Consider the following 57,136-nt stretch of genomic DNA (forward strand, 5'->3'; position numbering starts at 1 on the left):
GTAAAATACGGTGGGGTGCTGTGCAGGTCTGTAGGCATCCACGAAAAATTTATGTTTTTCTAAGCACCTGGTGCTACCACCGTTGTGCAGCTTCCATCCTGCGAAATTGCATTCCAGTTCCCCCCTCATTGATTCGACCTGATCAGTGATTTGCATCGGACTTGATCAGCAGGTCTTGTAAACATGATCAGTGGAGAGCTGCACATTGCTGCCGTTGGCGACAGGCACTAAACGACCCATGGCGGACATGCATGCATCGGGGCGCTATGCGCTCACTGTTTTGATGCCGAGGTTAAAATGGGACTAGGTTCTTGCTGTAGCCGAATTTAACGCCTGATGCGAAAAAACCTCCGCATTCTCGCTGTTTTGTACAGCTTTGGCATTCAGGCGCGTACTCGTTCTTCCAGTCGCTGATTGATTTGCGGTAGTAGGGTTGAATGTCCGGATTCACCAAGCAAAGCTGATGGTTGTAAACCGAGATATTCATGCCGTACTTGGCAAGAATGCCAACTGACTTGCTGAGAGTGTCTTTGTATTCGATTGGGTCGATCCATAGCTCATCGAGATTGGCCCGGGTGAAGCCCATCATCTCGAGGCCCATCAGCGCCACATGGTCAACAAACAGCAGATTGCGTGCGATGAACTCACACAGTTCAGTTAGGCGCTGCACCGATAGCTTGTGAATGACAACTCGGATCTCAACCTTCTGACCCAAACGCTTCAGATTGAGAATGCCCTGAATGGTTTCATCGAATGCGCCTTGGGCCTGGACGATGTAGTCATGCAGTGTCGGATCGTCTGAATAGAGAGGAATGCCGATCATCGCGTCGGGCAATTCAATCCGCGCATACTTTTCAGCGAACGCCGGATCTTTGAAGCTGCGTCCGTTCGAGAGAATGTGGATTGCGGTTCTTGGCAGATAGCTTTTTGTCAGGCTAATGATCTTAAGGAAGCGTTCCCGATTGGTCGTAGGCTCGCCGCCAGTAAACCCCAATTCGCGGGTATCTTTTGGAATGAGGGGGATCAGGCTCTCGATTTCGTCAAGTATCCAAGAGTCATCAGCAGCCTTAGGCGGTTGCGAACACATAAGGCAGTAATGGTTACACTGCTCGGTAACCAGGATGCTGTTGTGAGGTGACGATGCTCGAAACAGCACGCTAATGCTCTGACGATCTGCTGAAAGCCGGATAACGTCACCATTACCGATATAGCTGTAGTCATTCGGTAGGATCGAGTAGTCAGAGTCGGAAGGCAGTATCTCAACAAGCAGCCGATGTTTATCAAGCAGAAGATAGTGGGCGAATCCTCGGGGGATCTGCTGATCGGAAACCAAATAAGCCATTTCCCGTCGCAAGACTTCAGGCAGATTCCGACTGGTCGACACCTTGAGCAGAGTGAGGTCCCTATGAACATTAACCGCATGGATACGGATAATCTTTCCGCCGAGTTTTAGCATCGGTTGGCCCAACCCATAAAAATCCGTTTTGTTTGCTCATCACTTCCCATCAGCTCAATGAGATGCTTGAAAATCGCCATATTTCGCTTGCAGAAGGAGGACTCTGGCTTTCTTGCTACCACATCTTTGTGAATGGCGTGATGGTAGACGGGCTCAGCTCCACAGTAAGGTTCGAATGCACAGTCAGAGCACATTGGAGCGCTTAAGGTGAAAGAGTTTTCAAGTGCATCCAGAAGCTGATCAGAGAGGATAATCTCCTCATACGAATGCTCAAGAATGTTGCCCAGACGGAACGTATGATCACCCATTTCGGCAAGCATACGACTTTCATCTGAGGCGTAGACCGATCCGTCGTAGTTGAACACGATGGCTGCGATACCAGCACCGGCAGGGTTCATTAAATCAACAAACCCAGGATCCCCTGAAGTCAGCATTTTTGTCAGCACGAGCGAAGAATACTGCTCTACAAATCGGATGTCGGATTTGTTTAGTTCAATGATGTACTGAAGACCTTCCTTATAAAACTCAAGCCAGCGCTCCGTGTCATATGACATGAATTTTTTGGTCTTGATCGCAAAGCCGTAGGGGGAGAGCGTGCGGAGGAAGATGCCATCAAAGCCTAGGCGCAGGTATTCATCAATGATGTCCCGCGCTCGTGGCAGGCTCTTGTCTGTGGTTGTCATCAGGGCTGACACTTGGTCATAGCCGAGGGCTGCACGGGCTTTCTGCAAACCTTCTTCGAAACGCTGATGACTATCTCGGCCTGGTCGTGGGCGATTTGCATTATGCAGATCCAATGGCCCGTCAAGCGAAGATGAAAGCACAATGTTGTGCTGCTTACAGAAGTCGAGCACGTCATCAGTCAGTAGTGAAAGCGTGGTCGCAATCACGAACTGTAAGTCACGTCCTTCCTTGACGTTACGTTTTTTTGCCTCAAGAACAACATACCTCACCATCTCGAAGTTCAGCAGCGGCTCACCACCCTGAAACTCAATTTTGATGGCTGAATTGGGAGACCTAAAGACAAAGTCCAGCGACTTGTCAGCCATCTCTGTGGTCATGTCAAATTCGCCTTTGCTCTCCGACTGCCTTGAAACCTGGCAATAAGGGCAGCTATGGTCGCACCGAAGAGTCACTACAAAGATATGCAGATTGGTGAACTCGGCCAGCCTAGACAATCGCGTGCGGATCTTGAGTGCCAGAAGCTGAAGTGGAGCTTGCTCGTTGGTGAAGCGAATGAACTGTTTAGATCGAAGCGTAGGGATCAGCTCTGATGAGAGCGGAAGCGTCTTGCTAATGATCGGTTCAAGCATCGGCACCGGTATGACAAGAAATTCGCCTGCCATGTTAGTGATGACGTACTCGTCGTCATTCAGGCGGTCGAACTTAAAGGGCAGCAGCTCATAGGGACGTTGCTGCGCGTAGAACTCCAGCTTTTGAAATTTACTCACTGATCAGCCCGGTTTTTGAAAAGGCCAGTCCGAGGATCAGATTCTTGATAGGCTGCGTTTCAACTGCCAATCGGTGGCGCAGCTGATAATCGAGCACATCTTTTTTGAACTCTTGGATGGCAGACAGAAAGGCCGGCTCGTCCAAGCCGATATTCAATGACAAAACACAGATAAACCGTCCCTCTTCGGAGGTGATATCGACCGTGAGGGTGTTGATCGATCGATAAGCAGCTTTCTGCAACACCTGGGCGTCATAAAGCCGTTCATCAAAGACGAGCGTATGAGAGCAAGCCATTATCGACCCGAATAGTGGGAGCTATGGGAGCTGTGCGAAGAGTGGGAGCTATGGGAACTGTGGTAAGCCATCAGTTGCCCCTGATCCCCTCGCTTGAGAATGAAGGCGAACAGATCATTGCCGCCGCGAACAGAAAGGTTCTCGTTTTGAGCTTCCGCTTGAAATGTGTTCTTGGCTTCTGTGGTGGGCTCGACGACTTCATGAGAAGTTAGAGCGGAAGCCTGCTCTGTAGCTATGGCTGCGGCCAAAGTGGCCATTGGTACCAGAAAGGAGCGTTTTTTCATCGCAAAATTACCCTATATTGTTTATGGTTTTAGGGAGTCTCGCTGACGCATATCCATGATGTCAATGTGAAATCGACTGGTGGCCTTTTACTCTCCCATAACCCGACAGACGCCTCGCTTTTCCGTATCGGAGATTTAAGGGCGCGGCAATGATCGATGCTCAAGGCTTGCGCGCCGTGTACCGCAAAGAGTTTCCTGAGTGGGTGCGACTTCCGGCGCTGGTTGATGCTGATTTGCTCTGCTTGCCGGTCAACTGGCGGGAAGAAAAAAGGGGGATTAATTTTCCAAAAGGTGACGGAAAAATAGATCCGTCCCCTATTTGTTCAATAGGCTGCTTTTGGCCGTTCTCTGCCTGTCACGAAGGACAGCAGTCGACCCATAGATGCCTGTCGTATGAACTAGGCAGCGAGTCAACATTCGCCGAATGTCAGTGTTTGGCGTCCAATAATCTTGAGCAAAAGCACGAGACTATGCGCAGCTAGTAGCAGGCTCTAGCGAGTAAGTAAATGGTTTAGTCCTCAGGCTCGTCTTCCTCGTCATTTATCTCTTCGACTCCAGCCATCGTGAAGTTGAAGGATGCAGCTATATGGTCTTGAATCGATTTTTCACGAAGTAGGACGAACTCTTCAAAATCCTCTTTTGATTTTGAAGGCCTTTTGAGGACTTCGAAAGCGGTGCGGTCGATAAATTGAAGTCTGTAATTTTCAGCGATTATTGCATCTCCATGATTATTTGATGCTTCTTGTACATGATCTGCAGGATTTCCATTGATCCATCGCCTATTTGTTTCAGACTCTAAAAACATAAGATTCAGTATGACGTCACCCTGATCCCCCTTATTCCAGCCAGCCATAGTCGGAAGGTATTTTTTGGGGAAAATATGATGCTTTTCCGTGGGGAAAGCGCCTGGGCGGAAACCGATGCCGTTGGATGAAACTGGATCTTTAGGGTTTCGATAGTTGATGAGCCCTCGGATCAGTTTTCCAATAGCTCCGTTAGGTGAGTGCCTTAAGAGTCGCGGTATTGTAACTTCGGTCAGCCAGGAAGGAACAGATGAGTCATTATTAAGCCAAAGTTTGAAGTCTTCGTAGTCGCGAACTTGCTTGTTATGGACACCCTCTTGATATCTTTGAGATAGCGCAGAGCCAACATACCATCGTGCTAGTTTCTTTTCTGCATTTAACTTATCTAAACCCTTGAGGTTTCGGCCGTTGATTTCCTTTAAAGCTAGCGCCATTGGTGCGTAGATGGCGTCATAGGGGACCATGTCGACACCTTTGGAATCTAGTGCTGCACCGAGATTGTCCGTTAGAAACTTGCCTAATGCCTCAAGTGACTGAAAAGCTGACTCTTTATAAGTTGTGTAGATCTCTGCGTTTATCGTTTTTGGTAAGTTTGCCTTTTTAGGCTCCTTTCCACCGAGCATGGCAATTGTTTGCAGAAGGATTTCTCCAGTACCATCCATGCTTTCATAATATTTGCCTTTTTCTCGAAAGTCTTTGATCTCCTGAGTAAGATCAATGTCTTTAGGGAATAGAATCGAAACTACAAGCTCGAAAGGAGTAAGCATTTGTCCCGTGGTGTTTAAGGTTGTAAATATTCGGCTAATAGATTCAATTTGGGTCGTGGCTTCGATCTCAATTACTGGAACTGTGTCCGTCTTAGCCAGACTGAAAAATGGCACGATTAGGCGGTAGGCAAAATCTCTTCGATCAGAATATTCTGCTACATAGTCAAGGATTGCTAAGTTTAACTCTGTGGAGTCCGCTAGCAAGGACGTGCATAGTAAATGTTTTTTTACTAATTGCGAGCGTGGGTCGACTGTGCGAGGTCTAGCAGAGATATAACTATCAGTTTCATCAAGATCGTGAACAAATTGAATTACCTCTTCTTTTATTTCGAAATTAATTTTTTTTGAACAGCAAAGTTCAAATAGGCGATCCAGTCTAAGATAATATTGTCTCGGGCCGGTGGCGTACAAAAGATGAATGCCAGCCGTAAGCCGCTGCTGGCCGTCTAATACAAGGAAATCGGCGGCCTTGTCCGGGGCTTGAACGTGGGCACCTTCAAAGGTCCTCGGCGCGAGCAACTCATTTTCACCTTTCAGAAATAACAGTGCACCAATAGGGTATCCCTGCCGAAGGGAGTCGAAGAGTTTGATTACTTTGTCGGTCCTCCAACGCCAGCCTCTCTGAAATGCAGGAAGCTTTAATTTTCCGTCATGTGCATCTGTGACGAGGTCTCGGAAGGAGCGGGCGCTTGAGGTCATCGAAATCATCCTATTGAAAGGCGGTAAATTCATCCTATGCCCTTGGGCTGCTTTCCACCCAAAGGCACACGCAGACTATCGCACCTAGCCAGTTAGAATGGAAATACGGTGGATGTAGTAAGGCTAGGGCGCGTGAGTAATTCGTGTACATCCCCTCTTCGTTGACGCCTTGCGTGTGTGTCAATCCAGTTGACTTGACGGCAAATGGGCATTCCGGAAGCAGTCAATCGCTTACGACCACTTTTGGCCGTTAGCAGCGTCCATGATCGAATGGCTTACGACGAATCGGATCCTCGCGGGCTGTGGCACTTACCTCGTGAGATACAATGAACGCGACTGGATCGTTTTCACTGGAGTCATGAACATGTCCCATGGGTATCTTTACTTGCTCGTTCACAGTCGCGGGGATGTGTTTAAGGTCGGGATTAGTACAGTGCCCACCAACCGTCTCCACAAGCATACCCGTCAAGATTTCGTGGTCGCTGATGGTACGCTCTACAGGCTCCCGAGTATCGAAGCCGCGCGCCACCTTGAACTGCTGATCCTACGCTCTCTACCAAGCGCACGCGGTAAGGGGGCTAGTCGCATTATTGATGGCCGTACAGAATGCTTTCGTATCGGATACTTTCGTTTGGTGAGCAATCTCCTCCTTGCTGCGCTCGAGTCACCGTTGGGTGAAGGCTATGAGGTGTGCGATATGGAAGGCCACATCAAGGTTCCATCAAGAATGAATGGCTGGGACATTCCGGAGGTGCGGGCAGCACGCCTGGACAGCCCCCAATGCACGGTCAATGGCGTGACGTATAAGAGCTTTCGAAATGCATGGATCTCACTATTCGGCGAGGAAACTCCAGGCCGCCAACCTGCACGGATCCAGTGGAAAAAGCAGGGCAAATTGGAAATTCATGGTCTGTTATTCGAGAAGGTTCAAGGCAACGTCGAAGATTAGTCCTCACTTCTGGTGAAAAGGCCGATCCGGCTTGCGTATAGGCGCTGAAGAAACCAGTGATTCTAGACTCGCCAGTAATCGTCACCAGTGCGGCAGTAGTGATTGACCGCTTCTGGCCAATTCTGTTGAAAAAGTCGGCCACGGTTTGCGCATTAGAAAAATACGCGTCCGAGATTGAAATCTTTACTTTTGGCAGAGGCTTCCGGACTCGGATTTCACGTAGCAGCGTGCAAAAAAGGCGTTTTCACCAGTCAATGATCAGGCAGTTTGGGTAGACCGACTTTTTCAACAGAATCGGCCGATTACAGCCTGTCGCGAAGGTCAGCAGTCGACCCAAAGCTGACGGTCGCCGGTGGTGGAAATTGGCAATCATTGGACCACCTGTCGGGATTTGGCTGATTGAGGAGGGTTATCCTGGCAGCGGGCCGTTTGGGAGCCGCCCGGGCGTATTGAGTTGCTGAAAGAGCCAAGCGAGTACCGGTGGTTCTAGCAACCCTGCTACAAACATCGAATACCAGTTGTTTTTGCTGTCTTGCGCGTCGTCGAGCATTTCAATTTCACTTTGGAGGACGTCTTGAAGCGCAGCAAGGCTTGTCGGATTCACATTTAGGGCGCGGATGACCAAGCTGGGCTTGCGGCACAGGTTGGCCCAATTAGTGTTCAATTGGCCCAGGACGGCCGTGCGTTGGACGATTGAGCGGACATGAAAACTGATTGCAGCAAACTCAGGATGGGTCCCATCCACGCAGAGCTGTAGGGAGATTTTGGGTACCAGACCTAAGTCCTGGAAATCGGCGCGGACTAATCGCTCTCGTAAACAATGGTCGAAATACGGGTGCAGAATGCGTTCACCGGGGTTCGGCCCAATAAGCAGGTCCTGACGCTTACTGTTGCACTTGCATGCGGGTACAAGGTTCAACGAAAACACTACAAAAGCGCTGTGATCACTTTGCGGCAGCAGATGATCAAGGGTGCCTCGGTGGAGGGAGCCACACATCGGGCAAGTACGATGCTCCTCTGCTTGGCGCAGCGTTTTGATATGCTGGAGATCCTGTGGCGGCGATTTGAAATGAGCTTTGAGGTAGGCCGCTGCTTGCAGGTCCAGAGTAACGGGTAAGACTGCGAAAGCATTACCCTGCGCAGCTTCATATTGGGCATAGGCATGGTGAAGCATCGCAACCGACGTCTGCAGGTGGGGATAACTACTAACCCGATGGTTGGCTGCCAAATTTGTTAGGGCAAACGCGTCGTCAATGTTGGGGCGCTGAATCTTATTCATTGCCCCCTCTCCATCGCTTCTCGGAGCGTGCCAAGGATTTCCAAGGAAAGCTCGTCCTTGTACCTGCGGTATAACTCATTCCAGCTGCTAAACCTTTCGAGCAACCTTTCTTCCACTGCAGCGGCAAGCCGAGAAGGCTCATCCTCCCCAAACACAAAATAGGAAATGGCGCCAACGTCTGCGCCAAAGGTCCTAAGCGCAGGTCGCTCAACCCTTACGAAGCCGTCTTCGTCGGTGCGCAAAACCGATACCTGGTCCTGAAAAACCTCCCGAACGAAGTAAGCAGAGTGCGTAGCGATAATCGCGGCCGATCCAGTTAGCTTCAGCAGGTTGTCCAGCAAAGAGACGAACTGACTGATGAAGTTGGGATGCAAGTGGGTTTCAGGTTCATCCAACAGTAGAAGCGAGCCATTTTCCACGCACAGGCTTGCCTGCGCTGCAAACCGTACGAAAGAGATTTCGCCACTGCTCAGTGGATAGCTGGCGCCGGCGATTAACCGAACAGGCTCCCGCCGCAGATCGATCGACGCAAGCTTTTCAATGATGTACTGCTCGCCGCCGTGCCTCAACCGTCCGAGCGAAATAGGCTCAAGCCCGGCTTCCCGCACAGGTAGACAGATTTGTTCCCAGTTATCGATCGCAACCAGAGAGTGTAGGAAGATTTTCCATCGTGAAAGTTCGCCAATATATTCTTGGGATCTTGCAACCTGCACCACTTGATCTGCGACACCTCCATCTTTGCGCTTACTTCCAGACCGGTTGAGGGTGAACCGTCGGTACCACACGCGCGGGCGCTTGCGCCGGTCGGTGGGGAAGACCGACCCCGCCTCATTGGTCGGGGCGAACGCTAAAATTCGATTTACTAAAACGCGCGAGTTTGGGCTACCGTCATTCAGAGCATGGTCGCCATCGAGCGCGGCGCGAACAATTCGGCCCAGCGTCTGACTTTTACCCACCCCATTCTTGCCAATGATCACGGCTATCCGTTTTGGAAGATCTGCGTCATGGTCGAACTGAAAAATTAACTCGTGAGAGTTTTGCCGCCCAGGCAATAGAAAATCGATGGCAAACACTCCGGAAATGCTTCCGAATTGCTCATGTGCGAGTCCTCGCAAGATGGACCCTGCATTCTTGTAGGCAAAATAAGAATCAGCATTCCGGATGAATGACTTCAAAAAAATATCAGTCCGTAGGGCTGTGTCCAGCCAGTTGGCAGTGCTCTTGAACTCAGAAAGCACAACCACGTCGCGCATTGCCTTCAGCACCTGCCTGGATCGAATCAAGCCGAGCGTCCGGACGACCATGCGGTAAGCCTCCATGCTGGGAAGCATGGTGAAAAACCGGTGCTTGTCGGTCACGCGTTCAAGGCCATCAGTGTCCTCGAGCAGTATCTTTAATCGGTCTACTCCATTGGCTTCATCCTTGGCGCTGGGAATAAAACCGATGAAACCTGCGGTCGAAAAATCAAGGCCGTCCGAAAGCTGGATGCTGACATCAATCCGGGTTCGGAAGCCGAAATCGTTCCAGTCATCCTTGCTGGCCGTTATGAGCACCGAATTTAACGGCTGCGACGTCATCGAAGATTTGCGCGTTCCAAAGAATACGGTAATCGGATTTTTTTCCGTACCCGACTGCTTTCCGTTGCTCGAAGCCATATTCCCTCTGTTTCCTAGACACAGATTAGGCGGGCCTGGCCCGCCAACGCCGCCAGCATAAACGTGCGAACGGCGTTCTGCAGCTCCCTATCCGAATATTGAGTGCTATCGGGACGGTGCGTCGCCGGCATCAGTAACCGAGGCAGTTTTGAACTGGGCGTGAGCGGACGATGACATTCACACGGATTCAAGCTCGGCAGTGCGAAATTGGTTTGATGTCATGATTACTCTCCAGAGCCTCAGGTGACTGCCGAAAAGATCTATCGACCTGCGGTAAGTTATAAAACGGGCGCAGCATGCTAGCGAGTGCATAGGCGCGCGGATGTCCACCAGCGCATCTTCTCTGCAGCTGGGTCATGAGCTTGCTGAGACCCCGTTATCATTCGTGTTTAAGATTTTCTCATGACTGAGCGGTAGCTGCGTCCTTTACCTCCAATGCGCTTTGGCACTGACCGCTTCTGGCCGATTACTGCTTGTCGCGACGGGCAGTCATCGACCCATTGCTGACGCTCAGGATTTCTCACTCTCAAACCCAAGCCGCAAACTCGCACATCAGTGACGACAAATCGGTTCGCCTAGGGGCGGGATTACTAAGCAAAACTGACCCAAGCAATGTTATGTGCCATCCCAGACCAACGGTCATGGGCTGTCATCAAATGACAAAGCGTTGTCGCCAAATGGAAGGTTGGCAGTCCCCCCGTCTATAAACTCCTTCTCACGGGAAGTGCAGCGTCACCCGCTATGCTTTTGTGCCGTCCTCAAAGCCTGAGCAGTAGTTATTTCAGTCGGCCAACGTGAGCTGAGCTGAGGCCAAGCTAGCCGTGGCGAGCAAGGCCAGGACTCTCTTCATGATGATCTCCTGCCTAATTGTCCTAGGTCAAAGCAACACCAACTCAATGAATATAGGCTGATCTCAGCCGGTGCTTATCAGCTATGACTACCAATTCAGTTCTGACTAGTCTAAGCGTGATAAGCCATTGGCATTTCGACAGGAGGTAGGGTCGTCATGAAGCTCAAAGTCGTGCTATTAGCACTTGGCGCACTAGTAATAAGTTTTAACGCTTTCTCTCTCGAAGAGAAAAATACAGATATTGTTGGAACGCACACCGTAGTATTTACTCCGCTACAATCCGGAGGGAAATTAACGGCATGCACATTGAATTTTACTGCTCTCTTTGAAGATCGCACTCATATAAGCAGTAAGCAATACATCCTGAATGGGCATATCGGCATTTATAATCTGGACAATAATAATCTTGCCTTCATTCAGAAAACAGGTTTTGCGGATGCAAATATAGCTCCATTAAAAATAGAAAGACCATTCTCTGCATATGTAGAATCGAAAACAAAATCAACTGCCTCTCTAGATAAAAAAACATTTACCGGAGATAATAATTTTCTTTTTTCAATTGCCAGCCTGGATAAAACTACACTTGCTTTAATCGATGAAATATATGAGTCAAAAACGTTAATCGTAGGTTTTAATGTCATTGATGGCGGCATCGACTTTTTGGTTCCTGTTGATTTGAGAGTTGGCGATGCGATAGAGCAGCCAGACGGAAGCTATAAGCGCACAATTTCTAACAAGGCAACTGGTGACTTCACTGCATGCACAGCTAGGCTGATGTCAGAAGCGATTGGAGCTAAAAAATAGAAATATAACTATTCTAATTGCTGAATATGTTATTTCCCTCTCTGTTGTTACTCTGAGCAAGAGCTTCAGATAGGCCGAGCAAATGCGAAGTATCAGTTATAAGCTGGAATATATATCGACGCTGCACAGCTCAAGGACAATCAAGCACGTTTGGATTAGAGTCGTCTAGCTCTGTGCTAGGGTTGTGGGGTGAGTTGCTGGAGGGGCGCACATGAAGAAGGCATTTCTTTGTTTGCTGTTAGCCCTTGCTACAGCAAGTGCTGGCGCATTGGCTGAAACGGTATTTGTAAAGTACCAAGGCCCAGTCGATCTGGAGCCATTCGCCTGCTCGGATACTGTCAGTTCGTTCGTACATCGAATTTGCTATCAGCCCGATCAAAGCTATCTGGTCGTGCTGCTGGGTGACACCTATTACCATTACTGCCGCATACCATCGCAAGTTGTTAGCCAGTGGCTAAATGCAGACTCAATGGGCCGTTTTTATAACGGATCGATCAAAGGCAAATTCGATTGTCGGCTGGGGGGGGCAATGAATAGTAAAATCAAATAGATAATCGTATCGTACGCAAAACGTGTAATAATTGACCTCGTAGTCCGAGGTGGTGGCGATCATCGGCAAGGAATATTTACATGCGCATCTATGCTTTAATTGTGGCTATTTTTTTAATCGGAACCGCACAAGCATCTGAATCGACAATTGTTGGGTTTGCAGGTTATGAATTTGGAATGACGCTTGATCAGGCTAATTCTGTACGAAGTAATGACAAGGTAACTGATTGCACCTACGTAAACGCTTTCAAGTGCATTGAATACGAAACAAATATCTATGGCGAGGCAGCAAGAGTTATTGCTCAGGTTGGAAAAGCAAGCAAAAAGATCGATAAAGTTGTGGTTAACTTTAATTACCTGTCTGCCGCCGCTAAATCGAAAGCCTGCTTATCAACACACAAAAAAATAAGTGCTAGGGTGTTTGAAAAGTACGGAAAAAATTTCCAATCGCCCGTTCAAGGAATCTATGACTGGTATTTGCCTGATGGCGGCAGGGTTACTTATTCCGGAATGTGCGTCACTGATGATCAAGGTATAGTCATTGTGTCCTATACTCAAAGCGAAGGACTGTAAGCTTCTTATAATGGTGTAGTTAACGGAATGAATCGTCTCTCGACAAGCAAATCTGGGTCGTTCTCTGTCGGTCAACAAATCGTGGCGGGCAAATCCGATGCAAATGGCTGGTCAGGATGCAAAACGGATGGGTAAGTCTGTGCAATGACTCATTCAAAAGAGTCGGCCGTTTACAGCCAGCATTAACTAAAAGCCCGTGCGGGGTAGATTACGGGCGCAATGCAAAGCTAATGGCGCCCCTAGGGCATGGTAAAATGTGCATGCCATGCCACCCCAAAGGGGCTGCCACTATGCACCGTGCAGACCTACCTACGCTGGACATCAGAACCTTGTTACATCAAGGGTTACTGAGGGATTCCACCCCCGGTACTTTGAGTTTAGGCGAGCTGATATTTGACTGCCGTGCACCCGACCGCTCAGCACTGTTAGTTAGTTGGGACGGGCACCAGCAAGAGTTGCCCCTCCGCTGGACCGGAGTGCGTGGCCGACCTAGCGCGCACCGAGTTTGTTGGTGCTGCCCTCAGTGCGGAAAGCCTACCTCACTGCTTTACCTACTCGAAACATTCGCCTGCGCCAAGTGCCACGGACTGCGGTCTGGGTTCGGTACTGCTGAACGTTTGCGCAGGGCTAAGGACGCCGTAGCTGTGTTAGAGGCAGCAGCACAAGGGCCGGAGGCGTTGATGGCGCTACTAACGAGCAGGGCTGTCGTGCAACCCAGTGGTACAGCGGTTCTTGTCACTGGCCCGATAGCCCCCATAGTCGAGATGACCGGGCGGCGAGATGCCGAAAGTATGACGGCGCTCCAGCAAGCTCAGCGTGAGCAGCGTCTGGCTGCGATTCGCCGCGCCAAGCGGGAGCAGCAGCCATGAGAAAACCACACACGAGCGAAGTTCCAGCGCTGGAGATGGGCGCGTTCCGGCAGATGGGTGGGTTGAATACTGGAGCAAAGCTGGAGCTAAAGGGTGGGCAAGATGGTGAAGTGCGCATCACAACCGTAATGATGGGCGATCATCTGCTGGTGACGGCTTACGAGGCGACGCAGCGGCTTGACCTCACCATGAGCGTGGACAAGTGCAACAGGCTTAGAGTGCGAGTGCTCTGCCCTCGGTGCTTCACACGGCGGCGTAAGCTTTACCTGTGGACGGGTGGATTCGCTTGCCGGGGCTGCCATGGACTTCACAGACCAAATAGTGTCGCCCCACGCGCCGAGGGGCGGGACTTGGTGGCTGGGTACGAGCGGCTACGCGCCAAGCTCCACGCACGGGATATGCCAATTCAGTGTATTCGCAGACCCATCGGGATGAAGCGTGTGTACTTCCAGCGTTGGGTCGAGCGCCTTAAGGTAGTTGAACCGCAGGCCCTAGAAGAAATGCGCCGTTATCTCCAGCGAGCGGGCTTACTGGGACTATTCAGTGTTGGCCCCAAGAAGATGGGCAGACCCAAGACGCGCCAACCTGCCAGTAAAGCGGGGTAGCAGGACCGCCAGTGTTTAAAAAGGTGTAGCACCACGACTTAATTGCCATGTGCGCCAGTGCGCCAAACCTGCGCCAAACAGGGTATAGCGCAGGGCGCGGCGCCAAAAAGCGCCAACCCCGCGCTGGGGGTATAAGGGGGTGGCGCAGCGCAACCCACCCCCCGTATTTACTGGGCTGTAGCCAGCCCGTGCGCCAACCCCAAAAACGCATTTACTGGGTTGTATTCCCACTTGAGCAGCTCCGAAAATACACAAAACAGTCAACTATTGGCGCAGGTTGGGTACTTCAGGCTCCTCAGTCGCGTATTTCTTGGTCTGAGGAACGTAGTCCTCCACCAAAACCACGTATTTCTGAGCAGGGTGGCGGTTCGGCTTGCTGTACTCCAACACCCCAATGACCTTAGCCCGAAGTAGCGCCGTGATTGCCATCGCTGCGCGCAACTTGCCATCACGACCAGCCACGAAAATTTTGTTGTATTCCGGCAGGTTGGATAACGCTGACATGGCAGAATGCGCCCCTGGAACAACACTGGCAGGTATCGTTACCCCGTCCTTTTGCGCGGCCTTGAATGCTTTGAACATCTCAGATTGGTCAAACTCATCTTGAGTCTGGCCAACGTGTTTCGCAGCATCCAAAGGCATTGGCACACCATGCTCGTTAAATGCGATCTTTAATGGCTCCGCCTTAGCACTGAGATTGTGCTTTTCATGCTCAATGGTAATTACATCTTTGTCCGACAAGAGGGCAAGTCTTGAGCGAGTGGAGTTGTGCCATGCTGTGCTACCGCTGTAGCTGTTGCCCTTTGCTCCTTCTCGGGCCGCTGCCTTATCTATGTGTGCCAACAGCACAACCGCTGCGTCGTAACGCACGGCAATGCCCCTTGCGAGACCTCGAATAAACATCCGAACATCGCGCCGCGAGATTTCATTTGCCCCGAAGGCGTCACTTGCATTGTCGATGAAGACCAGTCCCGCGTGCTGAATTTCAGCGCATAGCTGCCTGAAAGTGGCGGTGAAGCGCGGCTTGTCGCTCCCATTCCCCTCGATCAGTGTCGGTTCCCCACCAGTGCCATCGAGCAGAACAAGGTTGCTCAACACCGCCTGATCAGGCAGTCCGTAAGCGGTAATGATTTTCTTGAGCCGGTAGCGAACGATCGACGGTTCATCCTCCAAGCTGACATATACCACCCGACACTGCTCAACTGACCTCCCCGCGAAAGATTGACCACATGCAACATGGGCCGCCATCACTAACGCTATACAAGATTTCCCACCTCCGCCGTGCCCGCCCAGGAGAGTGACGTGGCGCGCAGGGAACCATCTATCGATAATGAACCGCACCGGCTCCAGCTCAGCAGTCATAACATCTGACAGATCTACCGAGTGCAACACGGTTGGCTGTTCAAAATCCGGCTCTACGTGCTTAGCCGCTGCCACGCAGCGCCTGACGGCGTCCAGCCCCTCCTGCTGGTGCAGGTCGTTAAAGTCGTCACCTTTCTGCCTCGCGCCAAACAGCGGCACGGCCAGAAGTGCACGAACCTCCATAGCGGCCTTAACTGCATCGGGGTGCGGCTCGCTACCGTTCTTGCGCAAGTCCGCACCTATCACAATTTCAGCATTGGGCCACTTCTCCCGCAGAGCCCCGGCCACGTTGCCAATGTTGGTGCAGCTCAGCGCACAGAACACTGGCAACCCTGTGGACTCCAAGACGCTGAGTCCTGTAGCCACACCCTCAACGATCACCAGTTTTTCGGGGGCAGTAGTCTCGACGTCAAGTATTACAAACCCACTGCTGCGCGTCCCTTGCCCCGGCAGCGATGTCTTGCGCCCATTTGGGTCAATCAGCTCCACACTCGTCAGCACCATCGCGCCATCAAAGAGCTTATGGATTGGTGCCAGCAACCACTGCTCGCCGGTTAGATCTCCATCAGTTGACCGTGGCGCATAACCCAGAATGCTAGTAGCCCCATTCGCACTGATTTCCCACAGCCCTACACAGGCATGTACACCTTTCCGATTCAAGTAGGGGTTGTTCTTTGGCTGCGTAGCGTTAGTCATCAGCTGCGCTGCCAATTCCGCAGCCTTGGCCTGAGCGACCGTGTCCGACTCGTGATTGTTGGCTTCTTGCTCAATCTTTTGCTGCAAGTTACGAACTAAATCTTCTGGGTCGGGCGCCGGCCAGCCTCCAGGATCAACCCAGCCCTGTCCTTGGGCAATGTGAAACAATGTTCCGATGCCGATGGCTCCGGGTTTTAGACTGCGCCACATGCTGTTGAAGGCACGAGGGTCATAACTTGTTCCCTTGGCACTCCACTCTTCACACAGATCGCGCCCGTCCTCGCCAAGCTCGGAGTGGATCGCTGCACAGACCTTGAACCATGTGTCATGGTCACAGCCAGGACTGATGCTGGCCAACGCCGATTTGATCTTTCCAATTGGTGCAGGAGCACTATCGGTGCTGCTCATGACAACACCACCAGCGCGAGCAAGTCGGCCTCAAGGTGCAGATGGGCAATTCGATTGAAAGCTTGGTGGTAGATCTGAACACAATTCACCTGTGCGGCGTTTCGACTACCGGTGATTGTGGCGTCGGTCATTTCTAACCACTGAGGCTCAACTGCTTTCAGAATCCCGGTATAGGTCACTGGGCCCAGTTGCATAACCACGCGCTGGCCAAGAAAGCGGTCAAGTGGGCTGGCTTTGGGTTTTGCCTTGTTTAGCGAAAGCTTTTCCATTGGGTTCTCTCCCGAGAAGCCCAACCTTTAAGGGTGCTGTACGCGCCAAGTGGGTGTAAAATTACAACCATATTGCTACACCCCAAGCCGCTGATCCCTTGACTGGTCGGCGGCTTTTTATTGGGGGTGGTCTAGCTGATTGTTTATCCAATCCTGTACAGCAAGACTGTCCCAGCCAACGGCGTGCAGGCCTGCTATCGGCTTACCTTTAGGAAACTTACCCTCGGCCATTAGCTCGTAGATTTTGGTTCGGCTAAGGCCCATGGCTTTCTGTAAGTCACGGATGCGCAAAATTGTGCGAGGGAGTGCGGTGGTGCTCATGTCTGCTTGCCCCAAATATGGCCGCTGCGGGCCGCTGCTGTATGGGGCTATGCTGCGCGGCCGGGCCGGCTTAAAAAATTGCACGCCGTTACGGTATTGGGGTTTACCGTAGCGCCTAGGGGGTTTTACGGGGGCGGCCGGGCTTGCTGGCATATGCAGGCGCAGTAGGCTTAATCCATGCATTAATGCTCGGGAGCTTTGGTAGAGCGGTGAATCCTTCGCGCTTCAAGCTGTCTTTAACCATCGCCGCCACCTCACTTAGTCGATATTCCTGCTCGGTATCGGCTTGCCATACTTCGTAAGCAAGTGTTCTGGCGCGATCCTGCACATTTGCTTTGGCGGCGTTTAATGGTCCCAATGAGCGCTGGAAGACTTGCTCTACCTTCTTTTTGTCTACGATATGTGGCACCACCATCGTAGCGCCAAGCCTAAAGAAGCAAACTATTACCTTAGTCAGCTGATCAAGTTGCTCGTCGGTCAGCGTCTTCGCCAGTGGCGCTATGGAGTCTAATAGCGTCATCAACTCTTCTCTTCTACCTGGCTCAGTAGCGGGGTTCTCTTCCAAATAAGCCAACCCAACAAGCAAGCCATATGGTCCGACTGGACCTTCGGCATTAGGGAAATAAGCCTTCATAGCTTCAAGGGCATTCATGCCTAAACCCTCCCGAATGCGGCATGCACCACGTTCGCTGCTGGCGCGGTGGTGGCGTAGTCAGCCCATGCCTGCATTAGCTCCCGGCGCTTTTCCAGCAGGTTGCTACGACTGTAGGCAGCCTCTGTTTGATCGCGTTCATCGTGTGCCAGCGCCAGCTCACAAACTTCACGCGGGTAGAGGGTGCATTCACTCGCCCAGGTGCGGAAGGTGGCGCGGAAGCCGTGTGTGGTTATGTCCGGTAGCCCCATTTCGCGCAGCAGGTTGAAAGTTGCACCGACGTGCATGACCCCAGACTTGCTGCTGGTGCCAGGAAACAGATAAGGACTGCCAGCAATGCGCGGAATGGTTTGTAATAACGCAACCGCCTGCCGCGATAGCGGAACTGTAAACGGCTGGCGGGTTTTCATGCGCTCGGCCGGTAGGCTCCATGTGGCAGCGTCAAGGTCGAACTCGTCCCAAGTGGCATAGCGAACCATCCCGGCGCGAGCAGCAGTCAAAATCACCAATTGCAGCGCATTAGCATCTCGCCCCTTCATGGAGGCCAGTCTGCCCATGAACGTCGGAAGGTCACGCCAAGCCATCGCTGGATGATTGTTCTTTTGTCTTGCGCGCTTCTTGTCGGCTCGGCTCAGCAGGTTGTCCAAGTGGCCGCGCCAGCGTGCAGGATTCTCCCCAGTCCTTAGTTTGAGCGCTTTGGCTGCATCCAGCACCCGCTCGATATGGCCGCGCAACTCATCGGCTGTTGCTGGTTTCGCGCTCCAGATCGGCTGCAGAACTCGAAGTACATGCTCCGTTTGTATCAGATCAGGTCGCAACGTGCCCATAGTCGGGAGAGCGTACCGCTCCAAAATTGACAACCAACCTTTGCGGCGGCGTTCAGTCAGGTGCTGACAGTGTGCCGAATGATAATCCAGCACCAGCGATTTGAAGGTAGCAACATTTGCCTGCTCTGCTAGGCGCTGCTCTTGCTGGCGCTGCTGCGCTGCTTGGCGCTCATCCAAAGGGTCACAGCCTTTCAGGATAAGTGCTCGTGCTTCGGCGGCGGCTTGCCTAGCTGCTTTGAGTTTTGCCGCTGGATATGGTCCCAAGCCCATGTCTCGGCGCCTGCCGTTGAGTTGGTAGCGCAATAGCCAGGACTTGTTGCCGGTAGCTTTGATTACCAGATAAAGCCCATCACCGTCCGGATATCTACCCGGCTCGGTTAGGTGCTCGACTTGCTTTGGATTTAGCTCGCTCATTTCGATAGCCCCACACTCAGCCCCACATTTTTACACGGGTTTAGGCGTACAGCCACATACCGCCACGCACATTATACCACCGTGTAGGCCTTGTTTTGCTGGGGTTTACGCATAATTACGCATTGCGGCGTACAAATAAAAAACCCGCCTTGTGCGGGTTTTTGTTTTCAGGGAGCTGCTCGCTAATTCTGCGCTGACAGGATGGGCCCCATCGCTGGCAAGCCAGCTCCCACAGTGTCCGTGTCGTACTCAAAAAATATGCAGCACGCAGAACCTGTGGGAGCTGGCTTGCCAGCGATGGGGCCCATCTGGGCAACCCGTCATTCCGTCTGGCGAAGTCGCTTGTACAGGGTGTTGCGACTAACCCCCAACCGCCGCGCCAAATACGAAATATTTCCCCCAGCCGCTTGAAGCTGCCGATTCAAATCCTCGGTATCATTCAAATCCACTGCCAAAGTCTCAGGCGTCTCAACCGGCTCCATCTCCAGATCGACAAAAAAATCATCCGGCAAATGCTCCGGTCGCACCGGTTGTTCCTCGGCCATGGCCAGCGCTACCTGCATCACGCTGCTGACCTGGCGTAAATTCCCCGGCCACGGATGACGGTCGAACAGCGCCAATACCTCACGGCTCAAGCCGGCCCACTGACTCGGTTCGCGGTGCTGTTCCCACAAGCGTTTGAACAACGCTTCTTTATCACTGCGCTCTCGCAACGGCGGCAATTCGAGGGTCAAACCGCCAATCCGGTAATACAAGTCCTCACGGAAACGCCCTAATTGGACTTGCTCGCGCAACGAGCGGTTAGTCGCCGAGATGATGCGAATGTCCACAGGGAACAACTCGCTGCTGCCCACCGGTTGCACGCAACGCTCCTGCAACACCCGCAACAATCGCGCCTGGGTCGGCAGCGGCATATCGCCGATTTCATCGAGGAACAGTGTGCCTTTGTCGGCCTTGCGGATCAGGCCGATGCTGCCTTTCTGGTTCGCTCCGGTGAACGCGCCTTTCTCGTAGCCGAAAAGTTCTGATTCAACCAGTTCGGCGGGGATCGCTGCACAGTTGACTGCAATAAACGCCTGTTTACTGCGAGAGCTGGCCTGATGCAAGGCTTTGACGAAGACTTCCTTGCCGACCCCGGTTTCACCATGAATCAACAGTGGAATGTCTTTTTCCAGCAAGCGCTCGGCCTGGCGCACGGCTTTTTCTACGCGACTGTCGCCGAAGTGCAGGGTATTGAGGCTGATCGCGGCGGGTTCGGTGTTCTTGGTTTCAGCAAACAGTCGCGGCTGAATCGGCACTTGTTTCGGTCGTTTCAGCAGGCATTGGAAGCGATTGCGCCCGGAAGCCTGTAGGGAGAAGGGCAGGCCTTCGGGTTGATTCAGCAACTCCAGCAACGAGACCTTGAACAGACTCTCGACACTGACCCGCGACAGACGCACGCCGAGCAAGTTATCCGCGCGGCGATTGGCGGACAGCACCTGGCCGCTCTCATCGAAAATCAGCAGCCCGGCCCACTGGCTGTCGAGGTTGTTCAGGCCGGTGTTGAAGGTCAGTTGAAAATGCTGACCGTGAAACAGGTTGAGGATCAGCCGGTTCTCCACGGTCTGGCTCATCATCTTGACCATGCCCAAGGTATGGGATGGCGGCAAGTAACTGTCACTGGACACATCCAGCACGGCGATGACCTTGCGCTCGGCATCGAAAATCGGCGCGGCGGAACCGGTCATGAAACGGTTGGCCTTGAGAAAGTGTTCATCGTGCTCGATGTGCACCGCTTGCTCGCAGGCCAGCGCGGTGCCGATCGCGTTGGTGCCGCTGCAACGCTCCATCCAGCTGGCGCCGGCACTGAAGCCACGGGTCAGGCTCGGTTCGATGAAACGCTGGGTGCCCCAGGACGTCAACACCTGGCCCTGATTATCCGCGAGCATGATCAGGCAATTGGAGTTGCTCAGGATGTTTTCGTAATACGGCAACACTTCCTGGTGGGTGGTTTGCACCAGGGAATGCTGGCTCTCCAGCAACTGCGCGACGCCTTCGGCTGGCAGTTGATCGAACGCCGGGGCACTTTGATGATTGAGGCCGAACGCGCGGCAACGGTTCCAGGAGTCCTGGATGATGGCGTCGTGGGAGAGCGGCAGGGCAGGTGTGGCCATGGCAATCAGCCTCTGAATCAGTATTTTTATTGTTGTTATTGTGCAACGCCAATCCCCTGTAGGAGCTGCCGCAGGCTGCGATCCTTTGATCCTGTTTTTACACATCAAGATCAAAAGATCGCAGCCTGCGGCAGCTCCTACAGGGTGCGTGAACGGTGTGTAGAGTGTTGTTCACTATTGTTCACTGTCAATGGGTGAACTGTTCAATTGTTCATTTCCGATTGTTCATTTCTGTTCAGCAACGAACGTCGGTTGTTCGCACTTTTAACAAAATTCAAGCCTTATCAAAGACTTGTGATTTTTGGCACAAATGTCGCTATGTAGCTCCGGTCGCTTGACTCCAAAAATAAAAAAGGCCGAGCCATGTCATTAACCGTGGAGCATGTCAGCCGCACCGTCGAGGGCCAGACCTGGATCGACGATGCGTGTCTCAGTTTCGAACCCGGATCCTTCAACGTCTTGCTTGGGCGCACGCTGTCCGGCAAGACCAGTCTCATGCGTCTGATGGCCGGGCTGGACAAGCCGGACACCGGCCGCATCCTGATGAATGGCGTCGATGTCACCCAGCGCCCGGTACGCCTGCGCAACGTCTCGATGGTGTATCAACAGTTCATCAATTACCCGACCATGACGGTGTTCGAAAACATCGCCTCGCCGCTGCGTCAGGCCGGTATTTCCAATGAGCTGATCCAGAACAAAGTGCTGGAAACCGCCAGGATGCTGCGCATCGAGAAATTCCTCCAGCGCTACCCGCTCGAACTCTCCGGCGGCCAGCAACAGCGCACCGCCATGGCCCGGGCGCTGGTCAAGGACGCCGAGCTGATCCTGTTCGACGAGCCGCTGGTCAACCTCGACTACAAGTTGCGTGAAGAGCTGCGCCAGGAAATGCGCGAGCTGTTCAAGGCACGGCACACCATCGCGATCTACGCCACTACCGAACCCAATGAAGCCCTGGCCCTCGGCGGTACCACAACCATTCTTCACGAAGGTCGGGTGATCCAGAGCGGCAAGTCGTCCGAGGTCTATCACCAGCCGCAGTCCGTGCTGGCGGCCGAGCTGTTTTCCGAGCCGCCGATCAACCTGATGCCGGGCCGCATCGCCGGCAATGAGGTGAGTTTTGCCAATTTCGTGCACTTCCCGCTGAACGTCGATTTGCGCCCGGTGGGCGAGGGCGAGTTTCGTTTCGGCGTGCGCCCGAGCCATATCTCGCTGGTGCCGAGCAACGACGATGACCTCGAACTGGCGGTAACCGTAGAAGTCGCGGAAATCAGCGGCTCGGAAACCTTCCTGCACGTGCGCAACGAACATTTCCTGCTGGTGCTGCACTTGCCGGGCGTTCACGAATACGACGTCGATGCGCCGATCCGCATCTACATTCCGACCCATAAACTGTTTGTGTTCGATGCGCAGGGGCGGCTCGTCCAGGCGCCCGGCCGGCGCATTGCGAGGGTTGCCTGATGGCCGAAATCCGTTTGCAGAACCTCGCCCACAGTTACACCAAAACGCCCAGTGGCCCTGAGGATTACGCGATCCGCGAGATGGACCACATCTGGGAGCAGGGCGGTGCCTATGCGTTGCTCGGGCCCTCTGGGTGCGGCAAGTCGACCTTGCTCAACATCATTTCCGGATTGCTCAGCCCGTCCCAGGGACATGTCCTGTTCGACGGTAAAGCGGTCAACGACCTGACCCCGGAAAAGCGCAATATCGCCCAGGTTTTCCAGTTTCCGGTGGTCTACGACACCATGACGGTGTTCGACAACCTGGCGTTCCCGCTGCGAAACCAGGGCATGGCCGAGGCAAAAGTTCACACCAAGGTGCAGGAGATTGCCGAAGTCCTCGACCTCCAGGCGCTGCTGAACAAGAAAGCACGCAACCTGACCGCTGACGAAAAACAGAAAGTCTCCATGGGCCGTGGACTGGTGCGCGATGACGTGTCGGCGATCCTCTTCGATGAACCGCTGACGGTGATCGACCCGCACCTGAAGTGGAAGCTGCGGCGCAAGCTCAAGCAGATCCACGAGCAATTCAACATCACCATGGTCTACGTCACCCACGATCAACTGGAAGCCTCGACTTTCGCCGACAAGATCGCGGTGATGTACGGCGGACAGATCGTGCAGTTCGGTACGCCTCGGGAATTGTTCGAGCGACCAAGCCACACCTTTGTCGGCTATTTCATCGGCAGTCCGGGGATGAACCTCATCGACGTCCAGCCACAACCGGGTGGCGTCGGTTTCGCATCCACCCATTTGCCGCTGTCCGAGGCCATGCAGAAGCGCATCGCCGAATCCGAGTGGCACACCCTGAAAGTCGGTATTCGCCCGGAGTTCGTGCATGTCTGGGACGAACCGTTTGATGACGCGATGCAGGCACAGGTCGTACACGTCGAAGACCTCGGCACCTACAAGATCATGACCCTGAACCTCGACGGCGCGCCGCTGAAAGTGCGTCTGGCGGAAGACAAACCGGTGCCACAGGGCACGGCGTACATCAGTTTTCCGGCGCAGTGGCTGATGGTCTACGCCGACGATTTTTTGCTGGAAGCACAAGCGATCATCGAGGAGCAGCCATGAACAAGGTGCAGAACAACAAGGCCTGGTGGCTGGTCCTGCCGGTGTTCCTGCTGGTGGCGTTCAGTGCGGTGATCCCGATGATGACCGTGGTCAACTACTCGGTGCAGGACATCTTCGATCAGTCCAGCCGCTATTTCGTCGGCGCCGACTGGTACAAGCAAGTGCTGCTCGACCCGCGTCTGCATGACTCGCTGTTGCGCCAGTTCATCTATTCGGCCTGCGTGTTGCTGATCGAAATTCCGCTGGGGATTGCGATTGCCTTGACCATGCCAACCAAGGGCCGCTGGTCCTCGGTGGTGCTGATCATCCTGGCGATTCCGTTGCTGATTCCGTGGAACGTGGTCGGCACTATCTGGCAGATCTTTGGCCGTGCTGACATCGGTCTACTCGGTTCGGCCCTCAACGGCATGGGCATCAGCTACAACTACGCCGCAAACACCATGGACGCCTGGGTCACCGTGCTGGTGATGGACGTCTGGCACTGGACTTCGCTGGTGGCGCTGTTGTGCTTCTCCGGGCTGCGGGCGATTCCGGACGTGTACTACCAGGCGGCGCGCATTGATCGGGCTTCGGCCTGGGCGTTGTTCCGGCACATTCAATTGCCCAAGCTCAAGAGCGTGCTGCTGATTGCGGTGATGTTGCGCTTCATGGACAGTTTCATGATTTACACCGAGCCGTTCGTGCTCACCGGTGGCGGACCGGGCAATGCCACCACGTTCCTCAGCCAGACCCTGACGCAGATGGCAATCGGGCAGTTCGACCTGGGGCCGGCGGCGGCGTTCTCGCTGGTGTACTTCCTGATCATCCTGTTGGTGTCCTGGCTGTTCTACACCGCCATGACTCACTCCGACGCCAACCGCTGAGGCCCGCCATGAGCAAAAGAAAGCTGATTCCACTGCTGCTCTACATCCTGTTCCTGCTGGTGCCGATCTACTGGCTGCTGAACATGTCGTTCAAGAGCAACACCGAAATCCTCGGGGGGCTGACGCTGTTTCCCCAGGATTTCACCTTCCACAACTACAAGGTGATCTTCACCGATCCTGCCTGGTACACCGGGTACCTCAACTCGCTGTATTACGTGAGCCTGAACACGGTGATTTCCCTGAGCGTGGCGTTACCGGCGGCGTATGCGTTTTCGCGCTACCGTTTCCTCGGTGACAAGCACCTGTTCTTCTGGCTGCTGACCAACCGTATGGCGCCACCGGCGGTGTTCCTGCTGCCGTTCTTTCAGTTGTATTCGTCGATCGGGCTGTTCGACACCCACATCGCCGTGGCCTTGGCCCACTGCCTGTTCAACGTGCCGTTGGCGGTGTGGATTCTTGAAGGCTTCATGTCCGGCGTGCCGAAAGAAATCGACGAGACCGCCTACATCGACGGCTACAGTTTCCCCAAGTTCTTCGTGAAGATTTTCATTCCGCTGATCGGTTCCGGCATCGGTGTCACGGCGTTTTTCTGCTTCATGTTTTCCTGGGTCGAACTGCTGCTGGCGCGAACGCTGACCTCGGTGAACGCCAAACCGATCGCGGCGGTCATGACGCGTACGGTCTCGGCATCCGGTATCGACTGGGGCGTGCTGGCGGCGGCGGGGGTGTTGACCATCCTGCCGGGCATGCTGGTGATCTGGTTTGTTCGCAACCACGTGGCCAAGGGCTTTGCCCTGGGCCGGGTCTGAGGAACTGAATGATGGAATGGATGAGTTGGACCGTCCCGACGACGGTGTTCTTCAGTGTCATTGCCTTGATCCTGGTGGGCATGACGACCTGGGAATTGCGTTCGCCGAGCATTCTTCGGCGTGGCTTCTTGCCGATTGCCACCACCCGTGGCGATCGGCTGTTTATCGGTCTTCTCGGCAGCGCCTACCTGCATTTGCTGGTAATCGGCGTGACCGACTGGAGCATCTGGGTAGCGTCCGCGTTGTCCCTGGTGTGGCTGTTGGCTGTGATGCGTTGGGGCTAGTCGAATCGCTCGGCAATGTTGCTCCGAAACCCTAAAAGGAGGTCTCTATGTTCGACAAAAACAATAAGCTGCGACATAGCATTTCATTGGCAGCCATGCTGGCACTCAGCGGTTTGAGCGCTTCGGCCTGGGCCGATGCCTATGAAGACGCGGCGAAGAAATGGATCGGCGCTGAGTTCAAGCCGTCCACCCTGACGGCCGATCAACAGCTGGAAGAGCTGAAGTGGTTCATCAAGGCAGCGGAGCCGTTTCGCGGGATGAGCATCAAGGTTGTATCGGAAACCATCGCCACCCACGAGTACGAGTCCAAGGTACTGGCCAAGGCCTTCAGCGAGATCACCGGGATCAAGCTGACCCACGACCTGCTGCAAGAAGGTGACGTGGTGGAAAAACTGCAAACCCAGATGCAATCGGACAAGAATATCTATGACGGCTGGGTCAACGACTCGGACCTGATCGGCACGCACTTCCGCTACGGCAAGACCGAGTCGATCACCGACCTGATGGCCAACGAAGGCAAGAATTTCACTTCGCCGACCCTCGACATCAAGGACTTCATCGGCATCTCCTTCACCACCGCACCGGACGGCAAGATCTATCAATTGCCCGACCAGCAGTTCGCCAACCTGTACTGGTTCCGCGCCGACTGGTTCGAGCGTGCGGACCTGAAAGCCAAGTTCAAGGAAAAGTACGGCTACGAATTGGGCGTACCGGTGAACTGGTCAGCCTATGAGGACATCGCCAAGTTCTTCACCGAAGACGTCAAGGAAATCGACGGCAAGCGCGTTTACGGGCACATGGACTACGGCAAGAAAGACCCGTCCCTGGGCTGGCGCTTCACCGATGCCTGGTTCTCCATGGCCGGTGGCGGCGACAAGGGCTTGCCAAACGGTTTGCCGGTGGACGAGTGGGGTATTCGCGTCGAGGACTGCCACCCGGTGGGTTCCAGCGTGACCCGCGGGGGCGACACCAATGGCCCGGCGGCCGTGTTCGCCACTACCAAGTACGTGGACTGGATGAAGAAGTACGCACCACCGGAAGCGGCGGGCATGACTTTCTCCGAATCCGGACCGGTGCCGTCCCAAGGCAACATCGCCCAGCAGATCTTTTGGTACACCGCGTTTACCGCCGACATGACCAAACCAGGCCTGGCGGTGATGAACGCCGATGGCACGCCAAAATGGCGCATGGCGCCGTCGCCGCGCGGTCCGTACTGGGAAGAGGGGATGAAGCTGGGGTATCAGGACGTGGGTTCCTGGACCTTCATGAAGTCCACGCCTGAAAAGCAGAAACTCGCGGCCTGGCTGTACGCGCAGTTCGTGACGTCGAAAACCGTCTCGCTGAAGAAAACCATCGTCGGCCTGACCCCGATCCGCGAGTCGGACATCAACTCGCAAGCCATGACCGACCTGGCACCGAAACTCGGTGGCCTGGTGGAGTTCTACCGCAGCCCGGCCCGCGTGCAATGGACGCCAACCGGGACCAACGTGCCGGATTATCCTCGTCTTGCGCAGTTGTGGTGGAGCCACATTGCTGAAGCCGCCAGCGGCGAGAAAACCCCGCAACAGGCACTCGACGGTCTGGCCAAGGATCAGGACGCGATCATGTCCCGTCTGGAACGCTCGAAAGCCCAAGCCACCTGCGCCCCGAAAATGAACCCGGAGCGCGACGCGCAATACTGGTTCGATCAACCAGGCGCCCCGAAACCGAAACTGGAAAACGAGAAGCCTAAAGGCGAAACCGTGAGCTATGCCGAACTGCTGAAATCGTGGGAGGCGGCGCGTAAGTAACATGCCTGGACTGTGAAAGGCGAACGGCACCGGAAGGTGCCGTTTTTTTTTGTGCCTGATCTATCGCTATCGCGAGCAGGCTCACTCCACAGACTATGTGTCATGCACTTAATTTGTGAAGGCTCGACCACTGTAGGAGTGAGCCTGCTCGCGATGAGGACGTTATGACCAAAGCAGGTCTCACTGCGAACGATCAGACCAAAACAGCCAAATCCGTGTACTGAGCAACCACGGAGTCAGCGGTGAGGAGTTTCATGGGTTCTGTAATGGCCGTTGCAATAATCAAACGATCGAATGGGTCACGATGGTGATGTTTGAGGTCTTTTACCGCAATGGCGTGTTCTGACGTCACCGGCAACTCGATGAAACCGCTTTCGAGGCAGTATTTTCGAATATCCTCCAGATCGACGTTCAGCTTTCCCAGCCCGACCTTGATTGCCATCTCCCAGAAAGTCGCTGCGCTGATGTAGATGTCGGCGGCGTTTTCGATGAGCTTTCTGGCTTTGCCAGATAGCCTGGGATCATCGCTAAGAGTCCAAAGCAGAACATGGGTGTCGAGCAGAACCCTCATTCTTGAGTTCCCTCGAATGCATCCAGCATTTCGTCAGGCAGTGGTGCGTCAAAGTCTTGTGGAAGCACCAGTTTTCCTTTCATTGCGCCGATTCGCTGTCCGCAAATTTTTCCCACGGGAACCAAGCGCGCAAGTGCTCGACCATGCTTGGCAATCGTAATGATCTGCCCGGCGGCTGCGTCATCGACGAGTTTAGACAGATTGTTTTTTGCTTCCGCCAGCGGAACGACAATCATGGTCCCTTCCTCCATATATTCTGGACAAATATAGCCAGAATATTCCCGGGCGGCAAAGATGCGACTTTCCTCGGTCGACAGGAGGGACGATTTAGTAATTTTCACTTTCTGAGTCAGCGGCGTGACATTGCCTCGGCGTATATCAGCCAAGACGTTAATGCCATCAATCAGTTCTGAAAAAATGTCACGTTTCATTATTAGCTCTCACATTGATTTCTGATGTGGCAGTCCTTCAGGGTAGAGCCAACTACCCAAGCGTGGATGTAGGACGAGGCGGGTTATTCAGCGAGAGCTTTCTGGGCTTATAAGAGAAGGGGTGGACTGCGGTAACAAATCCCACAAACAGAAACGGCACCCGAAGGTGCCGTTTCTGTTTGTTGCCGCGAATCGCCTAAGCGATCAACCCGCCAGACCCGATTGCTGAACCAGGTTCAGCAGCGGTTGTGGGTAGACGCCGAGGAAGAACGCGACCACTGCAATGGCCAGCAGCATCACGCCGCCTGCTTTCTGTTCCCAATGCAGTTGCGCATCGTGGCGACGCAGGTTCGGTTCGATCAGGTACAGGGTGACCATCACACGCAGGTAGTAGAACACGCCGATGGCGCTGCCCAGTACCAGCGAGCCAACCAGCCACCATTGATGCGACTCGACGCCAGTAGCGATGATGTAGAACTTGCCGATGAAGCCCGCGGTCAGCGGGATACCGGCCAGGGACAGCATCATCACGGTCAGGACGGCGGTCAGGTACGGACGGCGCCAGAACAGGCCGCGGTATTCGTACAGGGCATCTGCGTCACGGCCGTTGTACGGCGAGGACATCAGGGTGATCACACCGAAAGCGCCGAGGCTGGTGATCACGTAGGTGACCAGGTACACGCCGATGGCTTCGACGGCCAGACCCTTGCTCGCCACCAGGGCGATCAGCAGGTAGCCGAAGTGGGCGATGGACGAGTAACCCAGCAGACGCTTGAGGTTGCTTTGGGTCAGTGCCAGCAGGTTACCGAACAGGATCGACGCGATGGCGATGATGGTCAGCACGTCGCTCAGTACACCGCTGCTCGCCGCTGGCGAGATCTGGAACAGACGCACCATTACCGCGAACACAGCCACTTTGGAAGCGGTAGCGAGGAACGCTGCAACCGGCGCCGGAGCACCTTCGTAAACGTCCGGGGTCCAGAGGTGAAACGGTACCAGCGACAGCTTGAATGCCAGACCGATCAGCATCATGCCCAGGCCCAGTTGCGCCAGGGAGCTTGGCAGGCCGGTGGCCGCCAGGGCCTGACCGATACCGTTGAAGCTCAGGGAACCGGCGTCAGCGTAGAGCAGGGCCATACCGAACAACAGGAACGCGGAACCGGCAGCCGACAGCACCATGTACTTGATGCCGGCTTCCAGCGAACGCTTGTTGAAGAAGGCGTAAGCCACCAGACCGTAGACCGGTACCGACAACAGTTCCAGACCGATGAACAACCCGGCCAGGTGCTGCGCGCTGACCAGAACCAGGCCACCGGCAGCGGCCATCAGGATCAGCAGGTACAGTTCTTCACGGTTGCCCGGGTAACCCGAACCGCCATCGCCGAGGTAGGCGTGGGCGAGGGTGACACAGGCGAGGGTGGCGACCAGGATCAACGCCATGTACAAGCAGGCGAAGGTGTCGATCTGCAGCAATGGAGTCACGGCCAGGGGCGCGACTTTCAGGGCCGGCAGGATCGACAGCAGTGCCAGGTTCAGGCCCGCCACGGAAATCAGGAAGGTCTGCGAGTGGTTGCGGCGCCAGGCAATCGCCAGCATCACCACGATGATCGTGGCGCTGGTGATCAACAACGGCGCAAGCGCGATAAAGTGTTGAGTCGTGAATTCCATAGCGCTCTTACCGGGCCGAAGCGAGTTGAGTGAAGGCGGTGCCGAGCCACTGCTGCACGCCATGCATCGTCGCGGCAGAGGTATCGAGGAACGGTTGTGGGTACACGCCGATGTAGATCAGCAGCGCAGCCAGACCGACCACCATGATCATTTCGCGACCGTCCATGCCGTGCAGTACCGCGTCCGACTTGGCCGGGCCGAAGTACGCACGGTGGATCATGATCAGCGAGTAGACCGAACCGAACACCAGGCCGGACGTGGCGATGATGGTGACCCATGGGGCGATCGGGAAGGTGCCGATCAGGATCAGGAACTCACCGACGAAGTTACCGGTACCCGGCAAGCCCAGGGAAGCGGCTGCGAAGAACAGGCTGAGGGCCGGCAAGTAGGCGATCTTCGACCACAGGCCACCCATTTCACGCATGTCGCGAGTGTGGGTGCGTTCGTACAGCTGGCCACTCAGGATAAAGAGTGCCGCGGCCGACAGACCGTGCGCCAGCATTTGCATCACCGCGCCCTGCAGCGCCAGTTGGCTGCCGGAGTAGATGCCGATCAGTACGAAGCCCATGTGGGAAACGGACGAGAAGGCGATCAGACGCTTGATGTCGGTTTGTGCGAAAGCCAGGAACGCACCGTAGAAGATCCCGATCAGACCCAGGGTCATGGCGATCGGCGCGAACTCGGCCGAGGCATTCGGGAACAACGGCAGGGCAAAACGCAGCAGGCCGTAAGCAGCGGTTTTCAGCAAGATACCGGCGAGGTCGACGGAACCTGCGGTCGGCGCCTGGGCGTGAGCATCAGGCAACCAGGAGTGGAACGGTACGACCGGCAGCTTGACCGCGAAGGCAATGAAGAAGCCGAGCATCAGGATGTACTCGGTGGTCATCGACATCTTGGTTTTCAACAGGTCGGCGTAGTTGAAGGTAATCACGCCGGTTTCGTTGAAGTTGACCAGTACCAGACCGAGGATCGCCACCAACATGATCAGGCCGGAAGCCTGAGTGAAGATGAAGAACTTGGTCGCCGCGTAGATCCGGGTTTTCTTGCCGTCCGAAGAACTGTGACCCCAGAGCGCGATGAGGAAGTACATCGGCACCAGCATCATTTCCCAGAAGAAGAAGAACATGAACAGGTCGAGGGCAAGGAACACGCCGACGACACCGCCCAGGATCCACATCAGGTTCAGGTGGAAGAAGCCAACGTGACGCTGGATCTCTTTCCACGAGCAAAGTACCGAGAGGACACCCAGCAGACCGGTCAGCATGATCATCAACAGCGACAGGCCGTCTAGGGCCAGGTGAACGCTGATGCCGAAGCGCTGGATCCAGATGTGCTTGAACTCAAGCGCCCAGGTCGGGTCGGCGCCAGGCTTTGGTGCCAATGAATAATCACCGTTGGCCCACAGCCAGAGGCCGAGGGAGAGCAACAGGGACATGGTGATCAGCGCAATCCAGCGGGGGAGGGTGGCGCCGAAGCGCTCACCCATCCAGCACAGCAGGCCGCCGATGAAGGGGATCAGGATTAGCCAAGGCAGAATCATGACGGGTTCGTTTCCTTTCGCAAATTCGCAAGGTTCATATCAGACCGCTACCAGCACGACGGCGCCAATTACCAGCACGGCACCCGCAGCCATCGAGGCGGCATACCAACGCAGTTGACCGGTCTCGGTACGGCTCAGGGCGGTGTGACCGCCTTTGGCCATGCGCGGGATCAGACCGATGGTCTGGTCGAGCGGGTCTTTGCGCAGGATGTGGCTGATCGCCAGGTATGGCTTGACGAACAGTTTGTCGTAGATCCAGTCGAAGCCCCAGGCAGCGAACCACCAGGCCGAGAGGAAACGGCCGATGCCGCTGTTGGCGATGGCGGTGACGAAGCGACGCTTGCCGAGGAACAGCAGCGCGGCCAACAGGATACCGGCCAGGGCGATGGCGCCCGAGGCGATTTCCAGGCTGTGCTTGGCTTCGCCGCCGGCATGGCCGACGCTTTGCGGCAGCACGCCGTGCAGCGGTGGAACGATCATCGCGCCGACGAAGGTCGACAACACGATCAGCACCGACAGTGGCAGCCAGTGGGCAATGCCGTGACCGGCGTGGGCTTCGGTCTTCGCTTCACCGTGGAACGCGATGAAAATCAGGCGGAAGGTGTACAACGAGGTCATGAACGCGCCGACCAGACCTGCGTAGAGCAGACCATTGTTGCCGCTGGCGAATGCCTCCCAAAGGATTTCGTCCTTGGAGTAGAAGCCTGCGGTTACCAGAGGCAGGGCCGCGAGGGCCGCGCCGCCGACGATGAAGCTGGCGTAGGCCAGTGGCAGCTTTTTCCACAGACCGCCCATCTTGAAGATGTTCTGCTCGTGGTGGCAGGCAACGATCACCGCACCGGAAGCAAGGAACAGCAGGGCCTTGAAGAAGGCGTGGGTCATCAGGTGGAAGATCGCGCCATCCCAGGCACCGACGCCCAGGGCCAGGAACATGTAGCCGATCTGGCTCATAGTCGAGTAGGCGAGGATACGCTTGATGTCGGTCTGTACCAGGGCTGCGAAACCGGCGAGTACCAGGGTCACGCCGCCAACGATGCCCACCAGGTGCAGGATTTCCGGCGCCAGGGTGAACAGGCCGTGGGTACGGGCGATCAGGTAGACACCGGCGGTCACCATGGTTGCGGCGTGGATCAGTGCCGAAACCGGGGTAGGACCGGCCATCGCGTCCGCCAGCCAGGTTTGCAGCGGCAGTTGCGCGGATTTACCGACAGCGCCACCCAGCAGCATCAGGGTGGCCATGACCATCCAGAAGTCGCCGGCCTGGAATTTCTGCGGTGCCAGCACCAGCAGTTCCTGAACGTTCAGCGTGCCCAGTTGGGCGAACAGGATGAACAGGCCGATGGCCATGAACACGTCACCGATACGGGTCACGATGAAGGCTTTGAGTGCGGCGTTACCGTTGTTGCGGTTGCTGTAGTAGAAACCGATCAACAGGTACGAGCACAGGCCTACGCCTTCCCAACCGAAGTACAGGAACAACAGGTTATCGCCCAGCACCAGGAACAGCATGCTGGCAATAAACAGGTTGGTGTAGGCGAAGAAGCGTGAGTAACCGGCTTCACCGCGCATGTACCAGGAGGCGAACAGGTGAATCAGGAAGCCGACGCCGACGACCACACCGAGCATGGTCACGGACAGGCCGTCCAGATACAGCGCGAAGTTCGGCGTGAAGCCTTCCACCGCCATCCACTGCCACAACACCTGGGTGTAGTGACCGCCTTCTGGCGGGGCAACGTTGAATTGCCAGATCACGTAGGCGGTAACAATCGCCGACAGACCGATGGAGCCGACGCCAATCAGCGCGGCAAGGTTTTCCGAGATGCGTCCACGGGAGAACGACAGCAGCAGGAAACCTATGAGAGGGAATACGAAAGTCAGATAGAGAAGGTTCATCCGCGCATCTCACTGGCAGCGTCGATATCGAGCGTGTGGAAGCGGCGATACAGTTGCAGCAGGATCGCCAGGCCAATACTGGCCTCGGCGGCTGCCAGGCTGATCACCAGGATGAACATGATCTGTCCATCCGGCTGCGCCCAGCGGCTACCGGCAACGATGAACGCCAAAGCGGAGGCATTCATCATGACCTCCAGGCTCATCAGCACGAAAAGGATGTTGCGGCGGACCATCAGGCCGACCAGACCGAGGCAGAACAGGATGCCGGCGACCGCCAGACCATGCTCCATGGGGATAGCAGGCATCGTCATTGCTCCTTGGCTTCGTTGCGGCCCAAGTGGAACGCCGTGACGGCTGCGGCGAGCAGCAGCATCGAGGCGAGTTCGACCACCAGCAGGTACGGACCGAACAGGCTGATGCCCACGGCCTTGGCGTCTACGGTGGTGTGGCCGATGGCCTGACCGCTCTGGTGGGCGAACAGCACGTACAGCAGTTCAGCCAGCAGCAGGGCGCCGAGAATGACCGGGCCGAGCCAGATGCCGGGCTTGAGCCAGACGCGCTCTTGCTGAACCGAGGCCGGGCCCAGGTTCAGCATCATCACCACAAACACGAACAGCACCATGATGGCGCCAGCGTAGGCGATCACTTCCAGAACACCGGCAAACGGTGCGCCGAGGGCGAAGAACGTCATGGCCACGGCGATCAGCGAAATGATCAGGTAGAGCAGGGCGTGCACAGGGTTGGTGTTGGTGATCACGCGAAGCGTGGACACCACAGCGATACCCGATGCGAAATAGAAAGCGAATTCCATCTTTCTTCCTTAAGGCAGCAAGCTCTTCACGTTGATCGGTTCGGCTTCATTCTGCGCGGAGCCTTTCGGCTTCCCGGCAATCGCCATACCTGCAACACGATAGAAGTTGTAATCAGGGTTTTTGCCGGGGCCGGAGATCAGCAGATCTTCTTTCTCGTAAACCAGGTCCTGACGTTTGAACTCGGCCATTTCGAAATCCGGTGTCAGCTGGATCGCGGTGGTCGGGCAGGCTTCCTCGCAGAGGCCGCAGAAAATGCAGCGCGAGAAGTTGATGCGGAAGAAGTCCGGGTACCAGCGACCGTCTTCGGTTTCAGCTTTCTGCAGCGAGATGCAACCGACCGGGCACGCCACGGCGCACAGGTTGCAGGCTACACAACGCTCTTCGCCGTCGGGGTCGCGGGTCAGGACGATACGGCCGCGGTAGCGCGGCGGCAGGTACACGGCTTCTTCCGGGTACTGCAGCGTGTCGCGCTTGCGGAAGGCGTGGCCGAAAATCATCACCAGGCTGCGAAGCTGGGTGAAGAAGCCATGCACGATGTCAATTATGTACTTCATGATTCTCTATCCTCACTGAGCCGCGACGGCGGGCGTGTTGAGCAACACGATCGCAGCGGTCACCAGCATGTTGACGAGGGTCAGCGGCAAGCAGAACTTCCAGCTGAAATCCATCACTTGGTCATACCGTGGGCGCGGAATCGAAGCGCGCAACAGGATGAAGATCATGATGAAGAACGCGGTTTTCAGTGCGAACCAGATGAACGGGATCTGCGGCAGGATGCCGAACGGACCGTGCCAGCCACCGAAGAACAAGGTCACCAGCAGCGCCGAGATCAGCACGATGCCGATGTACTCGCCGACGAAGAACATGCCCCATTTCATGCCGGCGTATTCAATGTGGTAACCGTCGGCCAGTTCCTGTTCCGCTTCCGGCTGGTCGAACGGGTGACGGTGAGTCACGGCCACGCCAGCGATGAAGAAGGTCAGGAAACCGAAGATCTGCGGAATGATGAACCACAGGTTCTGCGCCTGGTATTCAACGATGTCGCGCATGTTGAACGAGCCGACCTGAATCACGATGCCCATCAGCGACAGGCCCATGAACACTTCGTACGACACGGTTTGTGCCGAGGCCCGCAAGCTGCCCAACAGGGCGAACTTGTTGTTACTCGACCAACCGGCGAACAACACCGCGTAGACCGACAGGCCAGCCATGGCGAAGAAGAACAGGATGCCGATATTGATGTCCGCCACGCCCCAGGTCGGGGTGATCGGGATGATCGCGAAGGCAATCAGCAGGGCGCTCATGGCCACTACCGGTGCCAGGGTGAAGATCATCTTGTCGGCGAATGGAGGCGTCCAGTCTTCCTTGAAGAACATCTTGATCATGTCGGCGGCGATCTGGAACGCGCCGAACGGACCCACGCGGTTCGGACCGTAACGGTCCTGCCAGAGGGCGAGCAAACGACGCTCGACCCAGCTGAGCAGGGCGCCGCAAACCACCACGGCAAGCAGAATCACCACGGCCTTGAGGACCGCGATGATGATGTCGATCACTTCAGGAGTGAACCAGGTCATTGAGCTGCCTCCTGCAGACCGTCAACGGATTTGCCAAAGATTGCAGGCGGAATGCCGGCGATGCCCGCAGGCAATGCCACCAGGCCAGCGCCCAGCTCTTCGTTGATGCGCAGCGGCAGACGCAGGGTCTGGCCAGCGACGTTCAAGCTGAGCATGGCGCCATCGTTGACACCCAGGCGGTCGGCTTCGGACTTGGCCAGTGCGACATAGGCAGCCGGAATGCGTTCTTGAACCGGAGCGGCTTTCGAAGAGTTCTCTTCGCTGCCGAACAGGTGGAAGAACGGCACGACTTGCCAGGTGCCTTGAGCCGGGTTGAACGCGCGCGGAACACTGGCGAACCAGTTCAGCGAGTCACCGTTGGTTTCGATCAGGCGGGTGCCCGGGTCGCCAGCGCGGATGTGACCACCGACTTCGTCCTGGAACTTGTTCCAGGCTTGCGGCGAGTTCCAGCCCGGAGACCAGGCGAATGGCACTTGCTGACGCGGTTCAACCGAACCCGAATAACCTTCCATGGAGAAGGCGAACGCGGTGTCTTTGTCCTGCGGGGTACGCGGTTCGTGCACGCTGATGTCGGCGCGCATGGCGGTACGACCGGAGTAACGCAGCGGTTCACGGGCGAGTTTCATGCCCTTGATGCGGAACGCGGCGGACGGTGCGGCGTCGACGATGCGGTTCAGGATCGACGTGCTGGAAGCGACGGCAGCGGTGACGTGGTCCAGTTGGGTCCAGTCGATCGGCTGGTTCAGCAAGGTCGCGCGCAGGGCATGCAGCCAGCGCCAGCCTTCGTGAACCAGGATGCTCGCGTCCATGTACTTCGGATCAAACACCTGGAAGAAGCGCTGGGCGCGACCTTCCTGGCTGACCAGAGTACCGTCGCCTTCAGCGAAGCTGGCGGCTGGCAGAACCAGGTGCGCGCGATCGCTGGTGGCGGTCTTCTGATGGTCGGCCACGATCAGTACTTTGGCGGCGGTCAGGGCAGCATCGACCTTGGCCTTGTCGGTACGGGTGTACAGATCGTTTTCCAGTACGACGATGGCGTCGGCCTTACCGTCGATCACGGCTTGCAGCGCGGCGTCGACCGATTCGCCACCGAGCATGGCCAGGCCAAGGCTGTTGGCCTCAGGCACGATCAGGCTGATGGAACCATTCTTCTCGCGCAGCTTCAGTGCCTTGGCGATGTTCGCGGCGGCTTCGATCAGCGCCTTGGAACCCAACGAGGTGCCGGCGATGATCAGTGGACGCTTGGCCGCGAGCAGGGCGTCGGCGATGCGCTTGGCCAGTTCGAGGGCTTCAGCGTCCAGGCCTTCAACGGCTGGAGCGCTGGCGTCGAGGGCGTGAGCCACGGCGAAACCGATGCGGGCCAGGTCGTCGGGAGCGGCGTGTACGCACTCTTCGGCGATGTCGTCGAGCTTGGTTTCAGCCAGGCTGGCGATGAACAGCGGGTTCAGCGCGTGCTGGCCGATGTTCTTCACCGCGGCGTCGAGCCAAGGCTGAACGCGCATGGCGTCGGCCATGTCTTCGGCTTTGCCCTTGACCGATTGACGCAGGGACAGCGCCACACGGGCAGCAGTCTGGGTCAGGTCTTCACCGAGGACGAAAATCGCATCGTGGTCTTCGATGTCGCGCATGTTCGGCACTGGCAGCGGGCTGTCTTTCAGCACTTGCAGGACCAGACGGATGCGTTCCAGTTCGGCAGCTTCGATACCCGAGTAGAAGTGCTCGGCACCAACCAGTTCGCGCAACGCGTAGTTGCTTTCGAGGCTGGCGCGCGGCGAACCGATACCGACGATGTTGCGACCGCGCAGCAGGTCGGCGGCTTTATCCAGCGCTTCGTCGAGGCTCAGCTTGGTGCCGTTGGACAGCAGCGGCTGACGCGGACGGTCTTCGCGGTTGACGTAGCCATAGCCGAAACGGCCACGGTCGCACAGGAAGTACTGGTTTACCGAACCGTTGAAACGGTTTTCGATACGACGCAGCTCACCGTAGCGCTCGCCCGGGGAGATGTTGCAACCGCTGGAGCAGCCATGGCAGATGCTCGGCGAGAACTGCATGTCCCACTTGCGGTTGTAACGCTCGGAGTGAGTCTTGTCGGTGAACACACCGGTCGGGCAGACCTCGGTGAGGTTGCCGGAGAACTCGCTTTCCAGCACGCCGTCTTCAACGCGACCGAAGTACACGTTGTCGTGGGCGCCAAACACACCGAGATCGGTGCCGCCGGCGTAGTCCTTATAGAAGCGCACGCAGCGGTAGCAAGCGATGCAGCGGTTCATTTCGTGGGAAATGAACGGGCCCAGTTGCTGGTTCTGGTGGGTACGCTTGGTGAAGCGGTAACGGCGCTCGTTGTGGCCGGTCATTACCGTCATGTCTTGCAGGTGGCAGTGACCGCCTTCTTCACAGACCGGGCAGTCGTGAGGGTGGTTGGTCATCAGCCATTCGACAACACTGGCGCGGAAGGCCTTGGATTCTTCATCTTCGATGGAGATCCAGGTGTTGTCGGTGGCAGGGGTCATGCAGGACATGACGATACGACCACGGGTGTCGTTCTCGTCGGTGTACTGCTTGACCGCGCACTGGCGACAAGCGCCAACGCTGCCAAGGGCAGGGTGCCAGCAGAAATACGGAATATCGAGGCCCAGAGACAGACATGCCTGTAACAGGTTGTCTGCCCCATCGACTTCGAGCGCTTTGCCGTCTACGTGGATAGTGGCCATGGTTCAAAGTTCTTCGTTGGCCCGGTGTCAGCGGGCGTGGCTAATGGAATCTTGTTATCCGCGTGAATCAACACAGCCGGTAAAGGCGTCATCACACGAAAAGCGAAGGGCACGGACCCTTCGCTTTTTTAAGCGTTTACGCGCCGACTACGATCGGCCTTGCCAGAGGCGGGACGGCGGCGCTGACAGGCGCGATACCGGCTTCGAACTCATGGCGGAAGTATTTGATTGCGCTGCCCAACGGCTCCACGGCGCCCGGTGCGTGAGCACAGAAGGTCTTGCCTGGGCCGAGGAAACCGACCAGACCCAGCAGAGTCTCGATGTCGCCTGGCTGGCCTTCACCGTTCTCGATGGCCATCAGAAGCTTGACGCTCCATGGCAAACCATCGCGGCATGGGGTGCAGAAACCGCAGGATTCGCGAGCGAAGAACTGCTCCATGTTGCGCAGCAGGGACACCATGTTGACGCTGTCGTCCACCGCCATGGCCAGGCCGGTACCCATACGGGTGCCCACTTTGGCGATGCCGCCGGCGTACATTTGTGCGTCGAGGTGTTCCGGCAACAGGAAACCGGTGCCGGCGCCGCCTGGCTGCCAGGCCTTGAGCTTGAAGCCGTCGCGCATGCCGCCAGCGTAGTCTTCGAACAGCTCGCGACCGGTGACGCCGAATGGCAGTTCCCACAGGCCCGGGTTCTTGACCTTGCCGGAGAAGCCCATGAGCTTGGTGCCCATGTCTTCGCTGCCTTCGCGGGCCAACGATTTGTACCAGTCCACGCCGTCGGCAATGATCGCCGGGACGTTGCACAGGGTTTCAACGTTGTTCACGCACGTCGGCTTGCCCCACACGCCAACGGCGGCAGGGAAGGGCGGCTTGGAGCGCGGGTTGGCGCGGCGGCCTTCGAGGGAGTTGATCAGTGCGGTTTCTTCACCGCAGATGTAACGCCCGGCGCCGGTGTGGACGAACAGCTCGAAATCAAAGCCGCTGCCCAGGATGTTCTTGCCCAGCAGGCCCGCTGCCTTGGCTTCTTCCACGGCACGGTTGAGGTGCTTGGCGGCGGTGGTGTATTCGCCACGCAGGAAGATGTAGCCACGGTAGGTTTTCAGTGCGCGGGCACTGATCAGCATGCCTTCGATCAGCAGATGGGGCAGTTGCTCCATCAGCATGCGGTCTTTCCAGGTGTTCGGCTCCATTTCATCCGCGTTGCACAGCAGGTAGCGGATGTTGATGGATTCGTCCTTGGGCATCAGGCCCCACTTCACGCCAGTGGGGAAGCCTGCACCGCCGCGACCCTTGAGGCCGGCATCTTTCACGGTCTGGACGATATCGTCCTGAGCCATGTCGGCGAAGGCCTTGCGCGCAGCGGCGTAGCCGTTCTTGGCCTGGTACTCGTCGAGCCAGACAGCTTCGCCGTCGTCACGCAGACGCCAGGTGAGCGGGTGTGTCTCGGCCGATCGCTTGATGCGGTTGGCCGGGCCGAAAGATGTCAGGGTCATACGTAGCCCTCGAGCAATTTGGCAACGCCTGCTGGCTGCACATCACCGAACGTGTCGTCGTCGATCATCAACGCCGGCGCCTTGTCGCAGTTGCCGAGGCAGCAGACCGGCAGCAGGGTGAAACGACCGTCGGCGGTGGTTTGACCCAGGCCGATGCCGAGCTTGCTCTGGATTTCGCTGACCACGGACTCGTGGCCGCCGATGTAGCAGACCATGCTGTCGCAGACGCGAATGATGTGACGGCCGACCGGCTGACGGAAGATCTGGCTATAGAACGTCGCCACGCCTTCAACGTCGCTGGCCGGGATGCCGAGGATCTCGCCGATGGCGTACAGGGCGCCATCCGGCACCCAGCCACGTTCCTTCTGGACGATCTTCAGGGCTTCGATCGACGCCGCGCGCGGGTCTTCGTAGTGATGCAGCTCGTGCTCGATGGCCGAGCGCTCGGTTTCACTCAAGGTGAAACGGTCTGTCTGGATAAGCGTGCTGTTCATGCTTAGCGGTCCACGTCGGCCATAACGAAATCGATACTACCCAGGTACGCGATCAAGTCCGCGACCATGCTGCCTTTGATCACCGAAGGGATCTGCTGCAAGTGCGGGAAGCTTGGGGTACGAATCCGGGTGCGGTAGCTCATGGTGCCGCCATCGCTCGTCAGGTAATAACTGTTGATGCCCTTGGTCGCTTCGATCATCTGGAAGGATTCGTTGGCCGGCATGACCGGGCCCCACGAAACTTGCAGGAAGTGCGTGATCAAGGTTTCGATGTGCTGCAGGGTGCGCTCTTTCGGCGGCGGCGTGGTCAGCGGGTGATCCGCCTTGTACGGGCCTTCCGGCATGTTGCGCATGCACTGCTCGATGATCTTGATGCTCTGGCGCATCTCCTCGACGCGCACGATGCAGCGATCGTAGGCATCGCCATTGGCGGCCAGTGGCACTTCGAATTCGAAGTTCTCGTAGCCCGAGTACGGACGCGCTTTACGCAGGTCGAAGTCGCAACCGGTCGAACGCAGGCCTGCACCGGTGACGCCCCATTCCAGGGCTTCCTTGGTGTTGTAGGCGGCGACGCCAATGGTCCGTCCACGCAGGATGCTGTTGTCCAATGCGGCTTTCTGGTACTCGTCCAGGCGCTTTGGCATCCACTCGACGAAGTCTTTCACCAGTTTTTCCCAGCCGCGCGGCAGGTCGTGGGCGACGCCACCGATGCGGTACCAGGCCGGGTGCAGACGGAAACCGGTAATGGCTTCGATCACCGTGTACGCCTTCTGGCGGTCGGTGAAGGTGAAGAACACCGGGGTCATGGCGCCGACGTCCTGGATGTAGGTACCCAGGAACAACAGGTGGCTGGTGATCCGGAAGAACTCGGCCATCATGATGCGGATGACGTCGACCTTCTCTGGCACCTTGATGCCGGCCAGCTTCTCGACCGAGAGCACGTACGGCAGGTTGTTCATCACGCCGCCGAGGTAGTCGATACGGTCGGTGTACGGGATGAAGCTGTGCCAGGACTGACGCTCGGCCATCTTCTCGGCGCCACGGTGGTGGTAACCGATGTCCGGAACGCAATCGACGATCTCTTCACCGTCCAGCTGCAGGATGATGCGGAACGCACCGTGCGCCGAAGGGTGGTTAGGGCCGAGGTTGAGGAACATGTAGTCCTCGTTCGCGCCGGAACGTTTCATGCCCCAGTCTTCAGGCTTGAAGCGCGCGGCTTCTTCCTCGAGCTGTTGCTTGGCCAGGGTCAGGCTGAACGGATCGAATTCGGTGGCGCGCGCCGGGAAGTCCTTGCGCAGCGGGTGACCTTCCCAGGTTGGCGGCATCATGATGCGCGTCAGGTGCGGGTGGCCTTTGAAATCGATGCCGTACATGTCCCAGACTTCACGCTCGTACCAGTTGGCGTTCGGCCAGATGCTGGTGACGGTCGGCAGGCTGAGGTCGCTCTCGGAGAGGGCAACCTTGATCATGACGTCGCTGTTACGCTCGATCGACATCAAGTGATAGAACACGGAGAAATCGGCGCCGCTTGGCAGCCCTTGACGCTTGGTGCGCAGACGCTCGTCCACGCCGTGCAGGTCATAGAGCATGACGTACGGCTTGGGCAGGTTGCGCAGGAAGGTCAGGACTTCGACGAGCTTGGCGCGGGCAACCCAAAGCACCGGCATGCCGGTGCGGGTAGGCTGGGCGGTGAACGCCTCGGGGCCAAAACGGTTGTTCAGTTCGACGACCACATCCTGGTCGTCTGCCTTGTAAGGCGGGATGTACAGAGCACTGCCTGTAGTCATGGTTATTTATCGCTTTCGGTCAACGTAAAGAATGAAGCCAGTGTCTCGTTCTATTAAAGAAGCAGATCTGGATCAGACTTCGTCGGGGCTGCGCAGGTTGGTGACTGCGATTCGCTGTTCGCGGCGCTTTTCCTTCTCCGAAGGCATCTCGGCGCGGTATACGCCTTGATCACCAACGACCCAGGAAAGCGGACGACGCTCCTGTCCAATCGACTCCTGCAACAGCATCAAGCCTTGCAGAAAAGCTTCAGGGCGGGGCGGGCAGCCAGGCACGTAGACGTCCACGGGCAGGAACTTGTCCACCCCTTGAACCACGGAGTAGATGTCGTACATGCCACCGGAGTTGGCGCACGAACCCATGGAGATAACCCATTTAGGTTCGAGCATTTGCTCGTAGAGACGCTGAATGATCGGCGCCATCTTGATGAAGCAGGTACCGGCGATAACCATGAAATCCGCCTGGCGCGGCGATGCCCGGATAACCTCGGCGCCAAAGCGCGCGATGTCGTGGGGCGCCGTGAAGGCGGTGGTCATTTCCACGTAGCAGCACGAAAGACCGAAGTTATACGGCCACAGGGAGTTCTTGCGCCCCCAGTTGATCGTGCCGTTAAGCACGTCTTCGAGCTTGCCCATGAAAATGTTTTTGTGGACTTGATCTTCTAACGGATCGGAAACGGTTTCCCGTTCGCCAATCGGATACTGCTCGTTAGGAGCATCGGGGTCGATCCTGGTGAGATTGTATTGCATTGCCAAAGCCTCATTGTTTCAGCTTCGCTTGCCGCTTGCGCCGAGCTTCCGGAGCCCAGTCAAGGGCGCCCACTCGGAATAGGTAGACAAGACCTGCCAACAGAATTGCTATGAAAACGAGAGCTTCGACGAATCCGGTCCAGCCGCTTTCGCGGACGGACACAGACCATGCAAAGAGAAAGAGGGCTTCGATATCGAAAATCACGAAGAGCATCGCGACCAGATAGAATTTGGCTGAGAGCCGCAAGCGGGCGCCACCTGTAGGTAGCATGCCGGACTCGAACGGTTCGTTTTTGCTGCGGCCCCAGGCTTTTGACCCGAGGAGGCTGGAGACACCGAGCATGAAGGCACAGAGGCCGACAACACCTAGAAGGAAAATGGCAAAGCCCCAGTTGTGGGCCATGAGTCCTGTCGCTTCGGGCATGCTGGTAATCCTTAACAGAGAGCAAAGGTCTCTGAGCTTGAAAAGAAACAAAGCAGTGACGATATGTCGCAGCAATCAATCCCGCTGATTTTATGGCTAAACACCCAGCAAGTAAAATTCCTATAGCGAAATTATTTATAGGAATAAGGACATAGCGTGCCCACGAGGCCCTGTAGCCCATGCGTTGCGGGCATTAGCCGGCATTTCGTCAATTATGTTTTGTAGGGAATGTAACGAACATAGTTGCCGCTAAATGATAATCAATATTGTTTGGGTTGGTTTTTAAACTGTTTGTCCCGCAAGTGCACAGGAAGTTGCCTTATATGCGCGTTACTGCAAGTAGCGACGGGGTGGGTTTCAGCAGATTTTTCCCACGCCGATAGCGCTCTGGATCAATGTTTTTTCCAGGTCACCACCATCCCCTGTAGGAGCGAGCTTGCTCGCGATGGTGGTCAACGATGACGCTGGGCGCCTGACACCCCGCGGCGTCCTCAGGTTCATCGCGAGCAGGCTCGCTCCTACAGGGTTTTGCAGTTTCTGTTGAATCGCGCACAAAAAAACGCCCCGAACCAGTCGGGGCGTCAGATGTGCAGCGCTGCGGTTAGCTTTCTATTCGGCCCGCAGCGGCTGATGTCTCAAGCGAAGCAGATCAGTGGAACTGTTCTTCTTCAGTCGAACCGGTCAGCGCGGTTACCGAAGACGAGCCACCTTGAATCACAGTGGTCATGTCGTCGAAGTAGCCGGTGCCCACTTCCTGCTGGTGAGCCACGAAGGTGTAGCCCTTCGAAGCGTCAGCGAACTCTTGCTCTTGCAATTTCACGTAGGCAGTCATGTCGTTGCGGGCGTAGTCGTGCGCCAGGTTGAACATGCTGTGCCACATGTTGTGAATGCCGGCCAGGGTGATGAACTGGTGCTTGTAACCCATGGCGGACAGTTCGCGCTGGAACTTGGCGATGGTCGCGTCGTCCAGGTTTTTCTTCCAGTTGAAGGAAGGCGAGCAGTTGTAGGACAGCAGTTGGTCCGGGTATTCCTTCTTGATCGCTTCAGCGAAGCGACGAGCCTCGTCCAGGTCTGGCTTGGCGGTTTCGCACCAGATCAGGTCGGCGTACGGAGCGTAGGCCAGGCCGCGAGCGATCGCCTGGTCCAGGCCGGCGCGCACTTTGTAGAAGCCTTCCTGGGTGCGTTCGCCAGTCACGAATGGCTGGTCGTACGGGTCGCAGTCGGACGTCAGCAGGTCAGCGGCGTTAGCGTCGGTACGAGCCAGGATGATGGTCGGAGTACCGGCAACGTCAGCAGCCAGTCGCGCTGCGGTCAGCTTCTGTACGGCTTCCTGGGTAGGTACCAGTACCTTGCCGCCCATGTGGCCGCACTTCTTCACGGAAGCCAGTTGGTCTTCGAAGTGAACGCCGGCGGCGCCTGCTTCGATCATGCTCTTCATCAGCTCGTAAGCGTTCAGTACGCCGCCGAAACCGGCTTCGGCGTCAGCCACGATGGGTGCGAAGTAGTCGATGTAGCCAGCGTCGCCCGGGTTCTTGCCGGCTTTCCACTGGATCTGGTCAGCACGACGGAACGAGTTGTTGATGCGCTTGACCACGGTTGGAACCGAATCCACCGGGTACAGCGACTGGTCTGGGTACATCGATTCGGCGGAGTTGTTGTCCGCAGCCACTTGCCAGCCCGACAGGTAGATCGCCTGGATACCGGCTTTGACTTGTTGCACAGCCTGGCCGCCAGTCAGGGCGCCCATGCAGTTGACGAAATCTTTCTCAGGACGGAAGGCTGGCTTGGCACCCTGGGTAACCAGGTTCCACAGCTTCTCGGCGCCCATTTTTGCAAAGGTGTGCTCAGGTTGAACCGAGCCACGCAGACGGACGACGTCAGCAGCGGAGTAAGTGCGTGTCACGCCTTTCCAGCGCGGGTTTTCAGCCCAGTCTTTTTCGAGGGCTGCAATTTGCTGTTCGCGTGTCAGTGCCATGGGAGATAAACCTCGTCGCGTCTTTATGAAAAGTTGTTCTGCGGTGGAAAATTCCTGCGCTCGCTGACCAGAAGCTTAGGTGGTCAAGTCGGATTCGGCGGGGATGGCGACGGGATGAACGATGGGCTCGAGGGGAAGTGAGCAGGTAAGGGCGAACTGGCGGGCGCATTCGGGCGTCGTGGGCCTTGGTGCGAACTTCAGTGTGATGCCGTGTTTACCTAATTACGCTTCCGTCCCTCGGGACAACTTCGTTCCAGTCGGCAACCTCGTCAAACACACCTTGTGGGCGGTACAGACACGAAGCGGTTCGCGGGGTAGGTGCGAACATCGCCTCGAAGGCCCTTGCCAGGGCCCCTGATTAGCGGGAGCGAGGCCATCATGCCTTTGCTTTTTTGGCTCGTCAAACGATTTGTAGTGCTTTTTTTCAAGCACTACATCTTTGGTCTAATACGACTTGTCAGTCAGTTTTCGGTGTCTCAGTCCAAAGTATCGACTTTCACTCGAAGGGTCATGTCATTGCGGCTCTGGGTAGAGTAGCTGCGGGTCACGCCCTGTTTATCGGCCTGCGTCTGGCCATTCATGCCGGCCAACAAGATCCACTCGCCCAGGCGGCCGCTGACAGTTGTGTCGGTGCTTTGCACGTTCACTACATCGGGACGTTCCTGGCTCATGCGGTCACGGTTGGTACTGATCGATAGATGGACGATTTCGCCAGTGACGTTTGCAGTGACGTAGAAGCCTTGTGTGACGTTGCGGTATTCGGTCTGGCTGCGCAGGTCGCCATAGGAATCGGATTGCGTGCTGGTGAGCGGCACGCTCTGGCCGACCTGGATCAGTGCCGGCATGCCATCAGTGGCTTGTACCTGCTGGATGCCGCCGTCCCGGCTGTCGGTGCTGCGGCTGATAATGCGGGTCTGGTTTGGTTTGGCGCCGTTGACTGAATAGCCCTGATCACCCTGGACGTTGTTTTCATTGGTGTCGACGGTGATCAGCAGGCGTTTTGGCGCTGTGTCGAGTTGCGAGAGAAGGGCTTTAAGTTCGTCGATCTTGCGCTGATCAGCATTGACGATGAGTTGATTGCCGTAGGCGCTGACCTGACCTTCCTTGCCGATGAAATCTTGCGCCACCGGCAACATGTCGGCGCTGGTGTGGTAGTTCAATGGCACGATTTCGGTGGCTGCCAGGACCGAAAAACTGCAGCTCACCAGTAGCGTGGTGAGCAGGGTGCGTAGGGACATATCCGTTATCTCCGCCAACTTCAAAGTGTTGATATTGCCAGTTTGTCGGCCCGCAGTGGGGCAAGTTGAATCGTAGACAGCAAAACGCCCCGGCATCGTTTGATGTCGAGGCGTTTTGTGATGGGGTCGAAGCTTTTGTGGCTAGGGAGCTTGCTCCCGCTGGGGCGCGAAGCGGCCCTAAAATCCAGGTCTGCTAAGCAGCCCAGCGGGAGCAAGCTCCCTCGCCACAATGAATCAAGCTGAATGGCGAACCATGTCCACATGCGGAATCCCTGCTTCCAGGAACTCCTCACTGACCAGGCTGAAACCCAGGCGCTCATAGAACGCCGTGGCTTGCACCTGGGCGCTGAGCATCTGTTGCTTGAGCCCGCGTTCTTCTGCTTCGCCGATCACGGCTTGCATCAGCGCATCGCCGACTTTCAAGCCGCGCCAGTCTTTGAGCACCGATACCCGGCCTACGTGACCGTCGGGCAGCAGGCGTGCGGTACCGATGGGAAAGTCGCCTTCGAACGCAAGGAAATGCACGGCGGTTGCGTCGTCGGCGTCCCATTCCAGTTCAGGTGGTACGCATTGCTCGGCGACGAACACCGTTTCACGAATGCGCCGGATCTCGGCGTTGTCCTTTTGCCAGTCTGCGACACGTACGTGAATTTTATTCATCGGCGAACCCCAGGCTGCCTTGCTTGACCAGTTCACACAGCAGGCCGCGGCCGTCTTCGTCGGTCAACCAGTCACCCAGATTGTCGGCGTGCAGGGCATCGGCGGCGCAGATCATTTTCAGCAGCTCACGCAGTTTGCCCGGCAGATAACGGCTCTGGCCGCTGGCGAACAGCAGCAAGTCGTCATCGACTTCGGACCAGGCCAGTCGCGCGCTCGGATTGCGGATCAGCACTGCGCCTTGTTCGAGTGCGCCGAGGACGTCGTCTTCTTCGAGGTCTTCCGGGCCGACTACCAGTTCCGGGTAGCGTGGTTCGGTCATGAACTGGCCGAACCAGGTCAGCAGCAGGCGCTCGTCGCTCATGTGCTCGGCCAGCAGGCTTTTCAAGCGGTCGAGGGCGTCGTGCTGGATTTGGTGCGGATCGGCCGCAGGCAGGGCGTCGGCGTCGGTGTAACGCTCTTCGTCCGGCAGGAACTGGCTGAGGAAGTCGGTGAAGTGGGTCAGCACTTCAGCGGCGCTCGGTGCGCGGAAACCAACCGAATAGGTCAGGCAGTCATCGACCGCAACACCGCAATGGGCCAGGCGCGGCGGCAGGTAGAGCATGTCGCCCGGTTCCAGAACCCACTCGTCGGTGGCTTCGAAATCAGCGAGGATGCGCAGGTCCGCGTGTTGCAACAGCGGGCTTTCGGAGTCGCACATCTGGCCGATTTTCCAGTTGCGCTTGCCGTGGCCTTGCAGCAGGAACACGTCGTAGTTGTCGAAGTGCGGACCGACGCTGCCGCCCGGCGCGGCGAAGCTGATCATCACGTCGTCGATGCGCCAGCTCGGCAGGAAGCGGAAGTTCTCCAGCAACTCGCTGACTTCCGGCACGAATTGGTCGACGGCTTGAACCAGCAAAGTCCAGTCGCGTTCCGGCAATTTGCTGAATTCGTCCTCGGCAAACGGGCCGCGACGCAATTCCCATGGGCGCTCGCCGTTTTCGATGATCAGGCGCGATTCGACTTCTTCTTCCAGCGCCAGGCCGGCCAGTTCGTCGGCATCGATCGGGCTTTCGAAATCAGGAATCGCCTGACGGATCAACAGCGGTTTTTTCTGCCAGTAGTCGCGCAGGAATTCGCGTGCCGTGATGCCGCCCAGAAGTTGAAGAGGAATATCAGGATTCATGTGTAACCTATTGAAAAAAAGCACTTTTCAGACGGGAATAAAAACGCCCGGCGCGGCCGGGCGTCTTAAAAGGGTCTAGCGGTCGATCAGATGCGTTTGGCTTGCGCTACAGCGTTGCCGATGTAGTTCGCCGGGGTGAGCAATTTCAGCTCGGCCTTGGCGGCGGCTGGCATGTCCAGGCCGTCGATGAAAGTTTGCAGCGCTTCAGGGCTGATGCCCTTGCCGCGGGTCAATTCTTTCAGCTTTTCGTACGGGTTTTCGATGTTGTAGCGACGCATGACAGTCTGGATCGGCTCGGCCAGGACTTCCCAGCAGGCGTCCAGGTCAGCGGCGATTTTCTGCTCGTTGAGCTCCAGCTTGCTGATGCCTTTGAGGCTTGCTTCGTACGCGATCACGCTGTGGGCGAAGCCGACACCGAGGTTGCGCAGTACGGTGGAGTCGGTCAGATCTCGCTGCCAGCGGGAGATTGGCAGTTTGCTCGCCAGGTGCTGGAACAGTGCGTTGGCGATGCCCAGGTTGCCTTCGGAGTTTTCGAAGTCGATCGGGTTGACTTTGTGTGGCATGGTCGACGAACCGATTTCGCCAGCGATGGTGCGCTGCTTGAAGTAACCCAGGGAGATGTAGCCCCAGATATCACGGTCGAAGTCGATCAGGATGGTGTTGAAGCGTGCGATCGCGTCGAACAGCTCGGCAATGTAGTCGTGCGGTTCGATCTGCGTGGTGTACGGGTTGAAGCCCAGGCCCAGTTCGTCTTCGATGAAGGCGCGGGCGTTGGCTTCCCAGTCGATTTCCGGGTAGGCCGACAGGTGAGCGTTGTAGTTGCCGACAGCGCCGTTGATCTTGCCCAGCAGTGGAACGGCAGCGACCTGAGCGATTTGACGCTCGAGACGGTAAACCACGTTCGCCAGTTCTTTGCCCAGGGTGGTCGGCGAAGCCGGTTGACCGTGGGTGCGCGACAGCATCGGCACATCGGCGAAGCGGATCGCCAGTTCGCGAATGGCTTCGGCAGTTTGGCGCATCAGCGGCAGCATCACGTCATCACGGCCTTCGCGCAGCATCAAGGCGTGGGACAGGTTGTTGATGTCCTCGCTGGTGCAGGCAAAGTGGATGAATTCGCTGACGGCAGCCAATTCAGGCAGCTTGGCCGCTTGCTCTTTGAGCAGGTATTCGATGGCTTTGACGTCGTGGTTGGTGGTGCGCTCGATCTCTTTGACGCGCTCGGCGTGCTCCAGAGAGAAGTTTTCCGCCAGGGTGTTCAACACCGCGTTGGCTTCGGCGGAGAACGCCGGCACTTCGCTGATGGCCGGGTGAGCGGCCAGGCGCTGGAGCCAGCGCACTTCAACCAGGACGCGGGCACGGATCAGGCCGTACTCGCTGAAAATTGGGCGCAGGGCCTGGGTTTTGCCGGCGTAGCGGCCGTCAACAGGGGAAACCGCAGTGAGCGAAGAAAGCTGCATGGGGTGTTCTCGGACAGTCGGGCAACGAAATGGGGCGCGTATCATACATGAAAAAATCCGCCGGTCCGTCGCCAACTGACCGGCGTATTACGCGTATTGCTAAGTTCTGTGCTGTCGATGCGGGTTATTCGTTACGCATCAAGGGGTAAAGCTCTTTCAGCAATTTGCGGCGACTGATCACCAACTGCCAGCGATGCCCGCCCAATTGCCGCCACAGGCGTGCCGAACGAATGCCGGCCAGCAGCAACGCGCGAATTTTCGAGGCGTTGCTCGGTTGCTGCAGGTTGCGCATGTCGCCGTGCACCTGAATGCGTTGGCGCAAGGTGCTCAGGGTGTCCTGGTACAGTGCGCCGCAGGCGGCGACCACGTTTTCGTGGGCCGGGCCGAAGTGTTCGACCTGGGACTGAATTTGCGGCAGACGCTTGCCGATGATGTCCAGCATATCGCTGCGCTTGGCCAGTTGGCGCTCAAGGCCAAGCATGGCCAGCGCATAGCGCAGTGGCTCGCGCTGCAGGGCGCTCGGGTCGCGTTCAAGGGCGCCGATCAACGCGCGATAACCTTCGCGCAGATTGAGGTCGTCGCCGCCGTAGACTTCCAGGGTGTCCTTGGGATCGCGGATCAGCAGGCTGCCGAGCATGCAGGTCAAGCCTGCTTCGCTGGTCTGGCCGGTCTTGGCGATCTTGTCGACCAGCACGGCGGCGAGAAACACGCCGCCTAGCGCGATCAGTTGCTCCTGAGTCGGGCTCATTGGGCCTGGCCTTTGCTGTTCCACGGTTCAGCCACTTCGATCACGCCGCCGCCGAGGCAAATCTCGCCGTCATAGAACACCACGGACTGGCCTGGAGTGACTGCGCGTTGCGGGTCATCGAACGTCGCGCGGTAGCCGGTGGCAGTCTTTTCCAGAGTGCAGGGCTGATCGCTCTGGCGATAACGGACTTTGGCGGTCAGCTTGCGCGGCTCGGTCAGATCGATTGGGTTGACCCAATAGATGTCCGAAGCGAGCAGGGCGCGGGAGAACAACCATGGATGATCGTTGCCCTGGCCGACGATCAGCTCGTTGTGCTCAAGGTCTTTTATCAGCACGTACCACGGCTCGTCGCTGGCGTCTTTCAAGCCGCCAATGCCCAGGCCCTGACGCTGGCCGATGGTGTGATACATCAAACCGTGATGGCGGCCGATGATTTCGCCTTCGGTGGTCTTGATCTCGCCCGGTTGCGCCGGCAGGTACTGCTTGAGGAAGTCACTGAAGCGGCGTTCGCCGATAAAGCAGATCCCGGTGGAATCCTTCTTCTTCGCGGTCGCCAGTTCGTATTTCTCGGCAATCGCGCGAACCTGAGGTTTTTCCAGTTCGCCGACCGGGAACAGGGTCTTGGCGATCTGTTCACCGCCGACGGCGTGCAGGAAATAGCTCTGGTCCTTGTTCGGGTCCAGGCCTTTAAGCAGTTCGGTGCGGCCGTCGATGTCGCGGCGGCGCACGTAGTGGCCGGTGGCGATCAGGTCGGCGCCAAGCATCATGGCGTAGTCGAGGAACGCCTTGAACTTGATTTCGCGGTTGCACAGGATATCCGGGTTCGGCGTGCGTCCGGCCTTGTATTCGGCCAGGAAGTGCTCGAACACGTTGTCCCAGTACTCGGCGGCGAAGTTGGCGGTGTGCAGCTTGATGCCAATTTTGTCGCACACGGCCTGGGCGTCCGCCAGGTCATCCATGGCGGTGCAGTATTCCGTTCCATCGTCTTCTTCCCAGTTCTTCATGAACAGGCCTTCCACCTCATAACCCTGCTCGATCAGCAGGAGAGCGGAAACGGAAGAGTCCACGCCGCCGGACATGCCGACAATGACGCGCTTCTTTTGTGTGTCAGAAGGGGCTGGATCACGCATAGGGATTCAATGAGTGTCTTGAAAAAGGACGCGATTCTAACAGGCTGGAGCCCGCAAGGCTAAAGAGAAGGGCGGATCAATTCGAGGCCGAAGTGTTTACCGTCCAGATAGTCGTCGATGCAGCGAATGATCAGCTCACTGCGCCAGTTGTCGCGCTGAACGATTAATTCCTCGCGAATCAACCACTTGGCGCCGACGATGCCTTCGTCCAATTGGTAGTCGGGATGGTGTTTCAGCGGTTTGGCGATGAAACAGACCCGTTGGTAAGTCACGCCGTTGCTCGGGGCGGTGTAGAGATAAATGCCCAGCACGCCGGTGGGTTCGACGTCCCAGCCGGTTTCCTCGAGGGTTTCGCGGATGGCGGCTTCGGTCAGGGTTTCGTTCGGGTCCAGGTGACCGGCAGGCTGGTTGAGTACGACGCGGCCATGTTTCAGTTCTTCGACCATCAGGAAGCGACCGTTGTCTTCGACGATGGTGGCGACGGTGATGTGGGGCTTCCAGTCCATAAAACACCTCAATTTAAATGTTGAAACGCAAGCCTTGTAGGAACCGGCTTGCTGGCGATAGCGGTGAATCAGTCAATGAAGATGTTGAATGATAAACCGCTATCGCCAGCAAACCGGCTCCTACAGGGATTTGTGCAGGTTCTGAAAACACAAACCCCGGCACGTGGCCGGGGTTCGTGGTGCTTCCTTACAACCTTACACCAGCGCAGCAATCGCCGCGTTGAGCGTGGCGCTCGGGCGCATGGCCTTGCTGATCAGCTCGGCGTCGGCGTGGTAGTAACCGCCGATGTCCACTGGCTTGCCCTGAACGGCGTTGAGCTCGGCAACGATGGTTGCTTCGTTCTCGGTCAGGGTTTTGGCCAGGGTCGCGAACTGCGCTTGCAGTGCAGCGTCTTCGGTCTGGGTAGCCAGGGCCTGAGCCCAGTACAGCGCCAGGTAGAAGTGGCTGCCGCGGTTGTCGATGTTGCCGACTTTGCGCGATGGCGACTTGTTGTTGTCCAGGAACTGGCCGGTGGCCTGATCCAGGGTCTTGGCCAGAACCAGCGCCTTAGGGTTGTTGTAGGTCACGCCCAGGTGTTCCAGGGACGCAGCCAGTGCCAGGAATTCACCCAGCGAATCCCAGCGCAGGAAGTTTTCTTCCAGCAGCTGTTGAACGTGCTTCGGAGCCGAACCGCCGGCGCCGGTTTCGAACAGGCCGCCGCCATTCATCAGCGGAACGATCGACAGCATCTTGGCGCTGGTGCCCAGTTCCATGATCGGGAACAGGTCAGTCAGGTAGTCGCGCAATACGTTGCCGGTCACCGAGATGGTGTCCTTGCCTTCGCGGGTGCGCTGCAGGGTGAACTTCATGGCGTCGACTGGCGCCATGATCTGGATGTCCAGGCCGGCAGTGTCGTGATCCTTCAGGTAAGCCTGAACTTTCTCGATCACTACGCCGTCGTGGGCGCGCATCGGGTCCAGCCAGAAGATCGCTGGAGTGGCGCTTGCGCGAGCACGGTTGACGGCCAGTTTGACCCAATCCTGGATCGGCGCGTCTTTGGTCTGGCACATACGGAAGATGTCGCCGGCTTCAACCGACTGTTCCAGCAGCAGGGTGCCATCGGTGCCGGTCACGCGGACCACGCCGTTGGTCTTGATCTGGAAAGTCTTGTCGTGGGAACCGTACTCTTCGGCTTTTTTCGCCATCAGGCCAACGTTCGGCACGCTGCCCATGGTGGTTGGGTCGAAAGCGCCATTGGCCTTGCAGTCTTCGATGACCGCCTGGTAGATGGTGGCGTAGCAGCGATCCGGGATCACAGCCTTGGTGTCGTGCAGCTGGCCGTCGGTGCCCCACATTTTGCCGGAGTCACGGATCATCGCTGGCATCGAGGCGTCGACGATGACGTCGCTCGGCACGTGCAGGTTGGTGATGCCTTTGTCGGAGTTGACCATGGCCAGCGACGGACGAGCGGCGTAGACCGCCTGGATGTCCGCTTCGATCGCGGCTTGCTGCTCGGCAGGCAAGGCCTTGATGCGCGAGTACAGGTCGCCGATGCCGTTGTTCAGGTTGAAGCCGATCTGTGCCAGCACGTCAGCGTGCTTGGCCAGTGCGTCTTTATAGAACTCGGCAACGATCTGGCCGAACATGATCGGGTCGGAAACCTTCATCATGGTGGCTTTCAGGTGAACCGACAGCAGCACGCCTTTGGCCTTGGCGTCTTCGATTTCGGCAGCGATGAAGCTGCGCAGCGCGTTTTTGCTCATGACCGCGCAATCGAGGATCTCACCGGCTTGTACGCTGGTTTTTTCTTTCAGGACGGTGGTGGTGCCGTCTTGAGCGATCAGTTCGATTTTCACGGCGCCAGCGGCGTCGATCAGGGCAGCTTTTTCGCTGCCGTAGAAATCACCGTTGCTCATGTGCGCAACGTGGGACTTGGAGTCCGCAGCCCAGGCGCCCATTTTGTGCGGGTGCTTGCGCGCATAGTTCTTGACCGACAGCGGAGCGCGACGGTCAGAGTTGCCTTCGCGCAGAACCGGGTTCACGGCGCTGCCCTTGACCTTGTCGTAACGGGCCTTGGCTTCTTTATCCGCTTCAGTGGTTACGGTTTCCGGGTAGTCCGGCAGTGCGTAGCCCTGGGCTTGCAGTTCCTTGATCGCGGCTTGCAGCTGCGGAACCGAGGCGCTGATGTTCGGCAATTTGATGATGTTGGCTTCAGGCGTGACGGCCAGGGCGCCGAGTTCGGCGAGGTGGTCGGCTACGGCTTTGTCGCCCAATTGCTCGGGGAAGCTGGCCAGGATGCGCCCTGCAAGAGAGATATCGCGGGTTTCAACGGCGATATCAGCCGAGGCGGTGAAGGCCTCTACGATAGGCAACAGTGAATAGGTGGCGAGGGCGGGAGCTTCGTCGGTGAAGGTATAGATGATCTTCGAGCGGGTGGGCATATTCGGATTAACTCTCTCTTCTTTGCTAAAGCGTGCGCAGAAACTCGAGGGGCGCCGGGTAAGCGCGTTCGTTCAAAGTCATCCATGAGCCGAATATCGAGATTTCGTTGCTGTGATGTTGGGTGCATCAGTAGGGCGTCAAGCAGACGGACTGCGATAGCAAACCGTCTCATCGGGCGGAAACACTCGTCGTAGAGCTGTTCAGCCTGACGTGACCCTTTAGTCAGCGGCCGCATTATACATAGGTAGCTGGCAATCTGCCGATGGTTCATACACAACGAATGTCGTCCATTGGTCTAAAGGTCGCAGGAGCGAGCAGGGCGTAAGGTCATTCGTCGTGCTTGAGTTTGGCGCTTTTCCCTTTGCTTTCAGGCTTGTAGGTCGCGGGTTGTGCAGCTTTGCGGCATATGGATAGAACATAGGGTTTGCGCGCCGATTCAACTGGGTTACGCTCGAATGAAGCCAGATGTTCAATCCAATCAATGGAGTTCAGCATGGGTTACAAGAAGATTCAGGTTCCAGCCGTCGGCGACAAAATCACCGTCAATGCAGACCATTCTCTCAATGTTCCTAATAACCCGATCATTCCCTTCATCGAAGGCGACGGCATTGGGGTTGATATCAGCCCGGTCATGATCAAGGTTGTCGATGCTGCTGTGAAGAAGGCTTACGGCGGCGAGCGCAAGATTTCCTGGATGGAAGTGTACGCCGGGGAAAAAGCGACTCAGGTTTACGATCAGGACACCTGGCTGCCTCAGGAAACCCTGGACGCGGTCAAGGATTACGTGGTTTCCATCAAAGGCCCGTTGACCACCCCGGTCGGCGGTGGCATTCGCTCCCTGAACGTGGCGCTGCGCCAACAACTCGACTTGTATGTCTGCCTGCGTCCGGTGCGCTGGTTCGAAGGCGTGCCGAGCCCGGTCAAGAAGCCAGGCGACGTCGACATGACGATCTTCCGCGAGAACTCCGAAGACATCTATGCCGGCATCGAGTGGAAGGCCGGTTCCGCCGAAGCCACCAAGGTCATCAAATTCCTTAAAGAAGAAATGGGCGTTACCAAGATCCGTTTCGACGAAAACTGCGGCATCGGCGTCAAGCCGGTTTCCCTGCAAGGTACCAAGCGTCTGGCGCGCAAGGCCCTGCAATATGTGGTCGATAACGACCGCGATTCGCTGACCATCGTGCACAAAGGCAACATCATGAAGTTCACCGAAGGTGCCTTCAAGGAATGGGCCTACGAAGTGGCGGCTGAAGAATTCGGCGCGACCCTGCTCGACGGCGGACCTTGGATGCAGTTCAAGAACCCGAAAACCGGCAAGAACGTCATCGTCAAGGATGCCATCGCCGACGCCATGCTCCAGCAGATTCTGCTGCGCCCGGCCGAGTACGATGTGATCGCGACCCTGAATCTGAACGGCGACTACCTCTCCGACGCCCTGGCGGCGGAAGTGGGCGGTATCGGTATCGCGCCAGGTGCCAACCTGTCCGACACCGTGGCCATGTTCGAAGCCACCCACGGTACTGCACCGAAATACGCCGGCAAGGACCAGGTGAACCCGGGTTCGCTGATCCTCTCCGCCGAAATGATGTTGCGCCACATGGGCTGGACCGAAGCGGCCGACCTGATCATCAAGGGCACCAATGGTGCGATTTCCGCCAAGACCGTGACCTATGACTTCGAGCGTTTGATGGACGGCGCCACGCTGCTTTCGTCTTCGGCGTTTGGCGATGCCATGATTTCGCACATGTAAGCGAATCCAGGCAACGAAAAAACCGCCCGACTCAAGAACTGACTCGGGCGGTTTTTTTATGACTGGAGGGCGGGGCGGTCTTACACCGTAACGGTTTGTTGCGTGGCAGGTGCAATGGTATTCGAAACATCCACAGGATTGCCGATATTCACGGCGTGCAGACCTTTTGGTCCCTGGATAATTTCGAACACGACAGCTTGCCCGGCTTTCAGGGTTTTATAGCCATCCATTTGAATGGCCGAGAAATGCGCGAACAGGTCTTCGCTTTTGCCATCCTCATTGATAAAGCCGTAACCCTTGGCGTTGTTGAACCATTTCACCTTGCCGCTGACCTTGACGCCTGACATACCCATATCCCTCTGCAACAGACTCCATCACTGGAGTATCATCCAGTTCATCCGCAGTCATTTCTTCGAAAAAAGTTGACTCCGCGGACCTTTTTTACCCACTGTGGGCTCTATTGGTTGTAACACCGTTTTGCCGATAGTCAAGGTGACCAGGCAGTCGGAGTTGAAAACGCTGACAGCCGCCCCCACCACTGTATTTGCACAACTGACGAACCTTTCTTTCCATGCATGCAATCAGCCAGATTCGACTAACATTCAATCAGGATCGCCCGACTCTCCAGAAAGATC

Annotated in this window: 50 protein-coding genes and 1 pseudogene (1 of these 51 cut by a window edge); 13 read left to right on the forward strand and 38 right to left on the reverse strand. The window is 56.6% G+C overall.

What is annotated here, in order from left to right:
- Positions 1-292: 292 nt before the first annotated feature.
- The 4 genes from hxsC to hxsA2 are packed head-to-tail and all read right to left on the reverse strand — an operon-like array spanning position 293 to position 3,486.
- Complete coding sequence (gene hxsC, locus KGB21_RS21860; protein ID WP_223506729.1) at positions 293-1,456, reverse strand: His-Xaa-Ser system radical SAM maturase HxsC; 1,164 nt, start codon at positions 1,454-1,456, stop codon at positions 293-295.
- A complete protein-coding gene (gene hxsB, locus KGB21_RS21865; RefSeq protein ID WP_223506688.1) occupies positions 1,450-2,907 on the reverse strand; it encodes a His-Xaa-Ser system radical SAM maturase HxsB in 1,458 nt (485 codons plus the stop codon). The genes hxsC and hxsB overlap by 7 nt, the downstream gene beginning before the upstream one ends.
- Positions 2,900-3,202 (reverse strand): His-Xaa-Ser system protein HxsD, encoded by a 303-nt coding sequence (gene hxsD / locus KGB21_RS21870; RefSeq protein WP_223506689.1) that lies wholly within the window; start codon positions 3,200-3,202, stop codon positions 2,900-2,902. The genes hxsB and hxsD overlap by 8 nt, the downstream gene beginning before the upstream one ends.
- Entirely contained in the window at positions 3,202-3,486 is a 285-nt protein-coding gene (hxsA2, locus tag KGB21_RS29670) for a His-Xaa-Ser repeat protein HxsA2 (protein ID WP_223506690.1), read from the reverse strand. The genes hxsD and hxsA2 overlap by 1 nt, the downstream gene beginning before the upstream one ends.
- 143 nt (positions 3,487-3,629) lie before the next feature.
- Here hxsA2 and KGB21_RS21880 point away from each other — a divergent pair.
- Positions 3,630-3,758 (forward strand): annotated as a pseudogene (locus KGB21_RS21880) (carbon-nitrogen hydrolase); the annotation flags it as partial.
- 239 nt (positions 3,759-3,997) lie between these two features.
- Here the strand turns inward: KGB21_RS21880 and KGB21_RS21885 are convergent.
- Positions 3,998-5,755 (reverse strand): DUF262 domain-containing protein, encoded by a 1,758-nt coding sequence (locus tag KGB21_RS21885; RefSeq protein WP_223506691.1) that lies wholly within the window; start codon positions 5,753-5,755, stop codon positions 3,998-4,000.
- A gap of 433 nt (positions 5,756-6,188) precedes the next feature.
- Here KGB21_RS21885 and KGB21_RS21890 point away from each other — a divergent pair, with 433 nt between their 5' ends.
- Entirely contained in the window at positions 6,189-6,704 is a 516-nt protein-coding gene (locus tag KGB21_RS21890; RefSeq protein ID WP_223506692.1) for a hypothetical protein, read from the forward strand.
- Positions 6,705-7,113: 409 nt separating this feature from the next.
- Here KGB21_RS21890 and KGB21_RS21895 read toward each other — a convergent pair whose 3' ends face one another.
- Together KGB21_RS21895 and KGB21_RS21900 are read right to left on the reverse strand one after the other, a co-directional pair.
- Entirely contained in the window at positions 7,114-7,983 is an 870-nt protein-coding gene (locus KGB21_RS21895) for a hypothetical protein (protein WP_223506693.1), read from the reverse strand.
- On the reverse strand, positions 7,980-9,638 hold the full coding sequence (locus KGB21_RS21900; protein WP_223506694.1) for an AAA family ATPase: 1,659 nt from the start codon (positions 9,636-9,638) through the stop codon (positions 7,980-7,982). The genes KGB21_RS21895 and KGB21_RS21900 overlap by 4 nt, the downstream gene beginning before the upstream one ends.
- 1,006 nt (positions 9,639-10,644) lie before the next feature.
- Here KGB21_RS21900 and KGB21_RS21905 point away from each other — a divergent pair.
- The 3 genes from KGB21_RS21905 to KGB21_RS21915 all read left to right on the forward strand — a co-directional run bounded on the left by KGB21_RS21905 (position 10,645) and on the right by KGB21_RS21915 (position 12,414).
- Positions 10,645-11,292, forward strand: coding sequence for a hypothetical protein (locus KGB21_RS21905; RefSeq protein ID WP_223506695.1), 648 nt, complete (start codon positions 10,645-10,647; stop codon positions 11,290-11,292).
- 211 nt (positions 11,293-11,503) lie between these two features.
- Positions 11,504-11,842 carry a KTSC domain-containing protein gene (locus KGB21_RS21910; RefSeq protein ID WP_223506696.1) on the forward strand — a complete coding sequence of 113 codons (339 nt, stop codon included), beginning with the start codon at positions 11,504-11,506 and terminating at the stop codon, positions 11,840-11,842.
- Between the two features lie 80 nt (positions 11,843-11,922).
- Positions 11,923-12,414, forward strand: coding sequence for a hypothetical protein (locus tag KGB21_RS21915; protein WP_223506697.1), 492 nt, complete (start codon positions 11,923-11,925; stop codon positions 12,412-12,414).
- A gap of 1,738 nt (positions 12,415-14,152) precedes the next feature.
- Here the strand turns inward: KGB21_RS21915 and KGB21_RS21920 are convergent.
- From KGB21_RS21920 to KGB21_RS21945, 6 genes are all read right to left on the reverse strand, one after another.
- The gene (locus KGB21_RS21920) at positions 14,153-16,354 is read right to left on the reverse strand and encodes an AAA family ATPase (protein WP_223506698.1); all 2,202 of its coding nucleotides are present in this window, start codon (positions 16,352-16,354) and stop codon (positions 14,153-14,155) included.
- Positions 16,351-16,623, reverse strand: a complete 273-nt coding sequence (locus KGB21_RS21925; protein WP_223506699.1) for a hypothetical protein — start codon at positions 16,621-16,623, stop codon at positions 16,351-16,353. The genes KGB21_RS21920 and KGB21_RS21925 overlap by 4 nt, the downstream gene beginning before the upstream one ends.
- A gap of 117 nt (positions 16,624-16,740) precedes the next feature.
- Entirely contained in the window at positions 16,741-17,127 is a 387-nt protein-coding gene (locus tag KGB21_RS29470) for a helix-turn-helix transcriptional regulator (protein WP_317846737.1), read from the reverse strand.
- Complete coding sequence (locus KGB21_RS21935; RefSeq protein ID WP_223506701.1) at positions 17,060-17,596, reverse strand: hypothetical protein; 537 nt, start codon at positions 17,594-17,596, stop codon at positions 17,060-17,062. Before KGB21_RS21935 ends, KGB21_RS29470 begins: the two co-directional genes overlap by 68 nt.
- A gap of 2 nt (positions 17,597-17,598) precedes the next feature.
- Positions 17,599-18,837 carry a tyrosine-type recombinase/integrase gene (locus KGB21_RS21940; protein WP_223506702.1) on the reverse strand — a complete coding sequence of 413 codons (1,239 nt, stop codon included), beginning with the start codon at positions 18,835-18,837 and terminating at the stop codon, positions 17,599-17,601.
- 320 nt (positions 18,838-19,157) lie between these two features.
- A complete protein-coding gene (locus KGB21_RS21945; protein WP_223506703.1) occupies positions 19,158-20,990 on the reverse strand; it encodes a sigma-54-dependent Fis family transcriptional regulator in 1,833 nt (610 codons plus the stop codon).
- Between the two features lie 363 nt (positions 20,991-21,353).
- On the opposite strand from KGB21_RS21945, the gene KGB21_RS21950 reads away from it, so the two are divergent.
- From KGB21_RS21950 to KGB21_RS21975, 6 genes are read left to right on the forward strand one after another with little or no spacing between them, the layout of a single operon-like run.
- Positions 21,354-22,448: an ABC transporter ATP-binding protein gene (locus KGB21_RS21950; RefSeq protein ID WP_223506704.1), complete on the forward strand. Its 1,095-nt coding sequence runs from the start codon at positions 21,354-21,356 to the stop codon at positions 22,446-22,448.
- Complete coding sequence (locus tag KGB21_RS21955) at positions 22,448-23,563, forward strand: ABC transporter ATP-binding protein (RefSeq protein WP_034146895.1); 1,116 nt, start codon at positions 22,448-22,450, stop codon at positions 23,561-23,563. Before KGB21_RS21950 ends, KGB21_RS21955 begins: the two co-directional genes overlap by 1 nt.
- Positions 23,560-24,426, forward strand: a complete 867-nt coding sequence (locus KGB21_RS21960) for a carbohydrate ABC transporter permease (RefSeq protein WP_223506705.1) — start codon at positions 23,560-23,562, stop codon at positions 24,424-24,426. The genes KGB21_RS21955 and KGB21_RS21960 overlap by 4 nt, the downstream gene beginning before the upstream one ends.
- An 8-nt stretch (positions 24,427-24,434) precedes the next feature.
- Positions 24,435-25,235 (forward strand): carbohydrate ABC transporter permease, encoded by an 801-nt coding sequence (locus KGB21_RS21965; protein ID WP_034146897.1) that lies wholly within the window; start codon positions 24,435-24,437, stop codon positions 25,233-25,235.
- Positions 25,236-25,246: 11 nt separating this feature from the next.
- Positions 25,247-25,519 carry a DUF2160 domain-containing protein gene (locus KGB21_RS21970; RefSeq protein WP_034146898.1) on the forward strand — a complete coding sequence of 91 codons (273 nt, stop codon included), beginning with the start codon at positions 25,247-25,249 and terminating at the stop codon, positions 25,517-25,519.
- A gap of 47 nt (positions 25,520-25,566) precedes the next feature.
- Positions 25,567-27,309 (forward strand): ABC transporter substrate-binding protein, encoded by a 1,743-nt coding sequence (locus tag KGB21_RS21975; RefSeq protein WP_034146899.1) that lies wholly within the window; start codon positions 25,567-25,569, stop codon positions 27,307-27,309.
- Between the two features lie 193 nt (positions 27,310-27,502).
- Here KGB21_RS21975 and KGB21_RS21980 read toward each other — a convergent pair whose 3' ends face one another.
- The 24 genes from KGB21_RS21980 to KGB21_RS22095 all read right to left on the reverse strand — a co-directional run bounded on the left by KGB21_RS21980 (position 27,503) and on the right by KGB21_RS22095 (position 54,750).
- Positions 27,503-27,880, reverse strand: a complete 378-nt coding sequence (locus KGB21_RS21980; protein ID WP_034146900.1) for a type II toxin-antitoxin system VapC family toxin — start codon at positions 27,878-27,880, stop codon at positions 27,503-27,505.
- Positions 27,877-28,311 (reverse strand): type II toxin-antitoxin system Phd/YefM family antitoxin, encoded by a 435-nt coding sequence (locus KGB21_RS21985; RefSeq protein WP_223506706.1) that lies wholly within the window; start codon positions 28,309-28,311, stop codon positions 27,877-27,879. Before KGB21_RS21985 ends, KGB21_RS21980 begins: the two co-directional genes overlap by 4 nt.
- A gap of 204 nt (positions 28,312-28,515) precedes the next feature.
- Positions 28,516-29,979 carry an NADH-quinone oxidoreductase subunit NuoN gene (gene nuoN, locus KGB21_RS21990; protein ID WP_223506707.1) on the reverse strand — a complete coding sequence of 488 codons (1,464 nt, stop codon included), beginning with the start codon at positions 29,977-29,979 and terminating at the stop codon, positions 28,516-28,518.
- A gap of 7 nt (positions 29,980-29,986) precedes the next feature.
- Positions 29,987-31,519: an NADH-quinone oxidoreductase subunit M gene (gene nuoM / locus KGB21_RS21995; protein ID WP_223506708.1), complete on the reverse strand. Its 1,533-nt coding sequence runs from the start codon at positions 31,517-31,519 to the stop codon at positions 29,987-29,989.
- 39 nt (positions 31,520-31,558) lie between these two features.
- Positions 31,559-33,412 carry an NADH-quinone oxidoreductase subunit L gene (gene nuoL / locus KGB21_RS22000; protein ID WP_034146903.1) on the reverse strand — a complete coding sequence of 618 codons (1,854 nt, stop codon included), beginning with the start codon at positions 33,410-33,412 and terminating at the stop codon, positions 31,559-31,561.
- Complete coding sequence (gene nuoK, locus KGB21_RS22005; protein ID WP_007946416.1) at positions 33,409-33,717, reverse strand: NADH-quinone oxidoreductase subunit NuoK; 309 nt, start codon at positions 33,715-33,717, stop codon at positions 33,409-33,411. The genes nuoL and nuoK overlap by 4 nt, the downstream gene beginning before the upstream one ends.
- Positions 33,718-33,719: 2 nt before the next feature.
- On the reverse strand, positions 33,720-34,223 hold the full coding sequence (gene nuoJ / locus KGB21_RS22010) for an NADH-quinone oxidoreductase subunit J (RefSeq protein ID WP_034146904.1): 504 nt from the start codon (positions 34,221-34,223) through the stop codon (positions 33,720-33,722).
- 9 nt (positions 34,224-34,232) lie between these two features.
- The gene (gene nuoI, locus KGB21_RS22015; RefSeq protein ID WP_075947948.1) at positions 34,233-34,781 is read right to left on the reverse strand and encodes an NADH-quinone oxidoreductase subunit NuoI; all 549 of its coding nucleotides are present in this window, start codon (positions 34,779-34,781) and stop codon (positions 34,233-34,235) included.
- 9 nt (positions 34,782-34,790) lie between these two features.
- Positions 34,791-35,798 (reverse strand): NADH-quinone oxidoreductase subunit NuoH, encoded by a 1,008-nt coding sequence (nuoH, locus tag KGB21_RS22020; protein WP_034146906.1) that lies wholly within the window; start codon positions 35,796-35,798, stop codon positions 34,791-34,793.
- Positions 35,795-38,509, reverse strand: a complete 2,715-nt coding sequence (gene nuoG / locus KGB21_RS22025; protein ID WP_223506709.1) for an NADH-quinone oxidoreductase subunit NuoG — start codon at positions 38,507-38,509, stop codon at positions 35,795-35,797. The genes nuoH and nuoG overlap by 4 nt, the downstream gene beginning before the upstream one ends.
- 136 nt (positions 38,510-38,645) lie before the next feature.
- Positions 38,646-40,001, reverse strand: a complete 1,356-nt coding sequence (nuoF, locus tag KGB21_RS22030; protein WP_034146908.1) for an NADH-quinone oxidoreductase subunit NuoF — start codon at positions 39,999-40,001, stop codon at positions 38,646-38,648.
- Positions 39,998-40,495 (reverse strand): NADH-quinone oxidoreductase subunit NuoE, encoded by a 498-nt coding sequence (gene nuoE / locus KGB21_RS22035; protein ID WP_008020715.1) that lies wholly within the window; start codon positions 40,493-40,495, stop codon positions 39,998-40,000. Before nuoE ends, nuoF begins: the two co-directional genes overlap by 4 nt.
- A gap of 2 nt (positions 40,496-40,497) precedes the next feature.
- Positions 40,498-42,282, reverse strand: coding sequence for an NADH-quinone oxidoreductase subunit C/D (gene nuoC, locus KGB21_RS22040; RefSeq protein WP_034146909.1), 1,785 nt, complete (start codon positions 42,280-42,282; stop codon positions 40,498-40,500).
- Positions 42,283-42,354: 72 nt separating this feature from the next.
- Complete coding sequence (locus KGB21_RS22045) at positions 42,355-43,029, reverse strand: NuoB/complex I 20 kDa subunit family protein (RefSeq protein ID WP_007946424.1); 675 nt, start codon at positions 43,027-43,029, stop codon at positions 42,355-42,357.
- 10 nt (positions 43,030-43,039) lie between these two features.
- Positions 43,040-43,453 (reverse strand): NADH-quinone oxidoreductase subunit A, encoded by a 414-nt coding sequence (locus tag KGB21_RS22050; protein WP_003223812.1) that lies wholly within the window; start codon positions 43,451-43,453, stop codon positions 43,040-43,042.
- Between the two features lie 649 nt (positions 43,454-44,102).
- On the reverse strand, positions 44,103-45,428 hold the full coding sequence (aceA, locus tag KGB21_RS22055; protein WP_110662143.1) for an isocitrate lyase: 1,326 nt from the start codon (positions 45,426-45,428) through the stop codon (positions 44,103-44,105).
- A 476-nt stretch (positions 45,429-45,904) separates the two neighbouring features.
- On the reverse strand, positions 45,905-46,666 hold the full coding sequence (locus KGB21_RS22060; protein WP_223506710.1) for a secretin N-terminal domain-containing protein: 762 nt from the start codon (positions 46,664-46,666) through the stop codon (positions 45,905-45,907).
- A gap of 234 nt (positions 46,667-46,900) precedes the next feature.
- Complete coding sequence (locus KGB21_RS22065) at positions 46,901-47,326, reverse strand: GNAT family N-acetyltransferase (RefSeq protein ID WP_150735179.1); 426 nt, start codon at positions 47,324-47,326, stop codon at positions 46,901-46,903.
- A complete protein-coding gene (locus KGB21_RS22070) occupies positions 47,319-48,488 on the reverse strand; it encodes a cupin domain-containing protein (RefSeq protein ID WP_223506711.1) in 1,170 nt (389 codons plus the stop codon). Before KGB21_RS22070 ends, KGB21_RS22065 begins: the two co-directional genes overlap by 8 nt.
- A gap of 86 nt (positions 48,489-48,574) precedes the next feature.
- Positions 48,575-49,945 carry an adenylosuccinate lyase gene (purB, locus tag KGB21_RS22075; protein WP_020799537.1) on the reverse strand — a complete coding sequence of 457 codons (1,371 nt, stop codon included), beginning with the start codon at positions 49,943-49,945 and terminating at the stop codon, positions 48,575-48,577.
- Between the two features lie 124 nt (positions 49,946-50,069).
- Entirely contained in the window at positions 50,070-50,693 is a 624-nt protein-coding gene (gene hflD / locus KGB21_RS22080; RefSeq protein WP_034146914.1) for a high frequency lysogenization protein HflD, read from the reverse strand.
- Complete coding sequence (mnmA, locus tag KGB21_RS22085; protein ID WP_223506712.1) at positions 50,690-51,823, reverse strand: tRNA 2-thiouridine(34) synthase MnmA; 1,134 nt, start codon at positions 51,821-51,823, stop codon at positions 50,690-50,692. The genes hflD and mnmA overlap by 4 nt, the downstream gene beginning before the upstream one ends.
- A 59-nt stretch (positions 51,824-51,882) precedes the next feature.
- On the reverse strand, positions 51,883-52,329 hold the full coding sequence (locus tag KGB21_RS22090) for an NUDIX hydrolase (protein ID WP_223506713.1): 447 nt from the start codon (positions 52,327-52,329) through the stop codon (positions 51,883-51,885).
- A 195-nt stretch (positions 52,330-52,524) separates the two neighbouring features.
- Entirely contained in the window at positions 52,525-54,750 is a 2,226-nt protein-coding gene (locus KGB21_RS22095; protein WP_223506714.1) for an NADP-dependent isocitrate dehydrogenase, read from the reverse strand.
- Positions 54,751-55,244: 494 nt separating this feature from the next.
- Here KGB21_RS22095 and icd point away from each other — a divergent pair, with 494 nt between their 5' ends.
- On the forward strand, positions 55,245-56,501 hold the full coding sequence (gene icd, locus KGB21_RS22100; protein WP_223506715.1) for an NADP-dependent isocitrate dehydrogenase: 1,257 nt from the start codon (positions 55,245-55,247) through the stop codon (positions 56,499-56,501).
- 80 nt (positions 56,502-56,581) lie between these two features.
- On the opposite strand, the gene cspD is transcribed toward icd, so the two are convergent.
- A complete protein-coding gene (gene cspD / locus KGB21_RS22105; RefSeq protein WP_317846738.1) occupies positions 56,582-56,854 on the reverse strand; it encodes a cold shock domain-containing protein CspD in 273 nt (90 codons plus the stop codon).
- 218 nt (positions 56,855-57,072) lie between these two features.
- Between cspD and clpS the strand changes: the two genes are divergently transcribed.
- Positions 57,073-57,136, forward strand: partial view of an ATP-dependent Clp protease adapter ClpS gene (gene clpS / locus KGB21_RS22110; RefSeq protein WP_034146919.1) — the 5' end (the start) only. The gene runs 320 nt beyond the window's last position; only the first 64 of its 384 coding nucleotides appear in the window; the start codon lies at positions 57,073-57,075; its stop codon lies beyond the right edge, outside the window.

Origin of the sequence: Pseudomonas sp. GL-RE-29, from assembly GCF_019947275.1 — a bacterium.
GTDB classification, from domain to species: domain Bacteria; phylum Pseudomonadota; class Gammaproteobacteria; order Pseudomonadales; family Pseudomonadaceae; genus Aquipseudomonas; species Aquipseudomonas fluorescens_A.

What these genes read in the sequence shown, in the direction of transcription:
- KGB21_RS21900 (WP_223506694.1), bottom strand. Translation starts at nt 9,638, where the DNA reads ATGGCTTCGAGCAACGGAAAGCAGTCGGGTACGGAAAAAAATCCGATT.
- nuoN (WP_223506707.1), bottom strand. Translation starts at nt 29,979, where the DNA reads ATGGAATTCACGACTCAACACTTTATCGCGCTTGCGCCGTTGTTGATC.
- KGB21_RS21920 (WP_223506698.1), bottom strand. Translation starts at nt 16,354, where the DNA reads ATGAGCAGCACCGATAGTGCTCCTGCACCAATTGGAAAGATCAAATCG.
- KGB21_RS21960 (WP_223506705.1), top strand. Translation starts at nt 23,560, where the DNA reads ATGAACAAGGTGCAGAACAACAAGGCCTGGTGGCTGGTCCTGCCGGTG.
- KGB21_RS21980 (WP_034146900.1), bottom strand. Translation starts at nt 27,880, where the DNA reads ATGAGGGTTCTGCTCGACACCCATGTTCTGCTTTGGACTCTTAGCGAT.
- KGB21_RS21925 (WP_223506699.1), bottom strand. Translation starts at nt 16,623, where the DNA reads ATGGAAAAGCTTTCGCTAAACAAGGCAAAACCCAAAGCCAGCCCACTT.
- nuoC (WP_034146909.1), bottom strand. Translation starts at nt 42,282, where the DNA reads ATGACTACAGGCAGTGCTCTGTACATCCCGCCTTACAAGGCAGACGAC.
- hxsA2 (WP_223506690.1), bottom strand. Translation starts at nt 3,486, where the DNA reads ATGAAAAAACGCTCCTTTCTGGTACCAATGGCCACTTTGGCCGCAGCC.
- KGB21_RS21965 (WP_034146897.1), top strand. Translation starts at nt 24,435, where the DNA reads ATGAGCAAAAGAAAGCTGATTCCACTGCTGCTCTACATCCTGTTCCTG.
- KGB21_RS29470 (WP_317846737.1), bottom strand. Translation starts at nt 17,127, where the DNA reads ATGCATGGATTAAGCCTACTGCGCCTGCATATGCCAGCAAGCCCGGCC.
- KGB21_RS22090 (WP_223506713.1), bottom strand. Translation starts at nt 52,329, where the DNA reads ATGGACTGGAAGCCCCACATCACCGTCGCCACCATCGTCGAAGACAAC.
- nuoF (WP_034146908.1), bottom strand. Translation starts at nt 40,001, where the DNA reads ATGACCCTGACATCTTTCGGCCCGGCCAACCGCATCAAGCGATCGGCC.
- KGB21_RS21985 (WP_223506706.1), bottom strand. Translation starts at nt 28,311, where the DNA reads ATGAAACGTGACATTTTTTCAGAACTGATTGATGGCATTAACGTCTTG.
- KGB21_RS22070 (WP_223506711.1), bottom strand. Translation starts at nt 48,488, where the DNA reads ATGAATCCTGATATTCCTCTTCAACTTCTGGGCGGCATCACGGCACGC.
- nuoM (WP_223506708.1), bottom strand. Translation starts at nt 31,519, where the DNA reads ATGATTCTGCCTTGGCTAATCCTGATCCCCTTCATCGGCGGCCTGCTG.
- KGB21_RS22045 (WP_007946424.1), bottom strand. Translation starts at nt 43,029, where the DNA reads ATGCAATACAATCTCACCAGGATCGACCCCGATGCTCCTAACGAGCAG.
- KGB21_RS21950 (WP_223506704.1), top strand. Translation starts at nt 21,354, where the DNA reads ATGTCATTAACCGTGGAGCATGTCAGCCGCACCGTCGAGGGCCAGACC.
- nuoG (WP_223506709.1), bottom strand. Translation starts at nt 38,509, where the DNA reads ATGGCCACTATCCACGTAGACGGCAAAGCGCTCGAAGTCGATGGGGCA.
- hflD (WP_034146914.1), bottom strand. Translation starts at nt 50,693, where the DNA reads ATGAGCCCGACTCAGGAGCAACTGATCGCGCTAGGCGGCGTGTTTCTC.
- KGB21_RS22095 (WP_223506714.1), bottom strand. Translation starts at nt 54,750, where the DNA reads ATGCCCACCCGCTCGAAGATCATCTATACCTTCACCGACGAAGCTCCC.
- KGB21_RS21940 (WP_223506702.1), bottom strand. Translation starts at nt 18,837, where the DNA reads ATGAGCGAGCTAAATCCAAAGCAAGTCGAGCACCTAACCGAGCCGGGT.
- KGB21_RS21885 (WP_223506691.1), bottom strand. Translation starts at nt 5,755, where the DNA reads ATGACCTCAAGCGCCCGCTCCTTCCGAGACCTCGTCACAGATGCACAT.
- KGB21_RS21970 (WP_034146898.1), top strand. Translation starts at nt 25,247, where the DNA reads ATGGAATGGATGAGTTGGACCGTCCCGACGACGGTGTTCTTCAGTGTC.
- KGB21_RS21935 (WP_223506701.1), bottom strand. Translation starts at nt 17,596, where the DNA reads ATGAATGCCCTTGAAGCTATGAAGGCTTATTTCCCTAATGCCGAAGGT.
- KGB21_RS21915 (WP_223506697.1), top strand. Translation starts at nt 11,923, where the DNA reads ATGCGCATCTATGCTTTAATTGTGGCTATTTTTTTAATCGGAACCGCA.
- nuoK (WP_007946416.1), bottom strand. Translation starts at nt 33,717, where the DNA reads ATGCCTGCTATCCCCATGGAGCATGGTCTGGCGGTCGCCGGCATCCTG.
- KGB21_RS21910 (WP_223506696.1), top strand. Translation starts at nt 11,504, where the DNA reads ATGAAGAAGGCATTTCTTTGTTTGCTGTTAGCCCTTGCTACAGCAAGT.
- hxsC (WP_223506729.1), bottom strand. Translation starts at nt 1,456, where the DNA reads ATGCTAAAACTCGGCGGAAAGATTATCCGTATCCATGCGGTTAATGTT.
- KGB21_RS21945 (WP_223506703.1), bottom strand. Translation starts at nt 20,990, where the DNA reads ATGGCCACACCTGCCCTGCCGCTCTCCCACGACGCCATCATCCAGGAC.
- KGB21_RS21955 (WP_034146895.1), top strand. Translation starts at nt 22,448, where the DNA reads ATGGCCGAAATCCGTTTGCAGAACCTCGCCCACAGTTACACCAAAACG.
- nuoE (WP_008020715.1), bottom strand. Translation starts at nt 40,495, where the DNA reads ATGAACAGCACGCTTATCCAGACAGACCGTTTCACCTTGAGTGAAACC.
- mnmA (WP_223506712.1), bottom strand. Translation starts at nt 51,823, where the DNA reads ATGCGTGATCCAGCCCCTTCTGACACACAAAAGAAGCGCGTCATTGTC.
- nuoL (WP_034146903.1), bottom strand. Translation starts at nt 33,412, where the DNA reads ATGAACCTTCTCTATCTGACTTTCGTATTCCCTCTCATAGGTTTCCTG.
- nuoJ (WP_034146904.1), bottom strand. Translation starts at nt 34,223, where the DNA reads ATGGAATTCGCTTTCTATTTCGCATCGGGTATCGCTGTGGTGTCCACG.
- KGB21_RS21895 (WP_223506693.1), bottom strand. Translation starts at nt 7,983, where the DNA reads ATGAATAAGATTCAGCGCCCCAACATTGACGACGCGTTTGCCCTAACA.
- aceA (WP_110662143.1), bottom strand. Translation starts at nt 45,428, where the DNA reads ATGGCACTGACACGCGAACAGCAAATTGCAGCCCTCGAAAAAGACTGG.
- KGB21_RS22065 (WP_150735179.1), bottom strand. Translation starts at nt 47,326, where the DNA reads ATGAATAAAATTCACGTACGTGTCGCAGACTGGCAAAAGGACAACGCC.
- hxsD (WP_223506689.1), bottom strand. Translation starts at nt 3,202, where the DNA reads ATGGCTTGCTCTCATACGCTCGTCTTTGATGAACGGCTTTATGACGCC.
- icd (WP_223506715.1), top strand. Translation starts at nt 55,245, where the DNA reads ATGGGTTACAAGAAGATTCAGGTTCCAGCCGTCGGCGACAAAATCACC.
- KGB21_RS22050 (WP_003223812.1), bottom strand. Translation starts at nt 43,453, where the DNA reads ATGCCCGAAGCGACAGGACTCATGGCCCACAACTGGGGCTTTGCCATT.
- purB (WP_020799537.1), bottom strand. Translation starts at nt 49,945, where the DNA reads ATGCAGCTTTCTTCGCTCACTGCGGTTTCCCCTGTTGACGGCCGCTAC.
- nuoH (WP_034146906.1), bottom strand. Translation starts at nt 35,798, where the DNA reads ATGACCTGGTTCACTCCTGAAGTGATCGACATCATCATCGCGGTCCTC.
- KGB21_RS21905 (WP_223506695.1), top strand. Translation starts at nt 10,645, where the DNA reads ATGAAGCTCAAAGTCGTGCTATTAGCACTTGGCGCACTAGTAATAAGT.
- KGB21_RS22060 (WP_223506710.1), bottom strand. Translation starts at nt 46,666, where the DNA reads ATGTCCCTACGCACCCTGCTCACCACGCTACTGGTGAGCTGCAGTTTT.
- KGB21_RS21975 (WP_034146899.1), top strand. Translation starts at nt 25,567, where the DNA reads ATGTTCGACAAAAACAATAAGCTGCGACATAGCATTTCATTGGCAGCC.
- cspD (WP_317846738.1), bottom strand. Translation starts at nt 56,854, where the DNA reads ATGGGTATGTCAGGCGTCAAGGTCAGCGGCAAGGTGAAATGGTTCAAC.